Raw genomic sequence first — 55094 nt, 5'->3', positions numbered from 1 at the left:
GTGGCAACGGTCAGGATGACCGTCAGGACCGCGATGATCAGGGAGTTCCCCATCAGCTGCCAGTAACGGCCGCTGGCAAGGATCTCCCAGTAGTTCATCCATTCCCATTGGCTTGGTAAGCCGAAAGGATTGACTCTCAGGTCACCGAGCGACTTGAACCCGCCCAAGGCCGTGGTCAGCAAGGGGATCAACACGCCTCCGGCGATGATGAAGAGAATGGCATAGCGAAGGACCGGGGCGATGGTGACCGGCGTATCGTAGCGGGCAGCGGTGCTAGTCATGGCGCATGAGGACCCGTTTGTAGCCGAAGGCGAACACGACGCAGATCAGGAACAGAACCACCCCGACCGCACTGCCGAAGCCGATCCTCGTTCTGGTGACACCGTAAGTGTAGAGATAGGTCACCATGGTCTGGGTGCTGTCCGAGGGACCACCCTTGGTCAGCGGCATGATGAGGTCGAAGAGCTGGATCGATCCGAGGATGGCAAAGAAGACGGAAAGCCGGATCGTTGACCCGAGGAGCGGCACCGTGATCCGCCGGAAGATCTGCCAGCCCGTCGCGCCGTCGATATGCGCGGCCTCGTACAGGCTGCGGTCGATCTGCTGGAGGCCGGCGATGTACAGCATCATGTGGAAGCCGAAATACTTCCAGATCACGACCACCATGATGGCATAGATGGCGATATCCGGCTCGGCGAGAATGTGGATCGGATCGGCGCCGAACAGCTCCAACAGCTTCGCGAAAAGGCCGTACTCGCCGTCGTAGACGAAGCGCCAGATGAGACCTGCGGCGATTTCCGCAAGGATGTAGGGCAGGAAGAAGATAAGCCGGAAGGTTGCCGTCCCCCGCACGTGGTCGGCCAGGAGGATGGCCGTTCCCAAGGCAAGCGGGAGCTGGATCGCCAGCGACACCACGATGATGAGCAGATTGTTCGTCAGCGCGATGCGAAACGCACGGTTCGCGAACAGGAGTTCGAAGTTCCGCCATCCGACGAAGTCGGTCGGCGCTCCATACCCGTTCCAGTTATAGAAACTATACCAGGCGGCTTCGCCCATCGGCAGCGCGACGAAGAGAGTGAAGAGAAACAGCGCCGGAGGCAGGAACAGCAGCACGATGGCCGTTGATCCGCCAATACTTGTCGAGGACGCCCGCAACCATGAGGGTGCTTGGAAGACAGCCTTCGCCGTCCCACCCGTGACACTCGTAGCCATCATTCCCTCCCTGAACTTGCGGCAGGGAAGAGCGGCCCGGCCGCTCTTCCGGGATTTGGCCAGTTTACTGGGCGAGTTCCCAGGCTTGTTGGACGGCCTCGGCCGCTTCCGTCGGTTTCATGCGTCCGGCGGCGAGATCGGCCGAGATGTCATTGACCACCGCGCCGACCGATGGGCCGAGCATCTGATCATAATAGAGCTGGTGATACTTGGACTTGGAAACATTCTCCGCAATCTGGCGCAGGATCGGGTTCTTGATCGCATCCTGGGTGCCGATGACGACCGGGATGTAGAAACCGCGCTCGGCCGCTTGACGCTGGTTTTCCGCTTCCGAGAAGAACTTCAGAAAGTCTGCGGCTTCCTTGGGCGATCCTTTCGTCACCAGCCAACCGTTCAAACCGCCAAGGGTATCGCTCGGATCACCTTTGCCGCCTGCAATCGTCGGGAAAGGAAACCAGCCCAGCTTGTCATCGGGAATGCCAACCTTGTCGGCCGAGTTGGCTTTCATGGTATTGAGGAGCCCGTTCAGCATGAGCATCATCGCGCCCTTGCCGTCGCCGAACTGTCCTGCCGATTGAGGATAGGTTGCTCCGAGGAAGCCGGCCTGGAACGGCTTGAGGTCCACCAGTTGCTTGAACACTTCACCGGCCTTGACGAAGGTCGTGTCGGCAAAGCCCTTGCCCTCGCCGCGCAAGGCGGCCTCGAAAGCGTCCTTACCGCCGATCCTGATCGCCAGATGCGACCAATAGAAATGGATCGGCCATTTGTCGGCTCCACCAGTGATGATCGGCGTGATCCCGGCAGCCTGCAGCTTCTTCACCGCACCGAGCAGGTCATCCCAGGTCTTGATCGAGGATGCGTCCACGCCCGCCTTCGCGAATAGATCCTTGTTGTAGAAGAAACCCACCTGTGCCGTGTGCATCGGCACGCCGTAAATCTTGTCGTTGACGGTGTAGGCTTGCACCGCGGCCGGAACGAAGCGCGCCTTCCAGGGAGCATCCATGACAGGCGTCAAGTCCTCGATGACCCCGGCCTTGATCTGATCGCGCAGGACGCCTCCTGCCCAACTGTAGATGATGTTCGGCCGGTCCGACGATTGCAGGAGCGTGGTCAGCTTCTTCTTGTAGGCCTCGTTTTCGAGATATTGAACGTCCACCTTCACGCCCGGATGGGAGGCCTCGTAGCGTCGGGCGATGTCGTTCCAGAATCCGGTAACCTGCGGGTTCTGTTCGACATGCAGCATCCTGACGGTCACGTCGGCGAGTGCCGCAGTCATTCCGCTGCATGAGGCGGTGATCGCGCAGGCAGCCGCAAGCATCAGCTTTTTGTAGCTCATTGCCGTTCTCCTCGGTGTTTCCTCTGCCAGGGCTTTTTCGCCCTTTTATTTGGATAGCGCATTAAAACGTGGACGCCATCCGGGAGGCTGTCAAGCGGTTTATCCCATCTATTACGGACATTTGACGCAGCGGCGATCATTGACAGGCCACGATCCCTCAATAATAAATACGGCATCCGCATTAAAGAGGATGGCCCATGCCGGCGGACGGTGCCGCAATTAAGACTGCCGATCCCGAGCTGATGCGGGCGATCAACCGTTTCCTCGTCATGGATGCCATCCGCCGTTCCGGCACGATCTCCCGCGTCGAGATCTCGGAGCGGACGGAGCTCAGCCCCACCACCGTTTCGGCGATCACGGCGGCCCTCCTCGAGGACGGCCTGATCGTCCCGCGCCAGGTCGCCCCCACCCCCGACCAAGTCCGCGGACGGCCACGCATCATGCTCGAGCTCAACCCGGCTGCAGCTTCGGTCTGCGGTGCGAAGCTTGCTCCCAACAAGATCACCATCGCGGTCACCAACTTCCAAGCGGACGTACTCGGCACGGTATCGATCCCGATCAGGGTCGACCGCCAACCCGCCTCGGTCATCCTCGACCTCGTGGAGGACGGCGTTCGCTCCTGCATCGAGGCGACCGGTTTGCAGGTCGAGGACATCAACAGCCTCTGCCTCGGCGTGCCGGGAATCGTCGAGCGCGCCTCCGGCATCTGCCGTTACAGCCCGATCTTCTCGGAGCGCGATCTCAAGCTTGGCGTCGACCTCCAGGAGCGCCTGAAGGTGCCGACGACGGTCGACAGCGACGTCAACCTGATCACCCTCGCCGAGCAATGGTTCGGGCATGGCCGGGACCTCAGTGACTTCCTGGTGGTCTCCATCGAGCACACGATCGGGCTCGGCATCATTCATGCGGGAGAGCTCTTCCGCGGGGCGAACGGTCTCAGCCCGGATCTGGGCGACCTGATCGTGTCGCCCAACGGCAGCATCGGGAACGGGCCTCTCCCCGGGCGTCTCTCCGGGATCGCTTCGACCACCGCGATCCTGTCCGCAGCGGCCGATCTTGCCCGTGGAACGCCGCAGGAGAAGCTCCTGCGCGGGACGCGTGGAATGGACCATGCCGTGTCGCTCGCCCACGCCGGCGACGGGCGGATCGCAGCGATTTTCGAAGAGGCCGGCCGGGCCCTGGGGATCGCCATTGCGAACCTGATCACCCTTTTCGCGCCGCCGAAGGTCATTCTCGCCGGATCAGCCCTCCAGGCGGGTGAACTGCTCCTCGCGCCCTTGCGCGATGCGGTACAGGCAGCAACGCCCGAAACCATCTCCGGCGTGACCGAGATCGTGGTCCATGAGTCCAGCGACGACACCTGGGCCCGTGGCGCCGCGGCCCTGACCCTGCGCGATCTCTACGGTGCCCCGTGGGGAACGACCGGACCAGCCAAGAAACGCTAGCGCATCGTACGGACGATGCGTCAGCCAAGATTTGGAGCGTCGGAATTGAACCCAAAAGCGGGTCCACTTTTGGGTCCGAGGCTCTAAGCACAACGGTAATGACATAAGGGAGAAAACATGGAACGCCTGGGTATCGGCATCATTGGATGCGGAAATATCAGCGAAGCCTACCTCAAGGCCGCGTCAAACTTTCCGATCCTCGACATCAAGGGGATCGCCGACATCCGCCCGGAGGCGGCCGAGGCACGTGCATCCCAGTTCGGGCTGCGGGCGATGTCGGTGGACGAGATGCTTGCGGATCCGTCGATCCAGATCGTGGTCAATCTCACGATCCCTGCTGCCCACGTGGAGGTGGGTCTAAGAGCGCTCGCGGCCGGCAAGCACGTTCACTCGGAAAAGCCTCTTGGTCTCACGACCGCCGAGGCCCGCCCTCTCCTGCACATGGCCAAGGAGCGGGGGCTGCGCGTCGGCTGCGCGCCCGATACGTTCCTCGGCGGATCGCACCAGACCTGCCGCAAGCTCATCGACGAGGGAGTGATCGGTCGTCCCCTAGCGGGCAGCGCCTTCTTCATGTGCCCCGGCCATGAGCGCTGGCACCCCAATCCCGCCTTCTACTACGCCAAAGGTGGCGGGCCGATGCTGGACATGGGTCCCTACTACATCACGGCTCTCGTGAACCTCATCGGGCCCGTTGCCAGGGTGGCGGGCATTACGTCCCGTGCCAGGGCCGAACGCGAGATCACGAGCGAGCCGTTGAAGGGCACCATGATCCCCGTAGAGGTGGCGACGCACGTAGCAGGGACGCTCGAGTTCGTCTCAGGCGCGGTCGTCTCAATTGCCATGAGCTTCGATGTGCCCCGGCACCGCCACAGACCGATCGAGCTGTACGGCACGGCGGGCAGCCTGAGCGTTCCGGATCCCAACCGCTTCTTTGGCGCCATCGAGCTCGCCACGGCGGCGAAGGATTGGACGGAGCAGCCCACCGAGCATCCCTATGCGAGCGGGAACTACCGGATTATCGGCGTCGCCGATATGGCACACGCCATCCGATCCGGACGCCCTCACCGCGCATCGGGTGAACTCGCCTTCCATGCGCTTGAGGTCATGGAAGCCTTCCAGCTGTCCTCGGAGCGAGGAGCGCACGTCACCATCGAGTCGCGACCGGAACGGCCGGCCATGCTGCCGACGACGCTTCAGTTCGGCTCGCTCGACTAGAAAACATCGCGAAAACGGGAGGTAAGAGAATGCGCGAAGCACTGATTGTATGGGGCGGCTGGAGCGGGCACGAGCCGGAGCAATGCGCCTCCATCATCGCCAGCATGCTGGAGGAGGAAGGCTTCAAGGTCTACGTCGAGAATTCGACCGAGGCCTTCGCTGACCCCGGTCTGTCCGACATGAGTCTGGTGGTTCCTATCTACACCATGTCGAAGATCGAGAAGGAGGAGCTGAGCAATCTCACGGCGGCCGTCCGTGGCGGCGTCGGTCTTGCCGGTTTTCACGGCGGCATGGGCGATGCCTTCCGCGAGGCGGTCGAGTACCAGTTCATGTGCGGCGGCCAATGGGTGGCTCATCCGGGCAACATCATCGACTACCGGGTGAACGTCACGCGGCCCGACGATCCGGTGATGCAGGGCATCCGGGATTTCGACTATCATTCCGAACAGTACTACATGCACGTCGATCCCTCGAACGAGGTTCTCGCCACGACGACCTTCTCGGGCGAGCACGCTCCCTGGATCGAAGGCGTCGTCATGCCGGTCGTGTGGAAGCGCCGTCACGGCCAGGGCCGCGTGTTCTACAGCTCCCTCGGGCATGTGGCGAAGGAGTTCGACGTGCCGGAAATGCGCACCATCCTCAAGCGCGGCATGCTCTGGGCTGCGCGTTGAACGCCGTGCTCACAGGAAGTCGGATAACGCTTAGAGCATCGTACGGACCCGCATGGCCGCGTAGCGAAAAGTGGATCCGGTTCACCGTCAAAAAATGCGGCGCCAACGACCTCTTCGAAGAGACCAGGCCGTGATATGCTGAGGCCCGGCAGCAGAACCTGAGCCCCTGCAGGAACGGCCACGAACCGTCCTGTGGGTCTGTTGATGGAGTCCGCTGATGAGAGATACAGCCTACATCCTCGTCAGTCTTGGAGCAGCCATCCTCGTGCTCCTGGCCCTCGTATTCCGTGCAATGTTCTTTGGCCTGGGTCTCCGCACCACCGGAGACAGGATTGCGAAGTGGATCGGCAGGCGGCCCTAGAGCATCGGACGTGAAACGTAGATTCGCACTTTTGGGATTGGATCCGATGCTTCCTCTATAGATGAGAGCATCCTCCCGGAGGAGAAGGACCATGGCGGCAGACCGGCACGAGGCGTTGATCCGCGCCTACATCGACGAGGTCTTCAATGGGCACTGTTTGGACGCCCTGGAAAAGTACTGGCATGTCGAACTGACATCGCACTGGCTGGGCATGGAGACGATTCACGGCCTGTCTGACTGGCGCACGGCGATGGAAGGCTTCTTCGCCGCCTTCCCGGACGCCGCCTACACGCTGGACGACATGTTCTTCGCCGGCGACCGAGGTGTCTGGCGTGGCCACTGGCAGGCGATCCAGCAGGGCGATTGGCAAGGGATCGCCCCATCCGGCCGCAACGTGACCTGGACTGTCATCATCATTGGCCGCTTCGCCGGTGGCAGGCTGATCGAGGACTGGGTCGAGCTGGACCGGCTTGGCGTCTTCCAACAGCTCGGATGCGTTCCGACTGGATCGTAGGAGGCTTGTCGCAAACGCGTGGCGTCGACCGCTCGCTGCGGATGCGGGCCGCATGTGTATGTCATAACAGGAGATGGTCCGTGTCGGCTCTCAGGCAATGACACGGACGAAGCGCTCATGTCTCAGGAGTGCCGGCTGCGGGCATTGCACCGCCGGAGACCGCTGGAGCTTTTCGGTGAAGTGGATCCGGCTCACCGTCAAAAAACACGGCAAAGAAGAGAAATGATTCCACATCAGTGGCAACAGCTCTGGCGCCTGACGATGGTTATTGGCGGGAAGCTCTCTCTGAACGGCTTCCGGGCTTTGCCCTTACAGGATCCGGTAGACGACCAGGGCAAGGATGGAACAGGCCGCCATGGCGGCAACCGTGGACAATGGCGTGCCGTTGTAGAACAGCGATACGGCCACGCCCATTGCGGCCCCGAACCCGAGAGAACTCGCTGACAGCATGGAGGATGCCAGCCCTGCAATATCGCCCATCGGCTCCAGGGCCAGTTGAACGGCATTGCCGCCAACGAGGCCGAATGACAGGCACACCAGGACAACCAGGGGCAGCAGGAGCCCCAGGGGCAATGTACTCATCGAGGTCAGCACGAGCAGAGCGATGCTGCATGCCGCTCCCATGACAAGACCCGCCGTGAGTGGGTATTTCGGCTCGATGCCCCTGGCATTCAGTCGTCCATTGAGGAAGCTACCGGTCACGATACCTGAGGCCGTCAAGGCAAAGGTCGCTCCATAGAGCGTCGGCGACAGTCCATACACTCCCATCATGACGAGCGGCGAACCCGACACGTAGGAGAACAGGCAGCCGAACATGAGCGTCTGGATCAAAAGGAACTTGATGCTCTGCCGCGTGGTGAACACGCGCAGATAATTGCCGGCGAGCTGCCGGACCGACAGGCGGTTCTGAGCGCCAGGCCGATAGGACTCCGCATAGCACAGCAGCATCAGGGCGAAGGTGAGAGCTCCGGTCGCAGACAGAAAGAAATAGATGCTGCGCCAATCGTGAAACAGCAGCAGGAGAACCGACCCGATGGTCGGGGCCGAGAGAGGAGCCAGCAGCTGCATCACCTGAACGTAGGACTGCTTGGAGCGACCCGCGGAACCGGTAAAAAGGTCCCGAATGATCGCGGCCGACAGCGAGCGGCTCGCGCCGGCTCCGCAGCCTTGAAGGAAGCGCCACACGACCAGGGTCTCGAAGCTCGGTGACAACGCACAGCCCAGCCCCGCCAGGGTGTAGATTGCTGTCGAGACCAGAATGACGGGTTTGCGCCCGAACCGATCGCTCAGCGGCCCGTACACAAGCGGCGAACCGGCGAAGCCTCCCATGAAGGCACTGAGGGTCAGCCCGACCGTGCCCGGCGAGACGGAGAAAGCCGAGGCGATGTGCGGCACACCGGAGAGCGCCATGTCCGTGCCGAGGGCGGCCAATCCGCTGAAGAGCGCGACCAAGGCCAGGAACCCGAATGAATGGGGATCGAGTTTTCGGATCATGTCGCCTCTGTGGGTGGAAATCGCCGTCGGGTGATCAACATAGACTTAGCCGATCGGGATGTACGGGCCATACCTATTCTTGCCAGAGTGCTCGCGATGAGCCGGACGGCGCGAAGGACGCGGCATCCGACAATCCTGACAACCCGGCCTATCCCTTCTCGACGGTCCCGCAGACAAGGAACACAACCATGACACAGCCAAAACGGATAGAGACCCGGCAGCTTGGAAGAACGGGCCCTCTTGTGTCGGCCCTTGGTCTGGGTTGCATGTCGCTCTCCGGCGTCTATGGGCAGAGCAATGACGAGGAGGCCGTCTCTTTCATCCGCTATGGGCTCGACCAGGGCGTGACCCTGCTCGATTCCGCCGACATGTACGGCTGGGGGCAAAACGAAGAGTTGGTCGGACGGGCCATCGCCGGGCGCCGCGATGACGTGGTCCTGGCCACCAAGTTCGGTCAGGTGCGGTCCGAGACAGGTCAAGGCGTGAACGGCCGGCCCGAATACGTGCGCCAAGCCTGTGAGGCCAGCCTGCGGCGTCTCAAGGTCGATGTGATCGACCTCTACTACCAGCATCGTGTCGACCCTCACGTGGCGATCGAAGAGACGGTCGGAGCCATGGCGGACCTCGTGCGGCAGGGCAAGGTCCGCTATCTTGGACTATCGGAAGCTCGGCCGGAAACCATCCGCCGGGCCCACAGCGTTCATCCGATCAGTGCCGTCCAGACGGAGTTTTCCCTGCTCTACCGTCAGGAGGCGGAGGAGACCTTGCGGACCACCCGGGAACTGGGCATCGGCTTCGTGGCCTATTCGCCGCTCGGCCGTGGATTCCTCGCAGGCGGAATCCATGATCCGGACCAGGTCAAAGGGGATCGCCGGGCCCAGCATCCCCGCTTTCAGGCGGAGCATTTCGCTCACAACCGGGCCTTGGTCGACCGGGTAGAGGCGCTCGCGCGGGACAAGGGATGTACGCCGGCACAACTCGTCCTGGGCTGGCTTCTGGCGCAAGGACCGGATGTCGTGCCCATCCCCGGCACGAAGCGGCGCGAACGGCTGGACGAAAACCTCGGGGCGTTGCAGGTGCACCTGTCTGCAGAGGACGTGACCCGCATTTCCGACACCGTACCGGCCGGCGCAGTCTCGGGCCAACGCTATCCTGACATGGCAGCGGTGTACCGCTAGAGCATTTTTCGGTGACGTGAATCCAGTTCACCGCGAGAAAATGCGCCACAGCGAAGCAGAGAGATGATTCCATGCAAGAGGAAACAGCTCTAAAGCATCGGACGTGAAATGTGGACTTGCACTTTTGGGATCGAATCCGATGCTTCCTCTTTCAAGGTGGGCATTGTTCATGCGGACCCGCAGGGCCGCGGTAGCGAATATCGAATCCACTTTTCCGCACGATGCGCTCATCCCCGACCGTTCGCGAGCGTCTGCTGCGGCTGAGGCAGCTGTCCCTCGCCCAAACTCTCGAATGTGCTATTTGAAGACATTCCCAGCAAGCTGGCGCCAGCTTGCTCGGCTTGGTGTCGGCTTAGGAACTAAAGCCACCGCATCTGGCGGAAGCGCCAGTAGAGCCAGCCACACACCAGCGCAATCACCACCAGCACAACGGGGTAGCCGTACTTCCAGTGCAGTTCGGGCTCGACATCAAAATTCATCCCGTAGATGCCCGCCACCGCCGTTGGTATCGCCAAGATGGCCGCCCAGGCTGCCAGCTTGCGGGAGATCTCAGTCTGCTGCGCCTGACCCGTCATCAGGCTGGTCTCAAACGCGAACGAGAGCACCTCGCGCAGGGACTCGATCTCCTCCTGCACCTGACGGATGTGATCGGACACATCGCGGAACAGCGGGTACATCGGAGCATCGATTCCGGGCAGCCCAGGCTTTTCCAGGCGCCGACAGACCTCCACCAGTGGGATCGTGGCATTGCGCAGGCGAAGGAGGTCCCGCCGGAGCTGATAGATCCGGCCGATCTGGTCCTGGGATGGCTGCGCGCCCAGGACGCTGTCCTCGATCTCCTCCACCTCTGCTTGGATAGTCTCAAGCACCGGCATGTAGTTGTCGACGATGAAGTCGAGGACGGCATAGAGGATGAAGTCCTCGCCCTCCGAGAATGCCAACGGCGCCGCCTCGCAGCGTTCCCGCACCGGCGTGTAAGTCGTCGAGGCGCCGTGGCGTACCGAGACCACATAGCCGCGCCCGACGAACAGGTGCGTCTCGCCGAACGCGATTCGCCCCTCCACCATTTGGGCGGTGCGGGCGACGACGAACAGCGCTTCGCCGTATTGCTCGACCTTGGGCCGCTGATGCGCCTTGAGGGCATCTTCGATGGCCAACTCATGTAGGCCGAACTGGCCCTGAACCTTCCTGAGGAGGTCCAGGCCAGGCTCGTGCAGGCCAATCCAGACGACATGCCCCGGCCTGCGGGACCAGTCCCCCGCCTCTTCGATTGCAATGTCGGCCACGCGCCGGCCTTCCGCATAGGCGACCGAGGCCACCACGCCAGGAACGCCCTTCGGCTCAACCGAAACGAGCTTGAGTGGCTTTGCCATGATGAATCAACGCTGAGCAGCGGCATTCAGTGCCACCACTGGGGAGCCGACGCCCCGTACATCCCCACCCACGGTGAAACCCTACGCCGCACGGCCACGTTGGAGCCAAGGGGATGCTGCTCCCCGCGTCGGATACGAGAGGGAGGCAGTCTATGGCCGCAACGGGCATCAGCGGGAGCGCAGCCGCAGGTTAGCGTCGATCCAGGCAGATACGTCAGTGACCGGAATGCCATGACGTTCGTTGAACGTCCCAGCCTTGTCCCACGCAACACCACGACCTTGCGCGAAGGCAGCCCGGTACTTGCGCATCATGTTCTGCGGATCATTCGCCAATTCTTCCATCAGGAAGGGCACGGTCCATTCGGACCGGCTGAAGGGACGGTCCAGACCCGCCTCAAGCTTATCTGCAACCTCCCCATAGGTCACCGTGTCGCCCGCTAGGAACATAATCTTGTTGCGGATGCGCGGTTCGGCGAACACGATTTCCGCAGTCAGCTTCCCGATGTCCTCAGGCGTGGTCAGCGTCACGGCCGTATCGAGACTTCCCAGCGCATGGACCTCGGAATTTTTTAGGTCGACGACGCCAAACTCCGGCTTGAACAGGTAGCTCATGAACATGCCGGTCGAGATGATGACCCATTCGGTCTGAGTCTGGGCCCGCAACAGCTCGCGGACGTCCAACTGCGCGTCGAAGATGTCCTGCGGACTGCCGCGCCCGATCACGTCGAAGTCGACGCCGAACTGCCAGGGGAAGTAGCGCGGGATACGGGCCTGCAATGCAGCCTTCGCCGGCTTCATGGGCGTGTCGATCCCGGCGGCGTAGCCGGTACAACCAATCACCGTGTGATATTGTGCGAACAGCGAGGCGAGCTCGTCGACCGCACTCTTAACCAGGTCACCAACCACGATCTCGATGTTGAGCTCCCGGATCTCCGCGATGGAGCGCTACTTGTCCGGGTCATCCGACGAGACAGCGCTGGTGCGCAGGAGGACGCTGATCGTCGTCCCCTTCGCCTTACGTGCACGGCGTGCCAGATTGCGAAGGACGGGTTGCCCGAGTTCCCCGGCGCCCAGCACGAGAATGGACTGCGACGTCGTGGTGTATGTTGTATCGCTCGTCGTTCTGCCTCATCGAGAATGCGTTGCGGCCTCGATCTAGCGATGCGCTTAAGCACATGAAAGAAGGTACATGCGTGATACTGTGAACCAGACTTTGAGCAGAGAATAAGTTCTTAGATATTCCCAGACCGTCTGTGACGGGTTGAGGGACGACGACGGGGTGCGCCGCGAAGTGCTGGCGCATGCCGGCAAACGCTGGTCGCTTGGTGTCGACAGGAGGCTGCGCCATGCGGAGATCGGGAGACGCATGCATGTCGTCATGCAGCGCATGCTGACACGGACACTGCGTCATTCGGAGCTACCCACCTCATCTGCTCACCGCTGCTCGCTGCCTCATGATCAGACCAAGGCGTTCCTTTCGGGAAGCGACAGGATCGGTCGATTCTTCTCCATGGACTTTTGTATGTTCTTCACGCCGCCGGACAGACTGCGCGCAGCGCCTCGAACCGGGCGAGCTGATCCTCCTTCAGGCTCCGGTCTTCATTGCAGCCTACGAAGATCTTGAACATCACGCCGCCGCCCTCATTGACGAACTGCACCGAGCAGGAGCGTTTGCCAAAGAACGGACGGTCGACGAAGTAGATCGCACGGCACCGATCCATGCGCAGGTGCCCGCCGATGGGACTTTCCCCATGGATGTTGAAATAGCCGCGCCCCACCGTTCCCGGTGGCACGCTGCCCTTGCACTCGAACACGCCGTCGGAGGTGTGGATGACGAAGGTGATGTCGCCCCATCCGGTCAGGTCGCTCCATATAGCCTCGAAGAGATCGCCGGGCACGCGTGCCGCCTGGGCCCCGAGGCAATCGAGCACCCGTTGGAGCGGTACGTTGCGTGCCTCCGCAATCGCCTCCAGGACCCCGTCAGGTCTTGCTGCGAGATCCTCGCGGATCAAGGTTTCCACATCCTGTATGATCGCCATCACGCGCGTGCCCCTCAGGCGACCTTGGTCGTGCGACCGATCGTCTGGATCACCTCGAAGCCCTCGAATTCCGGGTGGTCGAGCGTCAAAGGTTTGTTGCTGTTTGTACTGGCTCGCGTATGCGAGGCGCGGAACTGCTCCGAGCGCGTCCAGGCCTCGAAGTGCAGTTTGCTGGCCCACAGGGTATGCGAGGAATAGAGCACATGGTCCTCGCGCTCCGGCCCGCGCAGCATGTGGAACTCGATGAAACCTTCGAGTTCATGCAAATGGCTCTCGCGCGAGAACCACCGCTGTTCGAACTCGTCTGTCGCGTCCTTCAGGACCTTGAAGCGGTTCATGGCAATGAACATGGGAAATGGCTCCTTGTTGGAGCAAACCGCCTAGCGGCTTGCAAACTTCACGGTCAGGCCGAATTTTGCCGTAAGGCCGGGACTTGCCTGGCTATTCTGATATTGAATGTATTGCCGGTCGAACACATTCTGAATGGCGATGTCGCCGCTGATGTTCTCGTCATAGCGATAGGACGCGAACAGATCGACGAGACCATAGCCCTTCGACGGATTCGCGACGTTACTCTCGCTGTCCGCCACGAAGGTCATGCGCGTTCCGAGCGTCAGCTTATCGTCGAGCAGGCGGAAGCCGAGAGTCGTGCTGAGCCGGTTGGGATAAACCGAGTTCAGCGGATCGCCCGTCACATCGTTCTCACCGTCGATGATGGTGCCCGCGAGGGTGATGAAACCCCTGCCCCAATCGTAGGCAGCCTCGAGCTCGGCACCTTGAAGGGTTGCCCGGGCGATATTCTGATACTGCTGATCCCGTATGCCGATCAGGCATAGACTCGGCACAAAGGCGCAGACACTCACGGGCATGCCTGGAACCACCGGCACATTATAGACCGGTCCGACGCTGACGCTGTCGATATAATCATCGATCTCGTTATGGAACACCGAGATCTTGGTGCGGAACCTGTCACCGGCATTCAGCACGCTGTCATACTGAACGTTGACGCCGCCTTCGAGGTTTCGGGCGACCTCGGGGCGAAGCGAGGGATTGGGAAGGATATTGAAAATCGGAAACGGATGGGAACCCTGGATCAGGGTCTCGGTGATTGATGGGGCACGATAGCCTTCCGCATAGGTTCCATAGAGCTCGATCCCTTTGATGGGCTCAATGCCCACGGTGATCTTGGGTGAGACACGCGATCCGTCTGCATGGATTCCGCCGCCATCGAGCTCATAGCTATCGAAGCGCAACGCACCAATGGCCCGCAGCCAGGGAGTGAAGCGCACTTCATCCTGAATGAAGCCGCCAAAGAGGGTACGGTCTCCGGAAGGCGTGAAGGCCGAGCCATACCCGCCCGCGCGGTCGTCGGTCTCCGCCTGGTCCTGCGCGCCGTCGATGCCGATCGTCAGAGCATGAGCGAGGCCGCCGGTCTCGAACCGGGCCGTATTGCTGATGTCGAACCCGATCGTCTCCATGCTGTAGTTCAAGAGAGCACCCGGACGTACCCCAAGAGAGCCATAGGTTCTGCTCGGCGTGAGAACGCTCTTGTCGTCTTCGGTCGAGGTATAATAGGCCTTCATGCTCAGATCGAGCCAGGGAACGTCAGGCCGAGCGAACCGGTAGCCGAGCGTGTAGGTATTGGCGATGACATCGTTGGAGAACCGCGTTCCGACTCCGGTGTCGCCATTGTTGGCGAAGGTATAGTTCTGCAACAGGGCAGAACCGCTGATCGTGTGTCCATCGGCCGGATAGACGTTGAACTTGAACAGGCCCGACGTCAGCTCGGAAGCGGAATCCCGGATCTTGTTGCCATCGCCATCGTAGTAATTGTTGGTGTTACGATAGAAGAATTGGCCGAAGACATCCGCCGCCGCACCGAGCCGCGCACCCACCATGCTGTTGGTGAAGATGCCTGCGCCGTTCGTGCCGTAACCTGTCCTCTGCACGGCTCCGTACTTCTCGTCCGGAGTCAGAATGTCGTCGATGGTGCGGGTGCGGAAGGAGGCCACGCCACCAATGGCGCCCGAGCCATAGACGTTAGAAACGGGCCCGCGCACCACATCCACTTGCCCAATCAGCTCTGGATCGAGATAAAAGGTGCCGTTCGCGCCGTGCCCGCTCACCTGGTAATCCTGCCGCGCCCCATCCACGAGCACGTTCACGCGGCCGAAATCCTGCAGGCCGCGAATGTTGATGGCCTGACCAGGATCCGTTCCCGTTTCTTGCACCGCCACGCCGGGCACGCTCTGCAGAACGTCGGAGATGCGTGAGGATTGCAGCAGATCGATCTGCTGGCGCGTCACCACGCTCGCTCCCGCGAGATCATTGATGACCTTGTCTTCCGTCTTGCCTGACGTGACCGTCACGGTGTCGAGCATCAGGACGCCGTCCTCGCTGGGAAGAGGCTGTGCGGCAGGAGCGCTTTGCGCCAAGACCGCCGAAGTCAAAGGCAACCCGGCCAAGGGTGCGAGAACGAAGAGGGCGAGAGGCGAGGTGGACGCGCGAAGGCTTTCGCGCAGGAGAGTAAACATCCTGACGATCCCAGTCTTTGATAGTATTTTTCGTTAGTGACTGGCTGGCTGGCGCGGAAGAAAAATCACACTGGCTGGCTATCACCCTTCCGATTGAGGAAGAGGCTTTACATCCGATATCGAAATCATTTATCCGCGTCAATAGAGACTCGTGACGCACCAGTTTTACATCTTTCTAAACTGCGAATACATGGGTCGACTGTAAAAAACCGAATTTAGAATGCGTAAAAACTGGAGAGTGCCATGCAGGACCCGCAGCCATCTTCGGATTCCAAAGGCGACAGGCTTGGACCCATGCGTGAGGTAGACGTGGCAAGCCTCATCGGGGCGGGTCGGGAAGTGGTGCTGGTTCATCGAGGTGAACGCTACCGCCTGCGGATCACGGCGAACGGCAAGCTCATTCTGACCAAGTAAGGAACGCCTCCATGATGCCGCTCTCCCGCCGCGCCTTCATCGCCGCCTCCGCGCTGATGCTGGCCTCACGCTACGCCAAGGCCACCCCTGCCCGCCGGATCGTCAGCGTCGGCGGCGCCGTGACTGAAATCATCTACCGCCTCGGTCAGGAGGATGGGATCGTGGGGGTGGATTCCACAAGCCTCCATCCGGCTGAAGCCCTCAAGACGAAGATCAATGTCGGCTATATCCGTGCCCTGGGCGCGGAGGGTGTACTATCTCTCAACCCCACGCTCGTGCTCGCGGCAGAAGGCGCAGGCCCCCCGGATGCGATACAACTGATCGAGCAGGCGGGTATTAAGATCGTGCGTGTTCCCGACCGAGCGAGCGCCGAGGGAGTCGTGGAGCGCGTGAAGGTGATTGCGCAGACCCTCGATGTGCCTGAGCGCGGCGCGGCGCTGATCCAGCAGATCGAGCACGGCTTTGCGGAACTGACGGAGGCGAGAGCGCGCATCAAGCAACCTGTGCGCGCCCTGTTCGTTCTTTCGTTGCAGAACGGCCGCCCTCTCGTCGGTGGGCAGGGCACGACGGCGGACGCCATGTTCGCTCTCGTGGGTGCTACCAATGCAGCCTCTTCGCTCAGCGGCTGGAAACCGATGTCAGACGAGGGCATCATCGCGGCGGCACCTGAAGCCATCGTGATGATGAACCAGGGCCCCGGCGGCGCGGCCCAGGACCCTTTCACGTTTCCAACCTTCGCGGCGACGCCCGCCGCCGCAAAGCACAAGCTCGTCGTGATGGATTCGCTCTATCTCCTCGGCTTTGGGCCACGCACGCCCGCCGCCGCACGCGAACTCATGACAGCCCTCCACCCCGATCAACTCGACAAGGTAGGGCAGCCGTGACGGCGCTTGCCATGACCAGGAGCCGACTTGGACCCATGCGCGACCGCGGGTCCCTGCTGATGATCGCGCTCAGTTGTCTCATCGTGCTCGTCAGTGGCATCGCCCTTGGCACAGGCGCAACGGGCGTTCCGCTGGCGCGCATTCTTTCGATCATCACGGACCATGCGTCTGTGCCTGCGGGGGACGCGCTGATCATCCTGCAGGTACGCCTACCACGTCTGCTGCTCGGTCTTCTGATCGGCGCGGCCCTCGCGTGCTCCGGCGCGTTGATGCAGGGTCTCTTCCGCAATCCTCTCGCGGATCCGGGCCTCGTGGGTGTTTCTGCGGGCGCAGCGCTGGCTGCCGGTACCACCATCGTGGTTGGCGACGCGCTGCTGGCTCCCGTCATGGGGCCATTGCCGTTCACGGCACTTCCCGTTGGCGCCTTCGTCGGGGGTTTGATCACCACCTTTGGGCTCTATCTCGTTGCGACGCGCCACGGGCGCACATCGGTGGCCATGATGCTTCTTGCAGGTGTCGCGTTCGGCGCACTCTCGGGGGCGCTTATGGGCTTTCTCTCCTACTTGAGTGACGATCGGCAATTGCGCGATCTTTCCTTCTGGTCTCTCGGCTCGCTCAGCGGGGCCACTTGGACCAAAGTGGCCGTCGCGACCCCGCTGATCCTTCCAGTCCTTCTCGGTATGCCGTTCCTGGCGCGTGGTCTCAATGCCCTGTCTCTCGGTGAGGCGGAGGCCTTTCATCTCGGCATCTCCGTCCAGCGCGTGAAGGCCGTCGCGATCCTGCTCGTGGCGATTGCCGTCGGCGCATCTGTCGCGTGCTCAGGGATGATCGGTTTCGTCGGCATTGTCGTGCCACATGTGCTGCGTCTCACCGTGGGCCCGGATCATCGCACGCTCCTGCCCGCCTCCGCGATGCTCGGTGCGGCCCTGCTCGTTGCCGCCGATACAGTGGCGCGCACCATTGCGGCCCCTGCAGAATTGCCCATCGGCATCCTCACAGCCGCGTTCGGAGCGCCGTTCTTCCTATGGCTCCTGCTGAGGCGTCACGGAGGGATCGCCCTGTGAACCCGGTTTGCCAAGCCAGGAACGTCTCTTACCAGATCGGAAGACGAACGCTGATCCAGGATGTCGACCTGTTGATCGAGAGCGGGTCCTTCACCATCATCATCGGCCCGAACGGTGCCGGAAAGTCGACTTTCCTGCGGATCCTGTGCGGCGAGCTCACGCCAAGCCGAGGCGAAGTTGTAATCAACGGAGTGGCGCTTCCCACTATTCCGGCCTGGAGGCTCGCCCACATGCGGGCCGTGATGCCGCAGGCCTCCGAACTTGGCTTTCCCTTCACTGCATTTGAAGTCGTCCGCCTCGGTGTCGAGGGGATCGGTCACGACTTAAGCCGCGTCCAACGGCTGCATCTTGTTTTTGACGCGCTGGAAGAAGCGGATGTGGCGCATCTCGCGGACCAGAACTATCAGAGCCTCTCGGGAGGAGAACGGCAACGCGTGCATTTCGCGCGCGTTCTGGCCCAGCTTGCTGCAGGTCGAACGCTTGAAAAGCAACAGATCCTTTTCCTGGACGAGCCGATTGCAAGTCTCGACCTGAAACATCAGCTTGCGCTCCTCAACAAGGCTAGAAACTTGACTCGCAACGGCGTCACTGTCGTTGCCGTGCTTCACGACCTCCAGTTGGCGGCTGAGTATGGCGATACCCTCGTTCTCATGCGCGCGGGCCGCCTATCGGCTCGCGGGTCGGCGGACAGCGTACTGACCGCTGACAAACTCTCTGAAGTCTTCGGCATACGCTTGCTCGGTACGAGCTTTCCCACCTGCCCATGGACACTTCAGCTCAAAAGATGAAAGGCTGCTTCGGGTCCGGGAGCGAGATACCCTTCGTTTCCGGAAAGTCCGGTTCGATGAGGATCGCGATCTTCGAGTTTGAGTATCAGGCGCGCCAGAAGAAGCCGTTTGCTCACGCAGGTTCGGGAGACGATTGTTCCGCGCTTTAGCTGGCGCCTCCAGGCCACTTGAAGATGGTGTCGGCGCGATCGATATGCCGGATCACGGGACCGCCAGCTGTTGCTTGATCGCCCGCTCGATCCATGCATCCCGCGACATCCCGGTCCTGGCCGCCAGTTGTTCGACTTGGCGCAGCACTGATGGCGTCAAGGGCACGTCGACGAGAACCTCCAACTCCTCCTGGCCGGGCTGCCCGTAGGCCAACCCCGTCACCTGTCGCGCGAATCGGCGGACCCGGTCAGCCTTCTGCGCGTCCGAAAGGCTGGCGTCGTTAGCGACAATCGGGCAATAGGCGCCGACCAGATGGTCGACGATGAGAGCCGGCTTCATTCCATTCTTGGCCAGGTCGGCGATGAGTTCAGCGATGCGATTGCCCGCCGTGAGGTTCGTTGCTCCTGAGGATAGATCGCTGAGGGAGGGCGCATTCCGCAGCGCATCTGTGATCACCGTCTCCGGGCAGGTGAAGGCTGCGGCGTCAGCCGGTCGGACGAGAGAGCCCGCGATTCCGGTTCCGCAGGCCAAGACCAGAAGCAAGACAGGTCTCGCAGCCATGTCATCCTCCAACGCCCCATGGTGATGAAACTCGGTAAGCTACCTTGCAAAGGAACCGGTCCATACGAATCGGTCTGGGCGATTGTCGAAAGTCCGCCTGCGACCCGCAAACGCGGTGGAACGACAGCGCGTCTGAGCGCAAAAAATGACCTACCAGAAGCCGGGACCCCAAGGCCCGAAGTCGAAGGCGTTCTGGTTCATCATCGCGGTCATCTGCTGCTCATCGGCCAGTTGCTTGGCAAAGACGGCGGCACGATAGTTGGACCACGCTGTCTGATTGCCGAAATAGACGCACTGGCACCCGGCAGGATCGGCATAGACATAGACAACTGTCCCACCCGAAGTCTGGCGGACGAACTTGTTCGGCGGGAGCTTCTTCATGGCGGCCAACCGTGCAGGCGAATCGGCCGGCTGAAGCGTGAACCCTGCGGCCGCGAGCAAGTTTTCCTTATTCTGAACCGCCTGCTGCGGGGTTTGGCACGCGGCCAGGACCAGGCTGATCGCGCCAAGCGTTAGTATCGATGGGAATTGCATTGCTTCTCTCCAGGCGACCGGGGCGCGACGGGGCCAGTTGTGTCGCAGCTGACAGCCTCCCACAAAAGCAAGTGCTCAGCTTGACAGAACGAGACGCCGGCTTGATCAAAAGGGACAACCGGCGGACGACCAGGACCTGAGGGTTCGAGGCCTTATGCTGGCATGCGCACGCTGCGCTCGACACTGAGAGATGATGACCGACCAGTTTCGATAATGGTCGCAAAGTCCGCCCATGCCTCCCTTAAGCCGCCATTCAGTCTCTATCGGCGAAGCGACGGGAACAGACGTTGTGAGGGCGTCGCGGTTACATCCTTTTGTCACCGACCAACAACGCTATCGCCATTCCCGGAAGCGTCCAGCCGTTCATGCCCGGCAAACGTCCCAGATGATGAGCGAAGGATCCATGCCGCTGCCATCGGCAGCTTCACGGTGAAACGGGCACCCGGATCGCACGAGCCAGGCTCAATCCGCGTGTTCAGCTGTGAGGCCGGCGGAGAGACGACATGCATCCGCAAGCTTGGGCCGAAGCGATCGAGATCAAAATCGGGCGGCAGCCCACGACCTGAGTCCAATACTTCGATCTTGTAGGTTTCAACGCAGGAGCGTTCGCCGATGATGCGGACCTCGAGAGCGGACATTTCGGCTTTCCCGTCTCCCAGCTTACGCGCGGACCGTCAGCTATGGCTCAACCCAGGAAATCTCTGGCTGGTTCGGAAAGTCTGGTTACGTGAGGATTGCTGCTCTGCCACTAGGGTCTCAAGTGTGCCAGGAACGGACCTTTCTAGTAATGGCTCAACTTCACGGAAAGCCGTTCACGGCACACGCTCCAGATACAGTTCTACAAGCGTAGAGCTGGTCCCATAGCAAATTGCTCTTCGCTCTTGATATCGAGGGGCTGCGGCAGGGCCGAACGGCACCAGCTCCGCCCTCGTGGCAAGCACGCTGCCACCCAACTGTGTACGGCTACCGGACTTTTCTCCGGAAGCCGTACATAGATCGTCCGATCAGTGGCTGTGCTTCATCGGCACACCCCCGAGCCGATTGATCAGGCCTTCTCGACCGCCACCCCGTGCAATACCGGCTCCCGCCGTGGCCGGCTGATCGCGAGGACCAAAAGGGCGCCGACGATCGACACGGCGGCTATTGGCAGTAGGGCCAAGGCGTAGTTGCCGGTTCCATCCAGGATCAACCCGTAAACGTTGACCATGAGACCGCCGCCGATGAGGTTCGACGTAGCATTGATCATCGCTAGCCCAGCCGCGACCGATCCGGCGCCCAGCCAGCCCGACGACAGCGCCCAGAACGGCCCCTTGAAGGCATAGGCGCCGACCAGCACCATGCTGAGAAGTGCGACGGTTCCCGCCAGCGAATGAACTGTGAACACCCCGAGGAAACCGATCGCGATCAGGAAGAGCGTTGCGGCGGTATGCCAGCGCCGCTCGTTCGTCCGGTCCGAATGACGTCCCCACAGCACCATCAGGACACAGGCGATGCCGTAAGGAACGGAATTGATCAGACCCGTTTCGAAGTTCGTCAGCCCGAATGATTTGAGGAATTGGGGCTGCCAGACGCCAAGCACTGAACCCGCCGCCGATGCGCCAGAGCACGCAAGGGCCATGGCATAGACATAGGGGTTGCGTAGCAACTCCACGAAGGAGCGCCACCCCGTCTTCTCCGCCTTGTTAGAACGTCCTGCCTTCTCCCGCTTGAGTTCATGACAGAGCCAAGAGCGCTCGTCGTCGCGCAACCAGAGCGCCTGCTCGGGCTTATCCGTCAACAAGACCAGGCAAACGAGGCCGAGCAGGATTGTCGGAATTCCTTCGAGAAGAAACAGCCACTGCCATCCGCGGAGGCCGAGCGAGCCATCAAGACTTAGAAAGACGCCGCCGAGCGGAGAGCCGATGAAGCTCGCTGCCGGAATCGAGATTCCGAATAGTGCGATCAGACGGCCGCGATAGTTCGCGGGCAGCCAATACGTCAGGTAGAGTAGCACCCCGGGGAAGAATCCGGCTTCCGCAGCGCCCAGGATGAAGCGCATGACATAGAAGGAGCTCTCGCTCTTCACGAGTGCCATGCACGCCGAAACCACACCCCACGTAATCATGATGCGGGCGATCCAGCGTCGGGCACCAAAACGCTGAAGGGCAAGGTTGCTCGGGACTTCGAAGAGAAAATAGGAGACGAAGAAGAGACTGGCACCAAAGCCGAAAGCAGCCTTGGACATGTCGAGGTCCTGCACCATCTGCAACGACGCCATTCCGACGTTGCCACGGTCCAAGATCGCGAATAGGTAGCAGACCATCAGGAACGGCATGATCCGCCACGCTACCCGACGCATGGTCGACCGTTCGAGCGCGGTCGGCGCTCCACCAACTTCCGGCATTGCTTCCTCCTTTGTGGTTTGGGAAATCGCGTCGTTCAAGTTGGACCTCCCTGGCATGAACCGCTGATCGGAACTCACGATGTGCAGTGGCGTAGCATCGTCCCCGGCCGAATGGGCATAGCTTGAGGACTCGGTCCAAGGCCGCGATGTGGCGCTGTTACGGCCTGGGCGTAGCGGTCTCGGATGGAAAATCTAAAACATTCGGTAGATGGCATTGCAAGTACAAATCGAAACGCAATTCTGAATTGCGACCAACAAACAAATTCCCTACCATTTCAGATATTTATTCGGACATAATTACACATTTATTCACTTTCGAAACGGCATTCTAATACTATTGTTCAATAGGTCCCGGCTCCTTGGGCGCGCAAATAACATGGCATTCTGATATTGGTCGGTAGGCTTGGGCAGATGAGCCTCGTCACCATGTGATCCCGGAGGCGGTAGATCATTCGCGGAGCTTGACGGCCCGCGACTGAGTTCCTATCCGCATTCGCCACAAAGGGAGGTTAGGGTGAACCGTATAACCATTCGACGGCGTCCTAGTCCCATGGCCAAGAAGGCCAGCGCACGCCCCCAGGCCGAAAGCGTCGCAACGGCCGACCGCGTCCTGGCCGTCCTCACAGCTTTTCGGCGCGGCGACCGTGCCCTGTCATTGGCCGAACTCGCTGAACGAACGGATCTGGTGAAGAGCACGATCTTGCGCCTGCTCGTCTCGTTGGAAAGCTATGGCCTGATCATTCGCCTGCACGACGGGAACTATCAGCTCGGCGCCGAGGTGCTCCGTCTCGGATCGATATTCCAGCAGTCCCTGGAGCTCGAAACCCACGTCATGCCGGTCCTTCAGGACTTGGTCGACGAAACGGAGGAAAGTGCATCGTTCTACGTGCGACACGGAAACCAGCGCCTGTGCGCCTACCGCGTCGACTCACCCCACCGGCTGCGGCTCCATATCCAGCCGGGAGACATACTGCCCATGGATCTGTCAGCGATCGCCCGGGTTCTGAAGGCTTTTGCCAAGTGGCCTGACGATACAACCGCCGCCCAGATTGACCTGCCTATTTACAGTTCGGGCGCCACCGATCCCCATACCGCAGCAATCGCCATGCCTGTGTTCGGAGCCAACCTCCGGCTGGTTGGGGCGCTTGCCCTATCTGGCCCGGTGACACGCCTCACGCCGGATCGTGCCCAGGAGATCAGGGTCTATCTTTATGCGGCGGCGATGCGGCTCACCAAGTCTCTTGGGGGCACCTTCGAGACACCCCAGACGCGTAGGATGGCGGGAGAGTAGCCTCCACCGGAGTTGACACGACGTAGCGTATCGGACCTGTGTCGTCGGTTCAACAAGCCTAGAATCCAGTGTTTCGGGCAGGCAAAAACGGCGCTTGCCGACTTTTTCAATTCTATCTGTCAATCAGCGACGCTCGAACTATGGCACTGGTTCGGCCCCATCACTCAAGGACTACTCAGTCATAGCGGCCTCAACCGACGTCAGGGCCGTCATGTTCGTGATCCGCCGGACCGTGCTCGTCGGCGTCAGGATATGCACCGGACGCTTGGCCCCAAGCAGAATCGGCCCGACCGTGCCCCCCTGCCCCGCCACAGCCTTGAGCACGTTGAAGGTGATGTTCGCCGCATCCAGGTTTGGCATCACGAGCAGGTTGGCGGCCTCAGTCAGGCGTGAATCGGGGAACACTCGATTGAGAATACCTTTGTTGAGAGCCGCATCTCCGTGCATCTCACCCTCGACCTCCAGCTCCGGCGCCCGGCTCTGGATCAACTCCAGGGCTTCCCGCATCTTCACGGCTGAGGCAGTCTGGGCGCTGCCGAAGCTCGAATGCGAGAGCAGCGCCACGCGTGGCGTGACGCCAAAGCGCCGGACCTCATCCGCCGCCAGCAGGGCGATCTCGGCGATCTGTTCGGCTGCCGGATTCTCATTGATGTAGGTGTCGGTGATGAACACCGTCTGGTTCGGCAGCATCACCACGTTCATGGCGGCCAAGGTGTTGATGCCGGGCCTGCGCCCGACCACCTCGGCCACGTGCTTCAAGTGGGCCTCGTAGGCTCCATGGGTGCCGCAGAGAAGGCCGTCAGCCTCGCCCCCGGCCCACCAACATGGCCCCGATCAGAGTATTGTTGCGACGCATCTCCGCCAGGGCCGTATCGCGGGCAAGTCCATGTCGACGCCGGAGCTGGTAATAGTCCTCAGCCAGTTCTCCCAAATGAGCCTCATCGTCGACGTTCACCGCCTGGTAGTCGCAGCCCTCGGTCAGCCGCAGGCCCAGTTGGTGGATCTTGGTGCGGATGACCTCTAGACGGCCGATCAACAAGGGCTCGGCAAGGCCTTCCTCGACTGCCACCTGCACCGCACGCAGCACACGATCGTCCTCATCCTCGGCATAGGCCACTCGCTTCTGCACCTTGGAGGCCGCGGCAAAGACGGGCTGCATGATCGTGTCGGAGCGATAGACGAAGCCCTGAAGCCGATCACGATAGGCCTTGAGGTCCGCTAGCGGTCGCGTTGCAATCCCGCTTGTCATGGCGGCCTCGGCCACAGCGGGAGCCACTGCCGTGATCGGCCGGGGATCGAAGGGCGCCGGGATCAGGTACTCCGCTCCGAAGCGGATGTCACGCCGGCCATAGGCATCGGCGACTACATCGGACACATCCTCTTTCGCCAGAGCGGCGATGGCCCGGGTGGCGGCGAGCTTCATCTCCTCGTTGATCGTGGTCGCTCCCACATCGAGAGCCCCCTGGAAGATGAAGGGAAAGCACAGGACGTTGTTGACCTGGTTCGGGTAGTCCGAGCGACCAGTCGCGATGATGCTGTCCGGGCGCGCGGCTTTGGCCGCTTCCGGGCGGATCTCGGGCTCTGGATTGGCCAAGGCCAGGATCAGTGGCTTGTCGGCCATCGCCTGCACCATCTCAGGCTTCCGGACACCGGCCATCGAGACGCCCAGAAACACGTCCGTACCAGGCTCGTGACGTCCGGAACCGGATGGCTGGCCTCGATGATCTCGATCGTGTTGCAAGGAGATTGTGACCCGCGCCTGGTAACCACGACGCCCTCAAGGGGATCGTCCCAAAGCGCCTCGAAGGCTCGGGCCATTTCGCCGGAAGCCTTACCCGCCCCGATAACGATGGTTCGTCCCTTTGGCCTTTCTGGAAGATTAGCCTTGATCGCGTTGTATGGATCCGCGGCGGCCACGGCTGCGGCGAACAGGGACGTCAGAAAGATCTTGGGATCGTGATCGATGGCCATCGATCACGCCGCGACCATGTTTGTGGGCTGCCCACGTTCGAAGGCTTCGATGTTGTCGACCAGTTGGTCGGCAAGACCCTGGACGGCCTCGCGGCTCGCCCATGCGACATGCGGGGTAAGAATGAAGTTCGGCAAGTCGAGCAGCCGCATCAGCGGATGGTCGGGCGGCGGCGGTTCGGCCGTGACCACGTCGAATCCCGCTCCACTGATCTGGCCTTCCCTCAACGCACGCTCCAGCGCGATCTCGTCAACGAGCCCTCCACGCGCCGTGTTGACCAGCAACGGGCGGCGGGCCATCATCGCGAACTCGTCGGTCGAGATCATGTTGCGGGTGGACGGCATCAGCGGAGAGTGAAGGGTAATGACGTCGCTCTCTCGCAAGACCTGCTCGAAGGGCGTGTAGAGCGGGCCCATGCCCGACGTTCCCTTGTAGTCCGAGAAGAGCACCCTCATGCCGAAGGCGCGGCCGAGATCGGCGACGGCGCGTCCCAGAGCTCCGTCTCCAATGATGCCGAGGGTCGAGCCCGCAAGGTCCCGGATCGGATAATCGAAGTAGCAGAACTGGCCAGACTCCTGCCAGCGGCCGGCACGGACGGAGTCATGGTAGGCGACCAGGCTGCGGCGCAGCGCGAGGATCAATGCAAAGGTATGCTCGGGGACGGTGTTGACGGCGTAGTTGCGGATGTTCGAGACGCCGATCCGGCGTTCGGCACAGGCGGCCACGTCGACCACGTCCGTGCCTGTCGCCGCGATGGCAACGAGCCTGAGGTTACTCGCGTGTCCGATCGCCTCGCGGCGAACGGGGACCTTGTTGGTGATGACGATGTCGGCATCCCGAATGCGTTCCGCCACCTCGTCGGGCTTGGTCCGGCCGAACGTGACGAGTTCATGGGGAAACGAGAACGCCCGCAAGGTGATGTCGTCGGGCAGGGTATCGCGGTCGAGCACGACCACGTGCGCGGTCTTCTTGAAGCTGTCGGACATGATAACGGACCTGTTCGTGGATGAAGGACAGGGCGCGCGTGATACGCTCCCTGTCCATTGCTCCGCCATGCGAGATTTCAGGCCTCTTCCTCCTGGAACGCCACCTCGCGGGTCTGGCGGAAGGACGGCAGGACCATCAGGATGAACATCGCGGCGGTCGCCAGCAGCAGGACAAGGCTGATCGGCCGTTCGAAGAACACGCTCGGGTTTCCGTGAGAGATCACCAGGGCGCGACGGATGTTCGTTTCAAGCAGCGGACCGAGAACGAAACCGAGCAGTAAGGGCCCCGGTTCGCATTTTGCCTTCCGGAACAGGTATCCGAGCAACCCGAAGCCTGCGGCGAGCACGACGTCGAAGATCCGGTTGTTGATGCTGTAGACGCCGACGCAGCAGAACAACAGGATGGCCGGGTACAGGAGACGGTACGGGACTGTCAGCAGCTTCACCCAGACGCCGATCAGCGGCAGGTTGATGACGACGAGCATCAGGTTGCCGACCCACATGCTCGCCACAAGGCCCCAGAAGATCTCCGGCTGGTTTTGCAGGACGGTGGGACCGGGGGTGATCCCATGGATGATGAAGGCGCTCAGCATCATCGCCATCATGTTGTTGGACGGGATGCCTAGCGTGAGCAGCGGAATGAACGACGACTGGGCGCCGGCATTGTTGGCGGCTTCGGGCCCTGCCACGCCCTGGACGGCTCCGTTCCCGAATTCTTCAGGATGCTTCGCAACCTTCTTTTCCAGGGAGTAGGCGCAGAACGACGCGAGCGTCGCACCGCCACCCGGCAGGATTCCGAGGAAGGTTCCGACGCCCGTGCCGCGCAGGACGGCCGGCCAAGCCTTCCGGAAGTCCTCCCGCGTCGGCCACAGGCGGCTGAGCTTCCGGACCAGGACGCCGCGCGCCTCCACGTTCTCGAGGTTCTCGATGATCTCCGTGAAACCGAACACACCGATTGCGATCACGACGAAGTCGATGCCATCGAAGAGCTCGATCGCATTGAACGTCAAGCGGTCCTCGCCCGATGCCGCGTCGATCCCGACCATGCCGAGGACCAGGCCGAGCAGGATCATGCCGATCGCCTTCAGGACGGACCCTCGGGCAAGGACGGTGGCCGCCAGGAGGCCGAAGAGCATGAGCGATACATATTCGGCGGGGCCGAACGAGAGCGCGAATGACGAGAGCGTCGGACCCGCGAGGGCAATGCCGAACGTCGACACGGTTCCGGCAAAGAACGATCCGAGCGCCGCAACCGCAAGCGCCGACCCGGCTTTCCCGTTCTGGGCCATCTTGTAGCCGTCGATTGCTGTTACGACGGATGACGCCTCACCGGGCAAATTGACCAGGATGGCGGTGGTCGATCCACCGTATTGCGCGCCGTAGTAAATGCCGGAGAGCATGATGATGCCGGCCAACGGGGGCAGATAGAAGGTGATCGGCAGGAGAACGGCGATCGTCGCGGTCGGGCCAATCCCCGGCAGCACGCCGATCAGGGTCCCGAGGAGAGCACCGAGCAGGCAGAAGCCCAGGTTCATCGGGGTCAGCGCTTCGCCGAACCCGAGCGCGAGCAGGTGGAGGAAGTCCATGATTCACTCCCAGAAAGGCCAGATGGGCATCTGGACGCCGAGACCGACGATGAAGACCAAGGCGCCGAAGGCGGTCAGTCCGGCGGTGAGCAGGATCACCTCACGCCATCTGGATTCACGATCCGCCAGGCTTCCGATCACCAACAGCCAGACGGAGGCGGCCACGAAGCCGAAGTACTCGGCAATGAAGGCGAAACCGACGATCGACAGCAGGATGACCGACAGGGGACGGAGCTTCGGGGCTGCGATGTCCTCGCGGGCCCGGAAGAGGCCCATTCCGCCAACGGCGAGCCCGACGAGGATCAGGAGCCAGCAAACGATCCTCGGCAGATAGCCCGGCCCCATTGCCGAGGCCGTGCCCATGGTCAGGTCGCGCCCGGCCCAGAGGCCGAGCGCACCGATGCCCACGAACATGACGGCCGTCAGGAGATCCGGCCGATCGCCGGTCTCCCCAACCTTGCGTGGACCTGCCATCACTTCTGTTCCTTGACCAGCTTCCAGATTTCCCCGAGCCGCTCGGCCCGTGCCGGGAGCTCCTTGTTCCACTCTTCCGACGAGCGATAGGAAAGCGCGAGAGACTGCTGCTTGGCCTGAGCCTGGAATTCTGGGTTGTCGAGAGCCTTCTTGACGGCATCCGAGTACTTCGTCCTGATCGCTTCAGGAACATCGCATCCCATGGCGATGCCGCGCTCCGAGCTCATGATGACGTCATAGCCCTGCTCCTTGGCCGTTGGCAGGTCCGGAGCGATGACGGCCCGCTGATCGGCAAACTGGCCGAGTGATTTGAAGGCCGAATGATCGCCACCCATAAGCTCCCCGACGTTGATCCCGATGGCCATGACGTGCCCGCCGAGCAGCGCGGTCCGTGCTTCGTTCGCACCGTTGAAGGTCACCGCGGTCAGATCGATACCAGCGGATTTTTCCAGTTGCAGCAGGGCGAGGTGTTCGTCGGTCCCGAGACCGGTCGTGCCGATGGTGACTTTACCAGGGTTCGCCTTGGCGTAGGCGACCAGATCCTTGAGCGAGTTGAACTCGGAGTTCGCCTGCACGATGAACGAGCCGGGGTCCTCGACGATGCGGGCAACCAGGCAGATCTTCTTGGGGTCGAAACGGACCTTACGGTCCATCTGCATCGTCAGGTAGCCCGGAGTATTGAGAGAGGACAACGTGTAGCCATCGGGCTTGGCCTGCGTCATCGCCGTGTAGGCGATTTCACCGGACGCACCGGGGCGGTTCATGATCGTGATCTTCGCGCCGAGTTCCTTTTCAATGTAGGGCGCGAGCGTCCTGTTCATCACGTCGGTGCCGCCGCCCGGGGCGAAGGCAACGATCATTTCGATTGGCCTGTCCTTTGGCCACTCGGCGTGAGCGGTGCCGACGCCAACCAGCGTCGATGTGACGAGTGCGGTAGTCGAGATCAGGTGCTTCATTCGTACCTCCCATTAATAGCGATCAACGTGACCGCTCAAGTGTTCCGGAATTCACTTCCGAACTCATTCAGGCTCCATCGCGAAACTGATGGATGATTAGGTTTTTCTTGGCACCCGCTCATGAGGCGGGTGCCAAGCCTGCTCTTATTGGCGGCGATACCGGGGTTAGGCCTTTGATGGCAATTCGCAACCCATCTTGGCGAGCGTTTCGTTGAACCACGTCGGCTTGTGCGTCCCTGCCTTGATGGCGTCCATCTGCTTCGTCTCGGCGGCGTGCTTGGCGACGGTCTTTTCGTAGACGTCCGCGACGTCGTCGATCGGTACGACCACCACGCCATCGGCGTCTCCAAGGATCAGGTCGCCCGGCATGATGACCATTCCGCCGATGGCAATCGGGCAGTTCACCTCTCCTGGGCCGTTCTTGTAAGGCCCGCGGTGGGTCACTCCGACGGCGAACGCCGGAACGTTCATTTCCAGGAAGGCATCCGCATCGCGGATTGCGCCGTTCAGGACGAAGCCGACGATGCCACGCCTGCGTGCGTAGTCGAGCATCATCTCGCCCATCAGAGCATGGGTCACCTCACCGCCGGCATCCATGACGATGACGTCGCCCTGCTCGGCCATGTCCATAGCCTTGTGCAGCATCAGGTTGTCGCCCGGCGGGGCTTTCACGGTCAGTGCACGGCCGGCGAGCTTGCCCTCACGATGCATCGGGCGAAGCTGTGCTCCGGCAGCGTACATGCGGTACATGCTGTCACTGACGTTAGCGACCGGCAGCTCCCTGAACCTCTCGACCCATTCCTGGTCGACGGCGCGTTCCCTGTTCCGGACCCTAAATCCTATGCTCAATGTCTTCTCCTCATGATTTCTGAAATTGCGACGGCAGTCGTAAAATTGCTCAGGCTGACGCTTTCGCGAGCGCGCGGTAGTTCACGATCCTCTCGCGGCCTGGATCGCGGCCCTGGATGACGGCCAGGATCCCCTCAACCGCGTCCACTCCGACCCGAACGTTGGCCTGCTTCGTCACGCCGCCAATGTGCGGGGTCACGACGATCTGCGGCCGGCTCCAGAAGGGATGGTCGGAAGAAGGAGGCTCGGTCGCGAACGTATCGAGGCCTGCGCCTGCGATGTGGCCGCTGTCGATCGCTCGGACTAGGGCGGCCTCGTCAATCAGCCCGCCACGGGCGGTGTTGATCACGTACGATCCGGCCTTCATCAGGCCAAGGGCCTTATCGTCGAGCAGGTTGCGCGTCTCAGGCGTCAGGGGGCAGTGCAGGCTGACGATGTCGGATACGGCAAGGAGATCCGTGACCGCGTTGTCCCGTCCGACACCCGCATTGGCGAACGCCGAGTCGTCTGAATAGGGATCAAAGGCCCGGACCTTCATTCCAAGCGCCTTTGCGTAGACGGCCGTGTGCCTTGCAATGGCGCCGAAGCCGACCAGACCGATAGTCAGGCCCGCGAGTTCCACGCCCGAGAATCCGGCCTTTTCCCATCGGCCTGCGCGTAGGCCGCTGTCGAGTGGGATGATGCGCTTGACGGTGGTGAGCAGGAGGGCAATCGCGTGTTCCGCGACCGAGCGGGCATTCGCGCCGGCAGCAACCACCACAGGAATGTCGCGTCGGGTTGCTGCGTCCACATCGATGTTATCAACGCCGACACCATGCTTGGAGAGCACCCGCAGCGAGGGCGCTGCGTCGATCGCGGAGGCGCCGAACCGTCCCATCCGGACAACGACGCCGACCGGGTCGACCTCGGCCACAATGCGGACCAGATCGTCTTCATTCGTATAGGGAGGGACGTAGGCTACATCGTAGCCATTGTCGGCAGCCAGTTTGGCGGCTTGCTCATTGATGGCGGGGCCCGTGACCAGGATTTTGCGGCTTTCCATGCGTACCTCGTTTCGAACACGCGAGGACGCAGGCGGAACCTTCCCACCTTTGATTGCATCCTCCCACGTCCCGAAGTTTTCCTTCGAAGTTTCGTTGGCGAAATTGGTAACATAAGGATTTCTTGAAAAAAGCGAATAATTCTGGCAATCATGAACAGATTTTCTTAATAAGTGCCGGCCAAGGTTCGATGGACATCCGCCAACTGAAGACATTCATCGCGATTGCGGAGCACGGAACGTTTGCCAAGGCGGCAGATGCTGTCGGGCTGACGCCCTCCGCGGTCAGCCAACAGATCCAGGCCTTGGAGATTGAGGTCCAAGCCGAGCTATTCGACCGCTCGACTCGGCCGATGACGCTCAACAGTCACGGGCTTCAAATGCTCGACGCCGCGCACAACCTCGTGCGATCCGCCGATGACGTGATAGACGCCATATCCGGAAAGGCAATCGCAGGCACCTTCACGATCGGATCCATCCGGTCCAGTGTCCTGTCCTTGTTGCCCCGGGCGATCGTCGCCCTGAAGGCGGACTATCCCGATCTCAAGATCAAGCTTCATGTCGCCAACAGCGACGGACTCCTGAACGATGTCGTATCAGGAAGGCTTGATTCGGCGATGGTCGCGGAGCACTCCGGAGTTCCCGCAGCGCTGAGATGGAGTCCCTTCATCAACGAGCCCTTGTTCGCGATCGCACCGCCCGGCACGCCGCAAATGTCTGCAACGGAAATGCTCTCGACCCTCCCATATGTGAGGTTCAACAGCAGGTTTCGTCTTACTCAACTGATCGATACCGAATTGGCAAGGAGTGGCATCGTTACGAACTTGATCGCGGAAACCGACACCATGACCGCTGTCGTCGCATGCGTAGTCAACGGCCTTGGTGCATCCGTCGCCCCTTACAGCGCCCTGAAGGAGGCCCTTGGCGAGGTCGTGTCAGCTCCGTTCGGGAATCCGCAGGTCTATCGTCAGATTGGGTTGATCGAGCGCCGCACGAGCACGCGAACGATCGTGATTGACCGGCTGCACCAACATCTCGTGAGCTTCAGCGGCGAGTACGGGGTGGCGCGCTGAGACGCGCCCTACGAAGCCGATCCCGCATCGATCGCGGACGACCACATCTTTGGGGCAATGCTGTCGAGTGTTACCGTGGTGCCGGCCGTCGAAGCCTCTCTCAAGACCTGGACTCATCTACGCCTCTGATCCTGAGAAGCCGCTCCGGACCCAGTTCACCGAGCGAGTTGATCCCGAGAAGGCCCATGTTCCGGCTGATCTCGGTCGAAAGAATGTTGATGGCATGGCTGACACCGGGTTCACCTCCGATCGCGGCCGCATAGACGAACGGACGGCCGACGAAGACGAATGCAGCGCCAAGGGCGATGGCCTTCAGCACGTCGGAACCTCGACGGATACCACCGTCCATCATGACGGGCATTGTCGCTCCCACGGCATCCGCAATGGCGGGTAGGACGCGGAGGGGCGAGACTGTTCCATCGAGCTGCCGGCCACCGTGGTTCGAGACGATGATGCCGTCGACGCCGCTGTCGCGGGCGATGCAGGCATCCTCCCTCGACATGATGCCCTTCCCGACCAGGTGTCCCGTCCACCGTTCCCGGATTAGCTCCAGATGGCGCCAGTTCAGATGATCCTTCGCTCCGAAGTCCCGCATCACGCTTCTGGCCAGGATCGGTGCGCCACGGGTCGCGTAGGAATTCTCGAAATGAGGCATGCCGTGCTTCAACAAGGTCCGGAGGAACGTGTTCAGAGTCCAGTTCGGCCGTATCATGCCGTCCCAAGCCAAGCGCAGACTGGGCCGAAGAGGCGTGGAGAAGCCGCTCCGGACGTTGTTCTCACGATTGGCCAGAACGGCCGTGTCGACGGTCAGCACGAGTGTCCCGAAGCCTGCCTGCTCCACCCGCTCCAGCAGTCCGAGGATTCGGTCCGGTTCACCTGGCAGGTAGGCCTGGAACCAGGCCGCAGGGTTCGCCTTGGCGACTTCTTCCAGACGAATGAGGGACGACCCACTCATCACCATCGGGATGTTCGCCTGCCCTGCCGCTCGCGCCAGAACCAGATCGCCGCGATAGGCGGACAAGGCACTGATTCCCATGGGGGCGATACCGAACGGAGCCGCGTATGCACGCCCGAGCAGCTCGACCTTCTGCGTTCGCTTGGACACGTCGGTGAGCACCCGCGGGACGAAGCCGAGTTCCTCGAAGGCCGACCAATTGTCGCGGAGGGAGGCATTGGTTTCGGCGGCACCTGACACATAGCCGAAGATCGGTCGCGGCAGGTGACGCCGCGCCGCAATCTCGAAGTCGTCAAGTGCGAGGATCCGACGGAGGCGCCGCGGCAGAGCGGCCGGAGGTGTTTGCACGATACCCTTAACCGGAGTCGATTCCAGATCCGCAGTGGAGCGCTCCATGCCGCGCGGCGTGTCAGAACTGCTCATGAGCCTCTTCTCTCTGGTTACCAATGGATGAGCCGTGCGCCGTGCCGCTGTGACCCGTCACGTACCCTGTGCGTCAGCCTCCGCGGATCGCGTTCATAGACCGAGGCTCTTCAGGATCGGCTTACGCCGGGAATAAACGACACCGCTGAACGCGAACGTCATGGCTGCACCTACGGCCAAGGGGCCACGCAGCCCGGTCAGGTCCGACAGGGCTCCGACGACCAAGGCGCCAAGGGCCGGCGCTCCCCGAAAAATCATGCTGTGCAATGCTAGCATTCTGCCTCGCAAGTGATCGGGCACGGCAAGCTGGATCACGGTCTGACTGGCGATCCCGCTCACGACCATGCCGAAGCCCACGACGAACAGGGCCACAATACCCAGTGGTTCCTGACGTGCGACCGCCGCGACGAACAATGCCGCGCCCATCATGAGGCCGTTCGACAGAGCCATTTTGGCCAGGGGCGCAGGATCGGCCTGACGGCTGAGCCAGAGTGCCCCAACCAGAGCGCCGAGTCCGATCACGGACGTCATGAAGGCGAACTTGCCGGCGTCGGGCCCGAACAGGGCGGCGTAGCTCGGCATGAGCTCGAGGATGGGGCGGATGCAAAGCGAGACGACCGTCAGCATCAGGAACATGGCGCCGAGGCCGACATGTCCGGCGGCATAGCGCCAACCCTCGACGACTGATGTGATCAATCCGCTATTGGCGGATCGAGTGGTTTCGACGGAAACCAGACGTATCCTGGCAAGTGTCCAGGAGAAGACTGCGAACGTCCCGAGATTGATCGCGAAAGCCAATGTGAGGCTGCCCCTCGCGATCACGAGGCCCGCAATGGCGGGTCCGACGAACCGGGCGACGTTAAAAACGATCGAATTGATTGTGACCGCGCTGACCAGGTTCGGGCGCTCGACAAGGCTGGGGAGAAGCGCCATCCGGAAGGGTTGGTTAAAGGCGGTAATGATGCCACCGACCAGAGCCAGGACCAGGACCAGCTCCTGGGTGAGCAGGCCGATTGCACTGAGAACGGTGAGCAGTCCCGCATGCACCATGAGCAGTGCCTGGCTTACTCTCGTGACTCGGAGGCGATCGGAGCGGTCGGCCATGGCGCCAGCCAAAGGGGTGACGAGGACCATCGGAAACAGATCGGCGAACGCGACCGCCCCCAGCCATGCCCCTGAGCCCGTCAGTTCCCAGACGAGCCAGCCGAGCGCAACCCGCTGAACCCAGGTTCCGACGAGCGAGAAGACGTTGCCGATGGTGAAATTGCGATAATTGGCCTCGGACAAGGCCGCGCGTACGCCATGCCATCCCTTTTGCATGGTTATGCGGCCCATGCACAGGGACAAGGTGTTTCTGGAACCTTCAGCACGGCTTCCTCTCTTTATGATTGCTGCTGACTGGGCTTAATCAGCACGGACGCGGGGAGACGTGCTTGGCCTGTGGGTCGAAGCCTGGCTCGAGGGCGTTCCGCCGAGCTGTCGTGTAAGTTCGGTGGAGATGGCCCTCAGCAACTCAAGATGGTGGGCGATAGCCTCTTCATCGAAACGGCTTGTCGGGCCTGCCACGCCAATAACCCCGGCGACCTGCTGGCCATAGCTGAATATAGGACAGGCAATGCTGGCCACTTGCGGATCGCGCTCACCAAACGTGATGTGGAAGAAGTCACGACGAATTTGATCGTATGGCTCTCCGGGTTCGTCAGCGAAGGCAAGAAGCACGCGTCCTGGCGCACCTCGGTCGAGGGGCAGCAGATCGCCGGTTCGGGCGTGGTGCCCGATAGATTGCGGCGAATCCACGCGAAAGAGACAGACACGCATATCGCCTTCGCGAACATAGAACGCTGCGCTTTCCCCGGTTTCCTGAGCTAGTCGACGCAAGGCTGGCTGCACATAGTCTTCGATCCGGAAGCCGGCTTGGTAGAGCGTTCCCAGTCGGGCGAGCTTCGGCCCGAGGCGGAAGGTCGCGTCGTCGTTACGCACGAGGTAGCCGGCTCGGGCAAGCGACCTCGTGAAACGGAGAACGGTCGGCTTCGACAAGTCGACCCGTCGTGCCAGTTCCGCCAAGCTCAAGGACCGGTCGTCAGGTGTGAAAGCATCGAGCACTGCCAATGCACGCTCGACGGCAATCACCCCACCTTCCTCTCGCGCTTCAATGTCCAAGGCTTCCCTGGTCACGACCGTTTCATCCTGCGTAACGATAGTTCTTACTATGAAATATCGCGGAACTAGGGTTCTGTCAAAACGCATCTCCATGAAAGCAAATTTCGTGATGCAAAGGTCGCTGTACCGCAACCTGACGAGGAAGGTCTGGAGTGGGTCAAAGAGTAACGAACAGCGAATGAAATGAAGGTCCGCTCATTGTCTCATGAGCAGACCAAAGTGCTTCTTCCGCCTCGTACCAGTTGCGGTCGTTCGGTTTGTGTCTAAGAGCTGCTTCTCCGCTTGATCCTCTTCCCAGCCGTTCTAGCAATTTAGGCAGGTTCGTCATGACTGACGGGACGCTCTCGCCGATACCTGATACCGGCCGGCGGAGACTCGCCTATTTGACCTGGATCAATGCGGAGCCGCTGGCGTGCGTGTTGGAATGATACATTGGAAGTCTCGCCATCCGACATGGCGGTGAGCCCCCCGGCACAGAAGTCGCTTAGGCCCTTTCCGTCCTTGCACCGGATCACGAGGTGGCAAGGAGAACGCCCATGATGGAGCCGCGCAACCAGGTTGTTCAGGTCAGGAGCTTCGGCGGCCCCGATGGGCTGGAGGTGATCGATGCCCCCATGCCGGCGGCCGGTCCGGGCGAGGTGCGGGTGCACGTGCTGGCCTCGGGCCTGGAGTACACTGACGTCACGATCCGGCGCCACCTCTACGCACAAACGATGCGCCTTCGACCACCGTTCGTCCTGGGCTACGACGTGGTCGGGGAAATCGATCAACTCGGCGAGGGTGTGACGGGCTTCCGGCTCGGCGAGCGCGTGGCCGACATGACGGTCGTCGGCTCGAATGCCACCTATCGCACACTCCGGGCCAATGACTTGGTTCGGGTGCCGCCGGGCATCGATCCGGCGGAGGCGGCCACGCTGATCCTGAGTTGGACGACCGCCTACCAGCTCCTGCATCGCACGGCTCAGGTTCAGACAGGCCAGCGCGTGCTCGTGCAGGGCGCCGCCGGCGCCGTTGGTCAGGCGCTGCTGACCCTCGGTCGGATGGCTGGGTTGGAACTGTGGGGCACCGCGCGGGGCGAGCACGCCGGGATCGTCCGCGAACTCGGCGCCACGCCTATCGACTACCAGCACGAGGACTTCACGAGAGTCCTGCCGGGTGGGTACGACGTCGTCTTTGACGGCGTTGGCGAGGACGATTACCGCCGCTCGTTCGCGGCGCTCAAGCCCGGCGGCCTGCTCTGCGCCTACGGCTATTCGGCGAACGTGCAGGCGGAGCGTCGCTTAGGGAGCCTCCTGACGTGGCTCGTACGCGTGTATGCCTGGAGGCAGGTGCTGAGCTGGTTGCCCGGGGGCAAGCGCCTGCGCCTCTACTCGATCAACCTGATGCGGGCGCGCCATCCGGCCTGGTTCCGGGAGGACCTGGAGCGCCTCTTCGACATGCTGGCGACAGGCGCCATCCGACCGCATGTTGCCGAACGGATCTCGTTCGACGAGATCACCGAAGCGCATCGCCGTCTCGAAGCGGGCAGTCTCGCGGGCAAGCTCGTCCTGTGCCCGGACGTCGGCTCGCTACGTGACGAGGAGACCGCTGCCACGGCACGTGAGGCCTCTGTCCGGATCAAGCGAGCGCAATGACCGCTGATGGTCTCGGTTTGTGATCCTTATGTCCCTAGCGTGTCCGCTTGGAAAACCAGAAAACCGTCTTACCCTCTGGGAAGGTTCGGGGCTCTCACCTTGGCGGACATGCAGTCCACTTCCGGAAAGTGCCATTAACTGACCTTCCTGTCAGTCGTTCACAGGGTCGATGTTGTGTTGCCTCGCTCGGCCGACAACTTGTGAGCTTGGGTTCACCATGTCCGCAGGTGGTGCGGCTGAGACGCTCAGGTTTCTTGCATGTTCAACAGGAGCAAATGAAAAGAGTTGCCCTACTGCGCATAGCTCGACTTGTCAGGAGTTTCCACGACGGAGCCCTCAGGAGATTCCCCATCCGTATAGCAGCAGCTATCGAATTCGATCACGGCGTTCGCGTTGATCATGCGCACGGCGCGGCGGGCCTCCCAAGGATGAGCCATAGGGTGGCCGCAACTGGATGATGCATGGGCTAAGACGACCTTCGCCTAAGTCCGTGATGACCGCCCGAAAATGCCGCCACCTCCAACAGGGCCGATCATCGGCTCTGGTACGGCATACGCCAGCAGGTCAGTGTCCGGTCATGGCATGCGGGGCGGCCACCGGCTTCGACTCGGGCGAGCCGCGTTCGCGAAGATAGATGCCGAGCACCAGCAGCGCGGCAATCGACAGGAACTCGCTCTGCCAGTTCTGGAAGCTCTCGTACCAGAACTGCGGATCCGCGAGGGTCTCGATCATGGTCTGCGCGGGCTGATGATGCTGGAGCGCCTCCTCGTTGATCCGGCGCGTGCTGCCCGCCAGATGCAGCCAGAAGGAGGCGAGAAACAGCCCAACCAGGGCGAGGCTGAGCGAGTGCGAGTAGAGCTTCAGCAGCAGGCCGCCGCGGTGGACCGGGCCGGGCGCGTCCGGCTCGCCGCGCCGTTTGTGCGGCGGCTCGTCCTCGGGATTGTCCTCGTCCGGCTTCCTGGACTCGGGCGAGCCCTTCTGGAACAGGAACACCATCAGCAGCACGTACGTCGCCATCTGGAGGAATTCGCTTTCCCAGTTCTCGAAGGTGGCCGAGATGAAATGGCCGCTGGTCAGGTAGGCGAGGAAGCCGATCTCGGGCAGCTCATGCAGGCGGAGCTCCTCGGCATGGGCCGTCCAGCCGGTGAGCGCCTGACCGATGAAGGAGACCAGGAACAGGGCGAACAGGGTGAGCGACAACCCATTGTCCCGCAGGAACCGACGCATACACTGACCTCACGCTCGTGAACGGCTACGGTTCGTCAACGCGGAGGCGGCTTTTCAGTTTCCGGGTCCGCTTTATCGTCGACGACCGCGCCATCCGGAGCCTCACGCTGCACGATCGCGCGCTGCTTGCGCAAGGTGACCGGCACCTCGACGGTTTCGGTTTCGATGCGGCGCCGGATGTGCAGTTCCTCCTTGAGCACCAGGCGCTTCTCGACCACGAGCACCTCCTCGACCACCGGCACGATCGTGACGTCACCGTCGGTCCTGATGTCCGGTGCGGTCTCGACCTCTCTGTCGATGGGAACGCGGGTGACCTCAACGTCCTCCCACTGCACAGACGCGTGGGCCACATCCTCGACGGTATCGGTGACCGTCCGCACCCGCACATGCCCGGTCGAAACTTGCTGCTTATCGATGACGGCTCTCTCCTCGACGACAGGGAGGATCTCCTCCGCCACGGTTCGAGGATCGCTCCTCAAGGCATCATCAAGGACAGGTACCTGGTCCTGGTTATCCAGGGGCGCATTCGGGTTCTGGACGGGGTTGGCCATCGATCCTCTCAAGGCAAGCGACAATCAACGGGTGCTGGGAAGGGGAGTTCCCGGCGCGGAAGAGGGATCAGCGGCATCGTTCGAAACCAGCCGCGCCGTCTCCTTCGCGGGGACAGCCTCCTGCACGCAAGCGTGGCATTCGGAACAGTCACCGTGGTCGCACATTGAGCCCCTACGTGTTTGATACAGAGGAGAAGCACCTTGAGACGCCTCGGCTTTGCAACTCTGGCCGTCCTGTCGGCCTTGACTACGGCGGCGATGGCCCAAACTTCGGCGACCCAGCCGACGAACAACAGCGGCTCGTCGAATCCTGCCGTCACCCACAAGCCCGCCGACAGTCCGCAGACCACGGGCGCAGTCGAGCCCGGTGCCAACAGCTTCACGGAGGCGCAGGCGCGCTCCCGGCTTGAGGCGCAGGGCTTCAGCAACGTCACCGAACTGCGCAAGGACGATCAGGGCATCTGGCGCGGCAAGGCCCAGCGCGACGGCAAGTCCGTCAGCGTGGGGATCGACTACAAGGGCACTGTCCAGACCCAGTAAGCCCACTCTCCATCACCCCATTGGCGCAGCACCTAAGGTGGGTCGCGCAACCGCACCCTTTTCCAAGAAAGTGGAACAGACATGACAAACAAGACTCTCACATCGTTCTTTGACAGCTACGAGGATGCCTCGGAGGCCGTTCGCCGCCTGGAGGCCGCCGGCGTTCCCCGCAGCAACATCAGCCTGATCGCCAACAACGAGGGTGACCGCTACTCGTCGCATGCCAGCCGCACCTTCGACGGCACAAACTATCGTGATGACGATGTCAGCGACGGCGCCGGAACGGGCGCCACCGTCGGCACGCTGGCGGGCGGCGGCGCAGGCCTGCTTGCCGGTCTCGGCATGCTTGCCATCCCGGGGCTCGGTCCTGTCGTGGCGGCGGGTTGGCTGGTGTCCACTCTCGTTGGTGCCGGAGCCGGTGCAGCCATCGGCGGACTGACGGGCGCGCTCGTTGACGCCGGCGTCGACGAGAATGATGCCCATGCCTATGCCGAGGGCGTCCGCCGCGGCGGTGCCCTGGTGACCGTGCGTGCCTCCGACGCAGAGGTCGACCGGATTGTCGATATCCTCGATGACGAGGGCACGGTCGACTTCGACGAGCGCGAGAACACCTGGCGCTCCGAGGGCTGGACGGGTGCCAGCGCCACCGCGACAGGTGCGACTGGGCAAGCGGACCGAGCCTCGTCCACGGCTCGCGGCACCGATGAGGTTATCCCGGTCGCCGAGGAAGAGCTGCACGTCGGCAAGCGCGAGGTGAACCGCGGTCGCGTGCGTCTTCACTCGCGTGTGATCGAGCGGCCCGTGCAGGAGCAGGTCACTCTGCGCGAGGAGCGCGTCGACGTGGAGCGCCGCCCGGTCTCGAGCACGACGCAGGCTGGTGCCATCGCCGGCGATCCCTTCCAGGAGCGCACCATCGAGGTGGAGGAGCGGGCCGAGGAAGCTGTCGTCTCGAAGGAAGCCCGCGTTGTCGAGGAAGTGGTCGTGCGCAAGGAAGCCGACCAGCGCACCGAAACGATCTCGGACACCGTGCGCAAGACCGAGGTCGACGTCGAAGACGAGCGCGGCAATGCCTTCTCGCGGACGGGCACCACGGGCAGCCCGAGCAGCCGCACCCGCTGAGGGTAAAGGGAAGCCCGGCTGAGCCGGGCTTCCCTCCCCATTCCGGGCCTCCGGCCTGGGACATCACATTGGGCCGCGACACGGCGCAAAACAGGAGATTGCGATGGGACTGCTCGACTCGATCCTGGGTAACATGATGGGCGCTGGAGGCACCTCGATGCAGGGACGCGGCGGTGCGACCTCGCCGATCGTGAAGGCTCTCATGATGCTCCTGGCCGCCAAGGCCTTCCAGCACTACCGCTCCGGTTCGCAGGGTGGCCACATGGGCGGAGGGCTCGGGGACATCCTGGGTGGCCAGGGCGGTCTCGGCGGCATGCTCGGCGGTCAGGGCGGAGGTCTTGGCGGCGGGACATCCGGTGGTCTCGGCAGCGCCCTTCCCGGAGGTCTCGGGGGCTTGCTGGGTGGGCTGCTCGGCGGCGCCGGTGCTGGCGGGGGCAGCCTAGGCGGGTTGTTAGACCAGTTCCGCCAGAACGGCTACGGCGACCACGTCGACTCCTGGGTCGGCCCGGGCCAGAACCGACGCATTGCCCCCGACGAACTCTCGCAGGCGCTCGGGTCGGACACGCTCGACGAACTGGAGCAGCAGACCGGATTGCCGCGCCAGCAGCTCCTGTCCGAACTTTCGGAGGAACTGCCCGACGCGGTCGACCAATTCACCCCGGACGGGCGACTGCCGACGGAGGAGGAGGTCTCCGGCCGCTGGGTCTGAGAGCCCGGGCACCGCAAGGACTGGAGCATCCCGGCCCTTGCGGTGAGAGGAACGCGGACTTGGGGCCAACGTTGATCCGTAGCCCTGTGGCCGGGAGAGGACCATGATGCTCAAAAGATATTACACTTCGACGATCGTGACACTCGCTGCGGTGAACGATGCCCTCGCCCAGGCCACGCCGCCCGCGACGTCCGGTTCGCCCGCCGCGCCCGCAACAACCGATGGCGGCGGCGCCTCCTTGCTTTGGATCATCATCGGCCTGGCGATCATTGCCGGCCTCGTCTGGTACTTCATGCGTGGGCGGTCACGGACCACCACGACAGGCACGACCGGCACCTCGGCCAGCACCGGGACGACCACGGGCCGGACCAACGTATACGACAACGACAAACGCAAGTAGACGGCACACCGGCCTCACCTCACCTCGTCAGCGCCTCCGGTTGAGGAGCGCGAAATCGGAATGCTGGTTTCAGGAGGGCCATGGCCCCTGATCCGGCGCCACGGCAAGGGCGCGGTTCCGTGCGCTGGAGTTCCTATGCTGCTAGCTTGCTTGTTGAAGTATGGACGCGATCCCGGTCTGGTCCTGCTGCTCCAGCTCGGTGGTGAGCAATGCCACTTTGCAAACGAGAAACTCTCCCCTGCGGGCGATGGCGTCCAAGGGCTTGCATGCAGTCCGAGCCAACCAAATCCACGTCGGCGGAACCCGCTATCTCTAGTCTCGAGGGACAAACTGGGCAATGGTGACCTGGGCCGACCAAAGCGGGCGCAGCAGAGGCCAGGCAACGATGGCGCCAATGAAGGTGAAGGACACCACGATGAGGGCGGTGCAGCCGTACCGCGCCAACCAATCCGCAGGGGCCATCATGAACCCTCCGTGCCAATCATCACGCACGATAGGCAACGAACGAACCGACGACCGGTTTCCAGCGGATCGGGGCTTGGACCTCGACGGCATGATGCGGCCTGTGCCACCCTGTTGAGGGCCGGTCATGTCCTCGCCAGGGGGGCTCTAATCATATCAAGGGTCCCACCCATGGTGGGCTGGCTCTTCTCGCCAGCCTGACAGCCCATGTCATGGAACGAACGGCCTCCGCTTGCCAGAACTAGCGTCTTCCGCCGCCGTTCCCACCGCTGTTCCCCCCTTGGCCGGAGCCTCCCGAACCGCCGCGAGATCCGCTGTCGCCGTTGTCTCCCCCACGACCGCCTCCGTGGTTGCCGCCACCGTTGCCATCGGAGCGGCTGCCGGAAGAGTTGCCATGATCGTCGTGTCCACGAGCGTTCCCGGAGGAAGAATTGTTGCGCGACGGGCTGGATCCGGGGCTCACATCGCGGTGCGAGGCACCACGCCCGCGCGTATCCGACGGCAGGCTGCGGGAACCGCCAGGATCCTGCCCCTGGGGCGATCCGCCCGACAGGGTCGGCTTTCCTTCGAGGGATAAGCCTTCGACGCTCAGGCGCCCTCTCCGGTCGGAGATGACAGTCACAACCGCAGGAGCATATGACCCGACGGGAAGTGACCGGGCACGGCCCGCAATATCAAGCCCCAATCCCAGGCGCAGCCCGCTCCGCGTTCGCTCCACATAAGCCTCGATGGAGAAGCGGCGGATGTTGGCTCCCAGGAGATCCCGCTCCCGGGCAGTTCCGGTAACCTGGAGCGTGCCATCGGCATAGGTGCCTTCAAGAGCAACCCGGGTCCCGACGAGTGCAGGATCCGCTCCGGCGAGCCTCAAGGCCCCAATTCCGAGACTGCCGTCACGGGATCTGATCACGCGTCCTGCGATCCTTTCGGGACCCCAGTCCCGGCGCTCGATCAGACTTGCGACGATCATCCCATCCGGCCGCCGCAGGCCGAACACCGCCACACGATCTCCGCGCTGCCATTGACTCGAGGCGTGAAGCGCATTTGTCGAAACGGTCTGGCCAAGCACCTTCAGGGTTGTGCCGCTCACCGTCTCAATTGTGCCGACAACCTCACTGGCGACATCGATCTGCCGTGTGGCCAACACGCCGTTGCGGTTCTCGGCCACCACTCGCACCACCTGCCCGATCTTCAGATCGGAAGCCGTCCGAGCCTGTCCGTCGATCCGCACCGGCACGTCTGGCGCATAGTTCACGTGCAGGCCGTTGACGATGATGCTGCCGAAGCCGCGGATCCGCCCCATCATACCGGTGCCGCCGATGCCCCGGTCGCCATCCTGATCGTCCGCGACCACGCCGGTGCCACCAATGCCGCGATCCTGCCCGTTCTGGCCCCAGGCCATGCTCAGCGGCGCGGCAAGCAGCATGAGGGCCGCAAGCCAGCCAGCAGAGGTTCGTGCAAGCGAGGCAGCATGATCCTTCACGCCCTGTGTTCCTTATCATTGTTATCGGCCGATATCTTTGCGGCGGACGGCGGCACGACCTCTTCGGAATAGACATAAACGCCGAAGTTCCAGCGCCACAGTCCCGGGGGAGCCTTGTCGCTGGCGACGTGGGCTTCACGGTTCAGCGTCTGGAGAGCTTCCATGGCTACGTCGCGGGATCGCTGCTGCAGCTGCTCGGCCAGTTCTTTTGTCAGCCCGTCGTAGTGGACAGCCCGCTCAAGGAATGGGGGTGATTGAGCTTCCACATTCGCGACCGCAGCGGCGATGTGGTCATGCAGGTTACGCCCGAGATAGTAGAGTTGCTGATCATCTCCGCCGCGCGGCACATATGCCGCCTCGGCCAGCACCGCCCGTTCATCGTCATCCAGCACAACCAGCTTGCGGTCGAGCCACTCGTCCAGCACGGCACGTGGGCGCACGTCGCGGGTGACGGAGGCAACGAGGCGCTCGAAGGATGGCTGCGTCGGCTCCGCTATGCGCGGGAGAGGCAGAGGGCGCCCGTCGCCGTCTGTGAATTCTGGATCGGCGAGCCAGCGGGCGAGAATGCGGCTCGTCTGCGAGACGGTCGCCGGTACCGTGTTGACCGGAGCCCCCGCGCCTCGCAGCCGCCGAACCTCCTTGCGGTGAATGCCCGTGAGAAGGCTGACGCGACTGTCCGTCTGCTCCTTGTCCTGAAGGGCAAAATCGTACTCGGCGACGTTCACATAAAGCTCGCGGAGCAGCTCTGCGAGCATGGGAAAGGTGATTCCGCTCCGGATGAGAAGGCGCACAAGGGGGCGCAGCAGGCGCGCCAGAGGCGCATGCAACTTGGCGGGCTCAGGGGATCGTGGGGCATCGCCGGACATGAGGATTAAGTAAAGCGATCCCGCGTGGGAAGCAATCCCACATCCGGTTGATGTGGGAAAATTTCTCACGTAAACATCGCTTCAACGAGGCTTCGACAGGCCCCACCCATTTTGGAAGGAAACATCATGACACGACGTCTTACTCTCACCGTCTCGGCCTTCGCTCTCGGTCTGGCCGTCAGCCTGCAACCACTGTCGCTCAATCTAACCTCCCTCAAGCTCGAGAAATTCCAAGCCCAAGCCAAAGGCGGTGATGGCGGGGGTAACGGAGGTGGAAACGGCGGAGGCAATGGGGGCGGCAACGGCGGTGGAAATGGCGGCGGTGGTGGCAACTCCGGCGGAGGCCACGGAGGCGGCTCAGGTGGTGGAAATTCCGGTGGCGGTTCGCGCGGTGGGGGCGGTGAGACTTCCCATGGTGGCCCAAGCGATCGCAGCGGCCGCAACTCAGACCTCAGCGGTGCTGCCGCCAAGGGTCAGTCAAGGGCTGAGCAGGCGCGCAGCAGCGCACGCGATGGCAGGGGCATCGAGGCGAAAGTCTCCTCCGACACCAAGAAGGCAGCGTCCAGCGCCAAGACCATCGGTTTGGACACCGCCAAGCTCGGCCGCATGAATGCGGTAAACGCCTCGGCGACAGCCCGGCTACATGCGGCGCCGAACTCGACGGTCGGGCTGATCGCCGCCTACGAGAAGGCCTTGACGCTCAGTACGAACACCGAAGATCAGATCACCGATGCGGAGATCACCGCGGCCGCCACAGCTTTGGCCGCACTGTCGAAGCAGGGTGTGCCGGAGGAGCCTGTTGCACTGCTCAATGAGAAGCTCGGGCTCGAGATCACCCCGGACGTGCTCGATCAGGTCATCGAAGAAGCCCGGGATATCCAAGCCTCACAGCCCTGAGCAATCGAAAAGTCCTGCTGCCCCTGGCGGCAGGACGCCTGACACTCGGGCCCATCGATCCGCTCCGGCCCCACGGCATACTCAGATGAGTTCTCAAATGCAGCGATACAGTTACCCGGTCCAGACCGTCGAGAGGGTTCCGATGCACGATCCGCAGCCGCCTCGCGTTCTCGTTGTCGAAGACGAGACCATGGTGTCAATGCTGATCGAAGACATGGTGTGCGACCTCGGAGGACAAGTCGTCGGCCCAGCGGCCAACTTCGAACAGGCCATGGGATTGGCGCTCGACGAGGATTTCGATCTCGCCGTTCTCGACGTCAATCTCGATGGCCTGGTGGTTTATCCTATTGCAGACGTTTTGCGCTATCGAGGCATACCGTTCATCTTCACAACAGGCTATGATTCCAGCGCCATTCTCCAGCGCTATCGAGGCCAACCGGTGCTCTCCAAACCGTTCTCGCACAGCGCCTTCTGCGAGGTAGTGGAAGAGGTTCTGTCGGGAGCTGTGACTTTCCGATAAATGCGTCCCGGAGCCAGATAAGTTGCTGTCCGATCGTGTTCCGAGATCTCTCTCCGCTCAGGATCTGTTCGTTGGCCAGATACTAATTTGGACGGCAGCTGTCTCCCGATCACGGGTATGCACGAATGCTGGAGAACATCCAGAAAAGCGCCGGTGCGACTCCACTACAAGATTGTGTCGTACGCGCGCTACAGGACCCGACTAATCGAAGTCCGCACCGGATCATCCTCTGCCAATCCGATGACCTCTAAGAACGTCCGGTTACGTAAGGATTGCTGCCCTCGGGCTTAGGTCTCAGGTGTGCCATTAACGGCCATTTGAATTTTTTGTCACTTGCTGGGCCGTGAGAACTATTTCTGGGTCCCCGTCAAATCCACCCTCTGCGACGGGCCAGGACGGCGGCGATGCCGATGAATGAACCCAAGGCACCAATGACAACCCAAAAGCCTATGACGCCCGTCTGGGTGTAGGGCGTCTCGAAGTTCATGCCGAACACACCCGCCACCGCCCCAATCACACCCAGCATCACCGTGACGAAAGTCAGCCGCCGGACAAGGTCATTGGTCGCCTCCGCCGTGCGGGTCGTAAACAACTCGAAAGAGCCGCTCACCAGCTCTCGCCCATGGTCGACCGTGTCGACGGCACGCTCGAACCGCCGTTCCAGCGACTGGTAATGCGCAGCCGCGTCGGCCTCGAAGATCTGAGCGAAGTCGGGACGCGAGAGCCCATAGAAGACGGGGCGTTGTTGGTTCAGGAAGTGACGAAGCTGGGAGACCTTGCGCCGCATCCCGACCACGCCTGCCAGCAGGCTGCGCCGGGCCGAATGCGCCAGCATCGCCTCGTCGAGCCGGTCCAGAAACTCTTCAAGTTCGCTGACGGCCTCGAAATAGGCGCTCAGATGCCAGTCCAGCAGCGAGGCCGCCAGCGCCGGCGGGCTCAGGGCTCCGATCACGGTCTCGCCCTTGCCCTGGTCACGGAAGGCCTGAAGGAAGGGCAACGCGCCGTCATGAACGGTGATGATCCAACGCGGACCGACGAGGAAATCCAAGTGGACGGGAAGCCATTTGGTCAAGGCACGATCCCCGTTGCCATTCTCTCCGCGCGAAAGGCTGATGACGTCGAACTGGAAGTACGCGCCGTAATTGTCGAGATATGGCGCCTCCTGCGGATTGAGGAGTTCCCGGCTCGAACCTCGGTCCAGATCGAAGACGCGGGCAAGATGCTCCACCGCGTCGCGATCGCGGCCATCGACATCCACCCACAGGAGCGTCCGCTCGTCGAGGCCGACAAGGCATTGCTGGTCGAGCTCGACCTCCTTGTCGTGTCCGTCGGCGTTGTAGAGAAACGCCTGGATCGCGGCCCGATCCTGGGAAGGACGAGCCTCGGCAGGAGAATTCGCAATCAAGCTCGGCGGCTCCAGCACATCATCGTCCCGGCTCTCAATCCCACAGACGCCTTGCGCCCCTTCAGCAGGGCACAGCAATATGCATTTCTTGGCATCATGCCGAGGCCTTGATCACTGCCCGATGCTGGCCAGAATAAGACTTGTTCCGATCAGAGAGCCGAAGGACGCGACGAAAAGAATCGAGGCACGCTTGAATGACGGTTTTGCCTCCATGCCCGATGGGCGTGAATCAACACCTTGAGACTCCTCTACGCTTTGAACACGAATCATGAGCCGTTCCTGTCTGAGATGCACGCGAACATGTGGGCTGAACGGAAGCCGCGGGCGGATTATTCCGTCGCGAGGCGATAAAATATTTCGGGAACCGCAGGTGACCGCTCGTACGGGGGTATTCTTGCCGTACGGGGGTATTCTTGGCCGAGCCAGATAAATCCCTCGATTGCAAACGTTACCGAGACCTTTGGACCCAATGTGTTACATCAACCTGCATGGAGAACTCGGCTCAGCTTCATGGAGGGAAACGCTTTCAATGAATGGCCGAGTAGGTGGCTATGGCGACGGGCACCGTCACGAAGATGGCGGTCGTCACCATCCATTCGAGGCGGTCGATGTCCTTCTCGGCATCTCTGATCTTTATATGAACATCCAGATCATGCGCATTCATCAGCCTGCTCAAAAACATGATTCACCTATGGGATATCAACGTTTGGCAAGCGCGCAGGATCCAGCAGGCGGATCCTCGAAGAGCTGCTGGGTGGGCCGGCATTGCGGCTAGTGAATGGTGGGATCCAAAGGGATCGATGCAAGGATGCGTCCGGTGGGATCCACGATATCGAGTGTCCAGCCTTGCCATGAGCCGCCGGGCTGAAGTGCCTCATCCTTGAGGTCGTCAATGGCGTGCAAGGCCATTTCTACTGCGGTGGCCAGATCTGCGACCTCAACGCCGTTCTCATCGAGAATGGTCTCGTGACCATTCACCAGGTGAAAATAGCAGCGCATCGATGGTCCCCGGATCCAACGCGATGCCAGGCTGCTCAACCGAGACCTCAGAGGCATCGATACTGCTAAGGTCTCATTCTGGTATCTAGCCGCAAATCGTAGTACTGCCAATAGAACCACTTGCTGATCCTTCCGCAGGGAATAAAAACCGCTCGGATCCGTTAGGCTTTCTTATCGGGTGGTCATGTATTGGTCTCGCCGAGCGGCATGGATTGGGGCTAGCCGACTACAATGAGAGTGAGCATGCGAAGGAGATCGGAATCGGCAGAGCCGTGGAGCGTTCCCATGGCTGCGGTCGTAGGATTCATGGCCGGCATTGTCCTCGCCACGATCCATCATTTTACCCATGACCACTCTGGATACACCCCGGACAGCCTGGTCGCGCATTTCCTCCCCCATTTGGTCGCCACCGTTTCGATCTGCGCATTCCTGTTTGCTCTCGCCACCACGATCCTCAACCGCCTCATGCAGAAGCGATGATGATGAGCCGGTGTATGTCGGCATGAGGCTCTTGGACGGGGCGGAAGCACTTGAATCGCCGCAGAATGCAGCCACCACGGTTTCGACCGTCGCGACCACCACCCGACCGTGGGAGACCAGATCCGATCATCCGGCTGGACCCGCCGAGGGGGATCGACCTCATAAATGCGCTAGCCCTCACCTGGGCAGATCGCTTGCGACTTGCGGGAAGCCGTGTTGGCTCTTCTCGCGTCAGCCGGCTTTGGGGAACGGCACAACCGTTCCATCGACCAGATCGACCGTTGTCTCAGCCGAATGCCCTGCTCTGGCTGTCTGAGCACGCTCTGCCGCAGATCGCACATAGGATACCAGGGTTTCGCTCGGGCAGGGTTTGGCCAGGAACGCCGCTCCGGGCGGGAGGTCCCCTTCCCTCGGCCATTCCCGTCCCGAGGTGATCAGGACTTCCGTGCTGGGCCAATGCTCGTGGACCTGGCGTGCGAGCGCGTAGCCGTTGCGGCCCGGAGGCATTTCGACGTCCGAGAGCAGCACATCCACCTCAACCCCGGCGCTCAGGAGTGTGAGGGCCTCGTCGGCATTGGCTGCTTCGACAACACGAAAGCCGGCTTCGATCAGCAGGTCAGCCGTCACAAGCCGCACCAGCGGCTCGTCCTCGACCAGCAATACGGTTCCTAGAAACAACTGCGACACGGAACGAACAGGATAGAACAACGGTGAGATGTAACGCACCGGCCATGATCCGGTTCCTTCCCAGAGCATCGCGCTTCACAGCAGGAGTTGGTGTATGGCGGCTAGGCTGGGCTTGGTTCAATCTGCCTCATTCTAGGCTTAAAGTCATAGTTAATGTGCTCCTAACAAAAACAAACGGTTCGAGTGCCGCAGATGTCGGCTTCGACCAATTTTATTTGGGGGCATTCCTATGATGTCGATCTCTCGTTTCCTGGCTGGCAGCCTTGTACTTACTCTGGCGACGGCGCTTTATTCTGTGCCGGTTTCGGCCAAGCCTGCGGCTCGTCTCATTCTTACGCCCGAGCGGATGTCCGAGCTGCGGCAGATCAACAGCCATGTGAACGGCACCATCGTCGAAGTGTCCGACATGGAGCAGTACGGGCGCGAGGACGTCTGGACACTGCCGACGAGCGGCAAGGGCGACTGCGAGGATTTCGCACTGCTGAAGCGCAAGCTGCTCTTGCAGCGCGGCTGGCCTGCCTCGGCGCTTGCCATCTCGGTCGGCACGACGTCATCCGGTGAGCCGCATGCGGTACTAGTCGTGACGACGGCCAGTGGCGAGTACGTCCTGGACAGCCTGACCTCGTCCATCCTGCCCCCTTCGCAGACAGGCCATACGTTCCTTTCGCGTCAGTCGGGACGTGGGTGGGTGTCGGCTTCAGGTGCAAGAACCAGCGAGCCGACGGTGGATCTTCCTGTCGCCCGCAGCCTGCCTGTGGCGCAGGCCGGGTTCCGCCGGCCGCGCGGCTGACCCGCTCCCTTGCCAGGCAGGCCGTGGAACTGAGCTGGCTATAGGATCGTTGTGCCGACTGGCCCGAACCCACGTTCCGTCAGGTATGGCATGCCCCTGTTAGTTGAAGACTATCAGGGACCTTTATTTAACTTGCAGTCTAAGGACAGGATAAAGCCGAGGCCTAGGCAGGTATAAAGATTGAATACCCGTTAATCGGCGCAGACATATCCACATATCATCTGAAAATATTTCTAGGAATGTGCCGGAACCATGTTCTTCGTTGGGCGTCATCTAGCAACCTGAGCCGCTTTTCTGCGATCAGCCTCCATTTGTACTCTCTTGTAAGGTGAACCATGAAGCGTTCGCACGCTCTCGCTTTGTCTGCGATGACCCTGTTTCTTGCCACCTCGGCCTCGGTTCAGGCCCAGATGCCCAGGTCAGGCCCACAGTGCCAGCCTGCCGTCGCCAATGCATCCATGTACGGCAACTGCCGCCTCCGCATCGTCCAGGGCCAGGAAGTCTGCCGCTGCGCGATCCTTCCGCAGGCACGGCGTGCGGTAAACCAGGACGTCAGAGCCGAGACGACCGGTTCCATCGGCGCTCCCGGGGCATCGTTCCTGGATCGGCTCTTCGGCTCTGGTACGAGTTCCGCCGCGGTTGGAACGTCAGCGCGCTCCGCGGCTGGTGCGTCTGCAATCGCCACTCCTACGGCAGCCAGGAGCGCGACCTCCTCCGGCAGCGCCATGGCAGGCGCAGTCGGGAACCCGGGTTCCGGTAGCGCGGCCGGGCGGTCTTCCGGTGGAGGTATTGCCGGAGCCGCTTCAGGAGATGCATCGGTTGGCGCCTCCATCGGCGGAAACTCTGCCAGTGGCAATGGCCCGGCCAGCAGCAACAGCGGCGGCATTGGAGGCTCGATCGGTGGTGGCAGCCGCGGGTCGGCCGGTTCCGGCGGCAATGCGAATGGTGCCGGGCCGGGCAATGGCAACGGTCAGGGGCCAGGTAACAACAACGGCCTCGGCAACGGATCGGAGCCTGCCGACAACACCAGCACCGACGTGAAGGGCACCGATCCCTCCAATCCAGGCGGTGGCAACGGCAACGCGGGTGCTGGCGGCGGCCGAGGCGGCAACGGCAATGGCGGCGGGAATGGCGGAAGGCGGTGATCCTCGGCTCCTGCCACCTGCTTGATGCTCCGGCCTGAACGTTCTTCTGGGCCGCATGTCGATATGGAATTCTGCCGGAGCCCTTGGCTGTTCAAGCAGCCAAGGGCTGATCGTACAATTCCACCGGAAATCGGGAGCTTCGCTCGCACCTTGGTACAGGTTCTACAAGCCGCCTGAACAGGTCTCCCCAGTTTGTGTGAAATGTCCGCACTGGGTCAGGCAGTGACGATCGCCTACCCTCCAGGAACGTCCGCTGTTCCCTCCTTACGCGGACATTCGATCTGCTTCCGAGAAGTGCCAGTTGCGGACCTTGACTAACATTGGTGATAATCGAGTGCCTGTCGTGTTAGACTCAACCATGGATCAAAAGGAGCATGGTCGATGTCCTTTGAAACCACACGGCTCGGTGCGTTGCCTGACGCTACTGCCCCGGACGGTTCCGAGGTGCGGATCCTGTGCAGCGCGAGCCGAGGCAGCTTAGCACATTTCAGCCTGCCATCGCAGGCCGTTTCCCGCGCAATGGCGCATCACACCGTCGAGGAGGTCTGGTACTTTCTCTTGGGCCATGGACAGATGTGGCGCCGCTCGCATGACCGTGAAGAGGTTGTGGACGTGGAGCCCGGCGTTGCCGTCACGATCCCGGTCGGAACTCATTTCCAGTTTCGCTCGGTCTCGCCCGAGCCCTTGGCGGCGGTTGGCACGACCATGCCACCTTGGCCGGGCGAAGGCGAAGCGTTCGCCGTCGTGGGGATCTGGGAGCCGACCGTGTGACGGCACTGACAAGCCACGCCGTTCGCGACGGTATTGGGCTTTGAGCAAATGAGCCGTGCTTGTTTGCGTGACGGTCCAAACTCATGATGCCTGATCGCTTCGAAATTCTCTGGCGAACACTCTGAATGGTATTGGTGACTTAACGCCTGATCGGCGCCGTTACCGCAAGTGCAGCCCGCAAGCCCATGCAGGTCAGCCGACGAGGGGAACACCGGTCGCATCGCGCCAGGAATTAACGGCGCGATCGCCTAGAAGGCCGGCGGCAAGTCGCTCCGGGATTTGGTGCATGAGCTCGTAATCGAGCCGTTGGGGCTGCATTCGACCTTCTACGAGAGCGGCACCTATCCCGAACCCGTGATCCGGCGGCTGGCGCATGGCTATTTCGGGAACCCAGCCTGCACCGACTACCAGCCCAAGGACTGTGGGCGGTCCTGGAACCTGCCGCTGATGGGCCGTGACGTGCGGGAGATGAGTTCATCGTGGGCTCAGGCCGCCGGCGGTGCGATCGCCAATGCGCGGGATGTCGACCGCTGAATGCGGGCGGTGTTCGCCGGTAAGGTCGTGCCGCCGAAGCAGCAGATCGAGTGGCTCGCGATGGTCTCGACCCGCACCGGTGCGCCCCTTCCCGAGGTGTCATCGCAGGATCCGCGCGGCTTCTCCCTCGGCTTGGCGCGAGGAATTCTCAAATCGGCGGGACCGCAGTGGTTCTATCAGGCCGAAACGCTCGGCTACCGCACCCTGTACGTCTGGTTTGCGGATGAAGATGCGATGATCACGCTGCAGACTAACTCGCAGCCCGCGGACGGACCGGATCGCCTGTACGAGGCGGCGGTCGCGATTCGTGAAGCCGTCAGGCCACCTCGCCTGTCACTAACCGTTCTTATGCACGAGGTGGCTGGAGAAGGGCTGGCGGATGTAGCTTAAGCACTTGAAGCAGCGTAGGATTTGGTTGCTGACACCCGTCCTGCAACCCCTTCAAAGCTGCCACACCCGCCATGATGGACGATACAACCGCAACCTTCCCGTTTCCAGCCGTGGGCCGCAAGAAGATCACCGCTGCTTTCGACGGCGGACGCTTGTCGTCCGACGGCGGCGTCATGCTCCTGGCCCAGGCCGAGCGCCGGCTCGGCATCGCCGAGCGGCTGGCGCGCATCATCCCGGATCGGCGCGATCCCAGCCGCGTGACGCACGCGATCCCGGATATGATCCGCGCCCGCATCTTCGCCATCGCGTGCGGCTATGAGGATTGCAACGACTTCGGCCCGCTGCGGGCTGATCCGGCATTCAAGCTCGCCTGCGAGCGCCTGCCGGAAACCGGGACGGATCTGGCCTCGCAGCCGACCCTCTCGCGTCTGGAGAATGCGCCTACGATCCGTGATGCGATCCGCCTGAGCTACGCCCTGGTCGACCAGTGGATGGACAGCTATGCCACCCCGCCGGACGGCGTGGTGCTGGATATCGACGACACCTGCGACGTGGTGCATGGGCACCAGCAGCTCTCACTGTTCAACGCGCACTATGACGAGCGCTGCTTTCTGCCGATCCATGTCTACGACAGCACCGGCCGACCGGTCGCCGTCGTGCTGCGGTCGGGCAAGACACCCTCGGGTCGTGAGGTGCGGGCGCATCTGCGACGCCTCGTGCGGCGCATCCGCACGCGCTGGCCTCTCACCCGCCTCACGATCCGGGGCGACAGCCACTATGCCCGGCCTGAGGTCATGGCCTTCTGCGAGCAGAGCGGCCTCAGTTATCTGTTCGGGCTGGCCGGCAGCCGGCCGCTCACCAGCAAGGTGCAGGACACCGCGGATGCGGTGCGCACCCGACGGGCGATCGAGGATCGTGAGGTGGTGCGGGATTTCGCTGAGACCAGGCACCGGGCCAAAAGCTGGTCGTGCGAGCGTCGCGCGATCGCCCGCATCGAGGCGACCCGCCTCGGGCTCGACATCCGCTTTGTGGTCACCAACCTGACCGGCACCAGCCCGCGGGTCATCTACGAGAGCCTGTACTGTGCCCGGGGTCAGGCCGAGAACTGGATCAAGTTCCACAAGGCGCAACTCGCCTCCGACCGGACCTCGTGCCGGCGAGCAGTGGCCAATCAGGTTCGGCTGGTGCTGCACACGGCCGCCTACTGGCTGATGCTGGCGGTGCGCGAGGCTATTCCGGCTGCACGCGATCTCGCCCGGGCCGAGTTCGCCACGCTGCGGCTTCGCCTGCTCAAGATCGCCGTGCGGGTGCAGGAAACCACCAGCCGCATCCGCTTGGCCTACGCGTCCTGCTGTCCCGAAGCCGACCTGTTCCGCGCCATAGCGGCGGCTCTCCTGCCCAGCCCGAGAGCAGCCTCGCCATGAGCGCCGGGGCTGCCATCGCCCCGGTCACCCCATGTCTTCTCCGCCAACGCGTTCCTACGTTCCAAACCTCGCCGCGATGAAAAAGACGCAACAGATTGGCTCGCCCAAGCCGCAAGTCAGGTCATCGCAACAAGCTCAGGTGAATACGATCGG

Annotated in this window: 61 protein-coding genes and 1 pseudogene (1 of these 62 running past the window's edge); 26 read left to right on the top strand and 36 right to left on the bottom strand. The window is 62.1% G+C overall.

Annotated elements, in window-relative coordinates:
- The 3 genes from DDF70_RS20495 to DDF70_RS20485 all read right to left on the bottom strand — a co-directional run.
- On the bottom strand, nt 1–281 hold the 5' end (the start) of the coding sequence (locus tag DDF70_RS20495; protein WP_114946691.1) for a carbohydrate ABC transporter permease. The gene continues 571 nt to the left of window position 1, outside the view; the window shows 281 of its 852 coding nt (coding positions 1–281); its start codon is at nt 279–281; its stop codon lies off the left edge, out of view.
- Nucleotides 274–1212, bottom strand: coding sequence for a carbohydrate ABC transporter permease (locus DDF70_RS20490; protein ID WP_114946698.1), 939 nt, complete (start codon nt 1210–1212; stop codon nt 274–276). Before DDF70_RS20490 ends, DDF70_RS20495 begins: the two co-directional genes overlap by 8 nt.
- Nucleotides 1213–1276: 64 nt before the next feature.
- Nucleotides 1277–2548 carry an ABC transporter substrate-binding protein gene (locus DDF70_RS20485; protein ID WP_114946690.1) on the bottom strand — a complete coding sequence of 424 codons (1272 nt, stop codon included), beginning with the start codon at nt 2546–2548 and terminating at the stop codon, nt 1277–1279.
- A 218-nt stretch (nt 2549–2766) separates the two neighbouring features.
- Between DDF70_RS20485 and DDF70_RS20480 the strand changes: the two genes are divergently transcribed.
- The 5 genes from DDF70_RS20480 (at nt 2767) to DDF70_RS20465 (ending at nt 6754) form a co-directional block, all read left to right on the top strand.
- Nucleotides 2767–3993, top strand: coding sequence for an ROK family transcriptional regulator (locus tag DDF70_RS20480; protein WP_114946697.1), 1227 nt, complete (start codon nt 2767–2769; stop codon nt 3991–3993).
- Between the two features lie 117 nt (nt 3994–4110).
- A complete protein-coding gene (locus DDF70_RS20475; protein ID WP_114946689.1) occupies nt 4111–5208 on the top strand; it encodes a Gfo/Idh/MocA family protein in 1098 nt (365 codons plus the stop codon).
- A gap of 29 nt (nt 5209–5237) precedes the next feature.
- Nucleotides 5238–5879, top strand: coding sequence for a ThuA domain-containing protein (locus DDF70_RS20470; RefSeq protein ID WP_114946688.1), 642 nt, complete (start codon nt 5238–5240; stop codon nt 5877–5879).
- A gap of 217 nt (nt 5880–6096) precedes the next feature.
- Nucleotides 6097–6240, top strand: a complete 144-nt coding sequence (locus DDF70_RS36760) for a hypothetical protein (RefSeq protein WP_162820540.1) — start codon at nt 6097–6099, stop codon at nt 6238–6240.
- A gap of 91 nt (nt 6241–6331) precedes the next feature.
- Nucleotides 6332–6754 (top strand): ester cyclase, encoded by a 423-nt coding sequence (locus DDF70_RS20465; RefSeq protein WP_162820539.1) that lies wholly within the window; start codon nt 6332–6334, stop codon nt 6752–6754.
- Between the two features lie 309 nt (nt 6755–7063).
- Here DDF70_RS20465 and DDF70_RS20460 read toward each other — a convergent pair whose 3' ends face one another.
- Entirely contained in the window at nt 7064–8248 is a 1185-nt protein-coding gene (locus DDF70_RS20460) for a multidrug effflux MFS transporter (RefSeq protein WP_114946686.1), read from the bottom strand.
- A 188-nt stretch (nt 8249–8436) separates the two neighbouring features.
- Here DDF70_RS20460 and DDF70_RS20455 point away from each other — a divergent pair, with 188 nt between their 5' ends.
- Nucleotides 8437–9426 carry an aldo/keto reductase gene (locus DDF70_RS20455; RefSeq protein ID WP_170316100.1) on the top strand — a complete coding sequence of 330 codons (990 nt, stop codon included), beginning with the start codon at nt 8437–8439 and terminating at the stop codon, nt 9424–9426.
- Between the two features lie 359 nt (nt 9427–9785).
- Here the strand turns inward: DDF70_RS20455 and DDF70_RS20450 are convergent, their stop codons facing one another.
- The 5 genes from DDF70_RS20450 to DDF70_RS20425 form a co-directional block, all read right to left on the bottom strand.
- Nucleotides 9786–10799: a magnesium and cobalt transport protein CorA gene (locus DDF70_RS20450; RefSeq protein WP_114946685.1), complete on the bottom strand. Its 1014-nt coding sequence runs from the start codon at nt 10797–10799 to the stop codon at nt 9786–9788.
- A 168-nt stretch (nt 10800–10967) separates the two neighbouring features.
- On the bottom strand, nt 10968–11729 hold the full coding sequence (locus DDF70_RS20445) for an aromatic alcohol reductase (RefSeq protein ID WP_281024381.1): 762 nt from the start codon (nt 11727–11729) through the stop codon (nt 10968–10970).
- A 599-nt stretch (nt 11730–12328) separates the two neighbouring features.
- Nucleotides 12329–12838, bottom strand: a complete 510-nt coding sequence (gene hutX / locus DDF70_RS20435) for a heme utilization cystosolic carrier protein HutX (protein ID WP_114946684.1) — start codon at nt 12836–12838, stop codon at nt 12329–12331.
- 14 nt (nt 12839–12852) lie between these two features.
- Complete coding sequence (gene hmuQ / locus DDF70_RS20430) at nt 12853–13188, bottom strand: heme-degrading protein HmuQ (RefSeq protein WP_114946683.1); 336 nt, start codon at nt 13186–13188, stop codon at nt 12853–12855.
- A 30-nt stretch (nt 13189–13218) separates the two neighbouring features.
- Nucleotides 13219–15372 carry a TonB-dependent hemoglobin/transferrin/lactoferrin family receptor gene (locus tag DDF70_RS20425; RefSeq protein WP_114946682.1) on the bottom strand — a complete coding sequence of 718 codons (2154 nt, stop codon included), beginning with the start codon at nt 15370–15372 and terminating at the stop codon, nt 13219–13221.
- A 243-nt stretch (nt 15373–15615) separates the two neighbouring features.
- Between DDF70_RS20425 and hemP the strand changes: the two genes are divergently transcribed.
- From hemP to DDF70_RS20405, 4 genes are read left to right on the top strand one after another with little or no spacing between them, the layout of a single operon-like run.
- Entirely contained in the window at nt 15616–15786 is a 171-nt protein-coding gene (hemP, locus tag DDF70_RS20420; RefSeq protein ID WP_114946681.1) for a hemin uptake protein HemP, read from the top strand.
- An 11-nt stretch (nt 15787–15797) separates the two neighbouring features.
- A complete protein-coding gene (locus tag DDF70_RS20415) occupies nt 15798–16670 on the top strand; it encodes a heme/hemin ABC transporter substrate-binding protein (RefSeq protein WP_114946680.1) in 873 nt (290 codons plus the stop codon).
- An 11-nt stretch (nt 16671–16681) separates the two neighbouring features.
- Nucleotides 16682–17734, top strand: coding sequence for a FecCD family ABC transporter permease (locus tag DDF70_RS20410; protein ID WP_425374096.1), 1053 nt, complete (start codon nt 16682–16684; stop codon nt 17732–17734).
- The gene (locus DDF70_RS20405) at nt 17695–18522 is read left to right on the top strand and encodes a heme ABC transporter ATP-binding protein (RefSeq protein ID WP_114946678.1); all 828 of its coding nucleotides are present in this window, start codon (nt 17695–17697) and stop codon (nt 18520–18522) included. The genes DDF70_RS20410 and DDF70_RS20405 overlap by 40 nt, the downstream gene beginning before the upstream one ends.
- A gap of 201 nt (nt 18523–18723) precedes the next feature.
- Here the strand turns inward: DDF70_RS20405 and DDF70_RS20400 are convergent, their stop codons facing one another.
- The 4 genes from DDF70_RS20400 to DDF70_RS20385 form a co-directional block, all read right to left on the bottom strand.
- A complete protein-coding gene (locus DDF70_RS20400; protein ID WP_114946677.1) occupies nt 18724–19233 on the bottom strand; it encodes a ribbon-helix-helix protein, CopG family in 510 nt (169 codons plus the stop codon).
- 150 nt (nt 19234–19383) lie between these two features.
- Nucleotides 19384–19767 (bottom strand): hypothetical protein, encoded by a 384-nt coding sequence (locus DDF70_RS20395; RefSeq protein ID WP_114946676.1) that lies wholly within the window; start codon nt 19765–19767, stop codon nt 19384–19386.
- Between the two features lie 317 nt (nt 19768–20084).
- Nucleotides 20085–20405, bottom strand: a complete 321-nt coding sequence (locus DDF70_RS20390) for a hypothetical protein (protein ID WP_114946675.1) — start codon at nt 20403–20405, stop codon at nt 20085–20087.
- A gap of 407 nt (nt 20406–20812) precedes the next feature.
- Entirely contained in the window at nt 20813–22150 is a 1338-nt protein-coding gene (locus tag DDF70_RS20385) for an MFS transporter (RefSeq protein ID WP_114946674.1), read from the bottom strand.
- 550 nt (nt 22151–22700) lie between these two features.
- On the opposite strand from DDF70_RS20385, the gene DDF70_RS20380 reads away from it, so the two are divergent.
- Nucleotides 22701–23441 carry an IclR family transcriptional regulator gene (locus DDF70_RS20380; protein WP_114946673.1) on the top strand — a complete coding sequence of 247 codons (741 nt, stop codon included), beginning with the start codon at nt 22701–22703 and terminating at the stop codon, nt 23439–23441.
- A 171-nt stretch (nt 23442–23612) separates the two neighbouring features.
- Here the strand turns inward: DDF70_RS20380 and DDF70_RS38785 are convergent, their stop codons facing one another.
- The 9 genes and pseudogenes from DDF70_RS38785 to DDF70_RS20340 all read right to left on the bottom strand — a co-directional run bounded on the left by DDF70_RS38785 (nt 23613) and on the right by DDF70_RS20340 (nt 31303).
- Nucleotides 23613–24191 (bottom strand): phosphate acyltransferase, encoded by a 579-nt coding sequence (locus tag DDF70_RS38785; protein ID WP_281024380.1) that lies wholly within the window; start codon nt 24189–24191, stop codon nt 23613–23615.
- Between the two features lie 49 nt (nt 24192–24240).
- Nucleotides 24241–25062 (bottom strand): phosphate acyltransferase, encoded by an 822-nt coding sequence (locus tag DDF70_RS38780; protein WP_281024379.1) that lies wholly within the window; start codon nt 25060–25062, stop codon nt 24241–24243.
- Between the two features lie 62 nt (nt 25063–25124).
- A pseudogene (locus DDF70_RS20370) lies at nt 25125–25412 on the bottom strand (DUF4147 domain-containing protein); the annotation flags it as partial.
- A 3-nt stretch (nt 25413–25415) separates the two neighbouring features.
- Nucleotides 25416–26396, bottom strand: a complete 981-nt coding sequence (locus DDF70_RS20365) for a D-2-hydroxyacid dehydrogenase (RefSeq protein ID WP_114946672.1) — start codon at nt 26394–26396, stop codon at nt 25416–25418.
- A 77-nt stretch (nt 26397–26473) separates the two neighbouring features.
- Entirely contained in the window at nt 26474–27982 is a 1509-nt protein-coding gene (locus tag DDF70_RS20360) for a tripartite tricarboxylate transporter permease (protein ID WP_114946671.1), read from the bottom strand.
- A gap of 3 nt (nt 27983–27985) precedes the next feature.
- The gene (locus tag DDF70_RS20355) at nt 27986–28456 is read right to left on the bottom strand and encodes a tripartite tricarboxylate transporter TctB family protein (RefSeq protein WP_114946670.1); all 471 of its coding nucleotides are present in this window, start codon (nt 28454–28456) and stop codon (nt 27986–27988) included.
- Nucleotides 28456–29412, bottom strand: a complete 957-nt coding sequence (locus tag DDF70_RS20350; RefSeq protein ID WP_114946669.1) for a tripartite tricarboxylate transporter substrate binding protein — start codon at nt 29410–29412, stop codon at nt 28456–28458. Before DDF70_RS20350 ends, DDF70_RS20355 begins: the two co-directional genes overlap by 1 nt.
- A 165-nt stretch (nt 29413–29577) precedes the next feature.
- Nucleotides 29578–30261 carry an RraA family protein gene (locus DDF70_RS20345; RefSeq protein ID WP_114946668.1) on the bottom strand — a complete coding sequence of 228 codons (684 nt, stop codon included), beginning with the start codon at nt 30259–30261 and terminating at the stop codon, nt 29578–29580.
- A 49-nt stretch (nt 30262–30310) separates the two neighbouring features.
- A complete protein-coding gene (locus DDF70_RS20340) occupies nt 30311–31303 on the bottom strand; it encodes a hydroxyacid dehydrogenase (protein WP_114946667.1) in 993 nt (330 codons plus the stop codon).
- A gap of 122 nt (nt 31304–31425) precedes the next feature.
- On the opposite strand from DDF70_RS20340, the gene DDF70_RS20335 reads away from it, so the two are divergent.
- Entirely contained in the window at nt 31426–32373 is a 948-nt protein-coding gene (locus tag DDF70_RS20335; RefSeq protein ID WP_245435577.1) for a LysR family transcriptional regulator, read from the top strand.
- A 100-nt stretch (nt 32374–32473) separates the two neighbouring features.
- Here DDF70_RS20335 and DDF70_RS20330 read toward each other — a convergent pair whose 3' ends face one another.
- The 3 genes from DDF70_RS20330 to DDF70_RS20320 form a co-directional block, all read right to left on the bottom strand.
- Entirely contained in the window at nt 32474–33751 is a 1278-nt protein-coding gene (locus tag DDF70_RS20330) for an alpha-hydroxy acid oxidase (RefSeq protein ID WP_114946665.1), read from the bottom strand.
- A 93-nt stretch (nt 33752–33844) separates the two neighbouring features.
- The gene (locus tag DDF70_RS20325) at nt 33845–35071 is read right to left on the bottom strand and encodes an MFS transporter (RefSeq protein ID WP_162820536.1); all 1227 of its coding nucleotides are present in this window, start codon (nt 35069–35071) and stop codon (nt 33845–33847) included.
- Between the two features lie 84 nt (nt 35072–35155).
- Entirely contained in the window at nt 35156–35926 is a 771-nt protein-coding gene (locus tag DDF70_RS20320) for an IclR family transcriptional regulator (protein ID WP_114946694.1), read from the bottom strand.
- 521 nt (nt 35927–36447) lie between these two features.
- On the opposite strand from DDF70_RS20320, the gene DDF70_RS20315 reads away from it, so the two are divergent.
- Nucleotides 36448–37545, top strand: coding sequence for a medium chain dehydrogenase/reductase family protein (locus tag DDF70_RS20315; protein WP_114946663.1), 1098 nt, complete (start codon nt 36448–36450; stop codon nt 37543–37545).
- Between the two features lie 290 nt (nt 37546–37835).
- Here the strand turns inward: DDF70_RS20315 and DDF70_RS36745 are convergent, their stop codons facing one another.
- The 3 genes from DDF70_RS36745 to DDF70_RS20305 all read right to left on the bottom strand — a co-directional run bounded on the left by DDF70_RS36745 (nt 37836) and on the right by DDF70_RS20305 (nt 39323).
- On the bottom strand, nt 37836–37982 hold the full coding sequence (locus tag DDF70_RS36745) for a hypothetical protein (protein WP_162820535.1): 147 nt from the start codon (nt 37980–37982) through the stop codon (nt 37836–37838).
- Nucleotides 37983–38109: 127 nt separating this feature from the next.
- Nucleotides 38110–38772: a DUF6766 family protein gene (locus DDF70_RS20310; protein ID WP_114946662.1), complete on the bottom strand. Its 663-nt coding sequence runs from the start codon at nt 38770–38772 to the stop codon at nt 38110–38112.
- Between the two features lie 35 nt (nt 38773–38807).
- Nucleotides 38808–39323: a YsnF/AvaK domain-containing protein gene (locus DDF70_RS20305; RefSeq protein ID WP_114946661.1), complete on the bottom strand. Its 516-nt coding sequence runs from the start codon at nt 39321–39323 to the stop codon at nt 38808–38810.
- Between the two features lie 201 nt (nt 39324–39524).
- Here DDF70_RS20305 and DDF70_RS20300 point away from each other — a divergent pair, with 201 nt between their 5' ends.
- From DDF70_RS20300 to DDF70_RS20285, 4 genes are all read left to right on the top strand, one after another.
- A complete protein-coding gene (locus DDF70_RS20300) occupies nt 39525–39863 on the top strand; it encodes a PepSY domain-containing protein (protein ID WP_114946660.1) in 339 nt (112 codons plus the stop codon).
- A gap of 81 nt (nt 39864–39944) precedes the next feature.
- Nucleotides 39945–40982 (top strand): YsnF/AvaK domain-containing protein, encoded by a 1038-nt coding sequence (locus DDF70_RS20295; protein ID WP_245435576.1) that lies wholly within the window; start codon nt 39945–39947, stop codon nt 40980–40982.
- Between the two features lie 103 nt (nt 40983–41085).
- Nucleotides 41086–41691: a YidB family protein gene (locus DDF70_RS20290; protein WP_114946659.1), complete on the top strand. Its 606-nt coding sequence runs from the start codon at nt 41086–41088 to the stop codon at nt 41689–41691.
- Between the two features lie 103 nt (nt 41692–41794).
- Nucleotides 41795–42091: a hypothetical protein gene (locus DDF70_RS20285; RefSeq protein WP_114946658.1), complete on the top strand. Its 297-nt coding sequence runs from the start codon at nt 41795–41797 to the stop codon at nt 42089–42091.
- A gap of 312 nt (nt 42092–42403) precedes the next feature.
- Here the strand turns inward: DDF70_RS20285 and DDF70_RS36740 are convergent, their stop codons facing one another.
- The 3 genes from DDF70_RS36740 to DDF70_RS20275 form a co-directional block, all read right to left on the bottom strand.
- A complete protein-coding gene (locus tag DDF70_RS36740) occupies nt 42404–42556 on the bottom strand; it encodes a hypothetical protein (protein WP_162820529.1) in 153 nt (50 codons plus the stop codon).
- A 238-nt stretch (nt 42557–42794) separates the two neighbouring features.
- On the bottom strand, nt 42795–44033 hold the full coding sequence (locus DDF70_RS20280; RefSeq protein ID WP_114946657.1) for a DUF5666 domain-containing protein: 1239 nt from the start codon (nt 44031–44033) through the stop codon (nt 42795–42797).
- Nucleotides 44030–44899, bottom strand: a complete 870-nt coding sequence (locus DDF70_RS20275) for a DUF6502 family protein (RefSeq protein WP_114946656.1) — start codon at nt 44897–44899, stop codon at nt 44030–44032. Before DDF70_RS20275 ends, DDF70_RS20280 begins: the two co-directional genes overlap by 4 nt.
- 126 nt (nt 44900–45025) lie before the next feature.
- Here DDF70_RS20275 and DDF70_RS36735 point away from each other — a divergent pair, with 126 nt between their 5' ends.
- Both DDF70_RS36735 and DDF70_RS20260 read left to right on the top strand, forming a co-directional pair.
- Entirely contained in the window at nt 45026–45796 is a 771-nt protein-coding gene (locus DDF70_RS36735) for a hypothetical protein (RefSeq protein WP_162820534.1), read from the top strand.
- A gap of 97 nt (nt 45797–45893) precedes the next feature.
- Entirely contained in the window at nt 45894–46316 is a 423-nt protein-coding gene (locus tag DDF70_RS20260) for a response regulator (RefSeq protein WP_342633937.1), read from the top strand.
- Nucleotides 46317–46683: 367 nt separating this feature from the next.
- Here DDF70_RS20260 and DDF70_RS20255 read toward each other — a convergent pair whose 3' ends face one another.
- From DDF70_RS20255 to DDF70_RS20250, 4 genes are all read right to left on the bottom strand, one after another.
- On the bottom strand, nt 46684–47721 hold the full coding sequence (locus DDF70_RS20255) for a magnesium transporter CorA family protein (protein WP_162820533.1): 1038 nt from the start codon (nt 47719–47721) through the stop codon (nt 46684–46686).
- A 111-nt stretch (nt 47722–47832) separates the two neighbouring features.
- Nucleotides 47833–47991 carry a hypothetical protein gene (locus DDF70_RS36730; protein ID WP_162820532.1) on the bottom strand — a complete coding sequence of 53 codons (159 nt, stop codon included), beginning with the start codon at nt 47989–47991 and terminating at the stop codon, nt 47833–47835.
- Between the two features lie 256 nt (nt 47992–48247).
- Nucleotides 48248–48385, bottom strand: a complete 138-nt coding sequence (locus DDF70_RS36725) for a hypothetical protein (protein ID WP_162820531.1) — start codon at nt 48383–48385, stop codon at nt 48248–48250.
- A 107-nt stretch (nt 48386–48492) separates the two neighbouring features.
- A complete protein-coding gene (locus DDF70_RS20250; protein ID WP_245435575.1) occupies nt 48493–48759 on the bottom strand; it encodes a DUF6894 family protein in 267 nt (88 codons plus the stop codon).
- Between the two features lie 246 nt (nt 48760–49005).
- Between DDF70_RS20250 and DDF70_RS20245 the strand changes: the two genes are divergently transcribed.
- The gene (locus DDF70_RS20245; RefSeq protein ID WP_114946651.1) at nt 49006–49200 is read left to right on the top strand and encodes a hypothetical protein; all 195 of its coding nucleotides are present in this window, start codon (nt 49006–49008) and stop codon (nt 49198–49200) included.
- A 231-nt stretch (nt 49201–49431) separates the two neighbouring features.
- On the opposite strand, the gene DDF70_RS20240 is transcribed toward DDF70_RS20245, so the two are convergent.
- Entirely contained in the window at nt 49432–49926 is a 495-nt protein-coding gene (locus tag DDF70_RS20240; RefSeq protein WP_245435574.1) for a response regulator, read from the bottom strand.
- A 190-nt stretch (nt 49927–50116) separates the two neighbouring features.
- Between DDF70_RS20240 and DDF70_RS20235 the strand changes: the two genes are divergently transcribed.
- From DDF70_RS20235 to DDF70_RS20210, 6 genes are all read left to right on the top strand, one after another.
- The gene (locus DDF70_RS20235; protein WP_114946649.1) at nt 50117–50677 is read left to right on the top strand and encodes a transglutaminase-like cysteine peptidase; all 561 of its coding nucleotides are present in this window, start codon (nt 50117–50119) and stop codon (nt 50675–50677) included.
- 335 nt (nt 50678–51012) lie between these two features.
- Nucleotides 51013–51822, top strand: a complete 810-nt coding sequence (locus DDF70_RS20230) for a hypothetical protein (RefSeq protein ID WP_114946648.1) — start codon at nt 51013–51015, stop codon at nt 51820–51822.
- 381 nt (nt 51823–52203) lie between these two features.
- Nucleotides 52204–52593, top strand: coding sequence for a cupin domain-containing protein (locus tag DDF70_RS20225; protein WP_114946647.1), 390 nt, complete (start codon nt 52204–52206; stop codon nt 52591–52593).
- A gap of 282 nt (nt 52594–52875) precedes the next feature.
- The gene (locus DDF70_RS20220; RefSeq protein WP_162820530.1) at nt 52876–53127 is read left to right on the top strand and encodes a hypothetical protein; all 252 of its coding nucleotides are present in this window, start codon (nt 52876–52878) and stop codon (nt 53125–53127) included.
- Nucleotides 53128–53517 (top strand): hypothetical protein, encoded by a 390-nt coding sequence (locus DDF70_RS20215; RefSeq protein ID WP_114946645.1) that lies wholly within the window; start codon nt 53128–53130, stop codon nt 53515–53517.
- 71 nt (nt 53518–53588) lie between these two features.
- Complete coding sequence (locus DDF70_RS20210) at nt 53589–54941, top strand: IS1380 family transposase (protein ID WP_114946644.1); 1353 nt, start codon at nt 53589–53591, stop codon at nt 54939–54941.
- Nucleotides 54942–55094 lie beyond the last annotated feature (153 nt).

Origin of the sequence: Microvirga calopogonii, from assembly GCF_003347665.1 — a bacterium.
In the GTDB taxonomy this organism is placed as follows: Bacteria; Pseudomonadota; Alphaproteobacteria; order Rhizobiales; family Beijerinckiaceae; genus Microvirga; species Microvirga calopogonii.
The sequence above is the reverse complement of the archived record's forward strand: the minus strand, read 5'-3'. Positions and strand labels throughout refer to the sequence as shown.

What these genes read in the sequence shown, in the direction of transcription:
- DDF70_RS20490 (WP_114946698.1), bottom strand. Translation starts at nt 1,212, where the DNA reads ATGGCTACGAGTGTCACGGGTGGGACGGCGAAGGCTGTCTTCCAAGCA.
- DDF70_RS20485 (WP_114946690.1), bottom strand. Translation starts at nt 2,548, where the DNA reads ATGAGCTACAAAAAGCTGATGCTTGCGGCTGCCTGCGCGATCACCGCC.
- DDF70_RS20475 (WP_114946689.1), top strand. Translation starts at nt 4,111, where the DNA reads ATGGAACGCCTGGGTATCGGCATCATTGGATGCGGAAATATCAGCGAA.
- DDF70_RS20470 (WP_114946688.1), top strand. Translation starts at nt 5,238, where the DNA reads ATGCGCGAAGCACTGATTGTATGGGGCGGCTGGAGCGGGCACGAGCCG.
- DDF70_RS36760 (WP_162820540.1), top strand. Translation starts at nt 6,097, where the DNA reads ATGAGAGATACAGCCTACATCCTCGTCAGTCTTGGAGCAGCCATCCTC.
- DDF70_RS20465 (WP_162820539.1), top strand. Translation starts at nt 6,332, where the DNA reads ATGGCGGCAGACCGGCACGAGGCGTTGATCCGCGCCTACATCGACGAG.
- DDF70_RS20460 (WP_114946686.1), bottom strand. Translation starts at nt 8,248, where the DNA reads ATGATCCGAAAACTCGATCCCCATTCATTCGGGTTCCTGGCCTTGGTC.
- DDF70_RS20455 (WP_170316100.1), top strand. Translation starts at nt 8,437, where the DNA reads ATGACACAGCCAAAACGGATAGAGACCCGGCAGCTTGGAAGAACGGGC.
- DDF70_RS20450 (WP_114946685.1), bottom strand. Translation starts at nt 10,799, where the DNA reads ATGGCAAAGCCACTCAAGCTCGTTTCGGTTGAGCCGAAGGGCGTTCCT.
- hutX (WP_114946684.1), bottom strand. Translation starts at nt 12,838, where the DNA reads ATGGCGATCATACAGGATGTGGAAACCTTGATCCGCGAGGATCTCGCA.
- hmuQ (WP_114946683.1), bottom strand. Translation starts at nt 13,188, where the DNA reads ATGTTCATTGCCATGAACCGCTTCAAGGTCCTGAAGGACGCGACAGAC.
- DDF70_RS20425 (WP_114946682.1), bottom strand. Translation starts at nt 15,372, where the DNA reads ATGTTTACTCTCCTGCGCGAAAGCCTTCGCGCGTCCACCTCGCCTCTC.
- hemP (WP_114946681.1), top strand. Translation starts at nt 15,616, where the DNA reads ATGCAGGACCCGCAGCCATCTTCGGATTCCAAAGGCGACAGGCTTGGA.
- DDF70_RS20415 (WP_114946680.1), top strand. Translation starts at nt 15,798, where the DNA reads ATGATGCCGCTCTCCCGCCGCGCCTTCATCGCCGCCTCCGCGCTGATG.
- DDF70_RS20410 (WP_425374096.1), top strand. Translation starts at nt 16,682, where the DNA reads ATGACCAGGAGCCGACTTGGACCCATGCGCGACCGCGGGTCCCTGCTG.
- DDF70_RS20405 (WP_114946678.1), top strand. Translation starts at nt 17,695, where the DNA reads ATGGCTCCTGCTGAGGCGTCACGGAGGGATCGCCCTGTGAACCCGGTT.
- DDF70_RS20400 (WP_114946677.1), bottom strand. Translation starts at nt 19,233, where the DNA reads ATGGCTGCGAGACCTGTCTTGCTTCTGGTCTTGGCCTGCGGAACCGGA.
- DDF70_RS20395 (WP_114946676.1), bottom strand. Translation starts at nt 19,767, where the DNA reads ATGCAATTCCCATCGATACTAACGCTTGGCGCGATCAGCCTGGTCCTG.
- DDF70_RS20390 (WP_114946675.1), bottom strand. Translation starts at nt 20,405, where the DNA reads ATGTCCGCTCTCGAGGTCCGCATCATCGGCGAACGCTCCTGCGTTGAA.
- DDF70_RS20385 (WP_114946674.1), bottom strand. Translation starts at nt 22,150, where the DNA reads ATGCCGGAAGTTGGTGGAGCGCCGACCGCGCTCGAACGGTCGACCATG.
- DDF70_RS20380 (WP_114946673.1), top strand. Translation starts at nt 22,701, where the DNA reads ATGGCCAAGAAGGCCAGCGCACGCCCCCAGGCCGAAAGCGTCGCAACG.
- DDF70_RS38780 (WP_281024379.1), bottom strand. Translation starts at nt 25,062, where the DNA reads ATGGCCGACAAGCCACTGATCCTGGCCTTGGCCAATCCAGAGCCCGAG.
- DDF70_RS20365 (WP_114946672.1), bottom strand. Translation starts at nt 26,396, where the DNA reads ATGTCCGACAGCTTCAAGAAGACCGCGCACGTGGTCGTGCTCGACCGC.
- DDF70_RS20360 (WP_114946671.1), bottom strand. Translation starts at nt 27,982, where the DNA reads ATGGACTTCCTCCACCTGCTCGCGCTCGGGTTCGGCGAAGCGCTGACC.
- DDF70_RS20355 (WP_114946670.1), bottom strand. Translation starts at nt 28,456, where the DNA reads ATGGCAGGTCCACGCAAGGTTGGGGAGACCGGCGATCGGCCGGATCTC.
- DDF70_RS20350 (WP_114946669.1), bottom strand. Translation starts at nt 29,412, where the DNA reads ATGAAGCACCTGATCTCGACTACCGCACTCGTCACATCGACGCTGGTT.
- DDF70_RS20340 (WP_114946667.1), bottom strand. Translation starts at nt 31,303, where the DNA reads ATGGAAAGCCGCAAAATCCTGGTCACGGGCCCCGCCATCAATGAGCAA.
- DDF70_RS20330 (WP_114946665.1), bottom strand. Translation starts at nt 33,751, where the DNA reads ATGAGCAGTTCTGACACGCCGCGCGGCATGGAGCGCTCCACTGCGGAT.
- DDF70_RS20325 (WP_162820536.1), bottom strand. Translation starts at nt 35,071, where the DNA reads ATGCAAAAGGGATGGCATGGCGTACGCGCGGCCTTGTCCGAGGCCAAT.
- DDF70_RS20315 (WP_114946663.1), top strand. Translation starts at nt 36,448, where the DNA reads ATGATGGAGCCGCGCAACCAGGTTGTTCAGGTCAGGAGCTTCGGCGGC.
- DDF70_RS36745 (WP_162820535.1), bottom strand. Translation starts at nt 37,982, where the DNA reads ATGGCTCATCCTTGGGAGGCCCGCCGCGCCGTGCGCATGATCAACGCG.
- DDF70_RS20310 (WP_114946662.1), bottom strand. Translation starts at nt 38,772, where the DNA reads ATGCGTCGGTTCCTGCGGGACAATGGGTTGTCGCTCACCCTGTTCGCC.
- DDF70_RS20305 (WP_114946661.1), bottom strand. Translation starts at nt 39,323, where the DNA reads ATGGCCAACCCCGTCCAGAACCCGAATGCGCCCCTGGATAACCAGGAC.
- DDF70_RS20295 (WP_245435576.1), top strand. Translation starts at nt 39,945, where the DNA reads ATGACAAACAAGACTCTCACATCGTTCTTTGACAGCTACGAGGATGCC.
- DDF70_RS20290 (WP_114946659.1), top strand. Translation starts at nt 41,086, where the DNA reads ATGGGACTGCTCGACTCGATCCTGGGTAACATGATGGGCGCTGGAGGC.
- DDF70_RS20285 (WP_114946658.1), top strand. Translation starts at nt 41,795, where the DNA reads ATGATGCTCAAAAGATATTACACTTCGACGATCGTGACACTCGCTGCG.
- DDF70_RS36740 (WP_162820529.1), bottom strand. Translation starts at nt 42,556, where the DNA reads ATGATGGCCCCTGCGGATTGGTTGGCGCGGTACGGCTGCACCGCCCTC.
- DDF70_RS20275 (WP_114946656.1), bottom strand. Translation starts at nt 44,899, where the DNA reads ATGTCCGGCGATGCCCCACGATCCCCTGAGCCCGCCAAGTTGCATGCG.
- DDF70_RS36735 (WP_162820534.1), top strand. Translation starts at nt 45,026, where the DNA reads ATGACACGACGTCTTACTCTCACCGTCTCGGCCTTCGCTCTCGGTCTG.
- DDF70_RS20260 (WP_342633937.1), top strand. Translation starts at nt 45,894, where the DNA reads ATGCAGCGATACAGTTACCCGGTCCAGACCGTCGAGAGGGTTCCGATG.
- DDF70_RS36730 (WP_162820532.1), bottom strand. Translation starts at nt 47,991, where the DNA reads ATGATTCGTGTTCAAAGCGTAGAGGAGTCTCAAGGTGTTGATTCACGC.
- DDF70_RS36725 (WP_162820531.1), bottom strand. Translation starts at nt 48,385, where the DNA reads ATGAATGCGCATGATCTGGATGTTCATATAAAGATCAGAGATGCCGAG.
- DDF70_RS20245 (WP_114946651.1), top strand. Translation starts at nt 49,006, where the DNA reads ATGGCTGCGGTCGTAGGATTCATGGCCGGCATTGTCCTCGCCACGATC.
- DDF70_RS20235 (WP_114946649.1), top strand. Translation starts at nt 50,117, where the DNA reads ATGATGTCGATCTCTCGTTTCCTGGCTGGCAGCCTTGTACTTACTCTG.
- DDF70_RS20230 (WP_114946648.1), top strand. Translation starts at nt 51,013, where the DNA reads ATGAAGCGTTCGCACGCTCTCGCTTTGTCTGCGATGACCCTGTTTCTT.
- DDF70_RS20225 (WP_114946647.1), top strand. Translation starts at nt 52,204, where the DNA reads ATGTCCTTTGAAACCACACGGCTCGGTGCGTTGCCTGACGCTACTGCC.
- DDF70_RS20215 (WP_114946645.1), top strand. Translation starts at nt 53,128, where the DNA reads ATGCGGGCGGTGTTCGCCGGTAAGGTCGTGCCGCCGAAGCAGCAGATC.
- DDF70_RS20210 (WP_114946644.1), top strand. Translation starts at nt 53,589, where the DNA reads ATGATGGACGATACAACCGCAACCTTCCCGTTTCCAGCCGTGGGCCGC.